The 57,552-nt window shown below is 32.8% G+C and carries 51 protein-coding genes and 1 pseudogene; 43 read left to right on the forward strand and 9 right to left on the reverse strand.

Features of this window, described 5'->3' with window-relative positions; genetic code table 11:
• A pseudogene (locus E4T68_RS01475) lies at positions 1–255 on the forward strand (ISNCY family transposase); the annotation flags it as partial.
• A gap of 236 nt (positions 256–491) precedes the next feature.
• On the opposite strand, the gene E4T68_RS01480 reads toward E4T68_RS01475, so the two are convergent.
• Together E4T68_RS01480 and E4T68_RS01485 are read right to left on the reverse strand one after the other, a co-directional pair.
• On the reverse strand, positions 492–2,069 hold the full coding sequence (locus E4T68_RS01480; protein ID WP_167753769.1) for a putative ABC exporter domain-containing protein: 1,578 nt from the start codon (positions 2,067–2,069) through the stop codon (positions 492–494).
• Positions 2,056–2,787 (reverse strand): ABC transporter ATP-binding protein, encoded by a 732-nt coding sequence (locus E4T68_RS01485; protein WP_135123422.1) that lies wholly within the window; start codon positions 2,785–2,787, stop codon positions 2,056–2,058. Before E4T68_RS01485 ends, E4T68_RS01480 begins: the two co-directional genes overlap by 14 nt.
• A gap of 331 nt (positions 2,788–3,118) precedes the next feature.
• On the opposite strand from E4T68_RS01485, the gene clpB reads away from it, so the two are divergent.
• From clpB to sdaAA, 13 genes are all read left to right on the forward strand, one after another.
• Positions 3,119–5,704, forward strand: a complete 2,586-nt coding sequence (clpB, locus tag E4T68_RS01490) for an ATP-dependent chaperone ClpB (protein WP_135123424.1) — start codon at positions 3,119–3,121, stop codon at positions 5,702–5,704.
• Between the two features lie 494 nt (positions 5,705–6,198).
• Positions 6,199–6,492, forward strand: coding sequence for a hypothetical protein (locus tag E4T68_RS01495; RefSeq protein ID WP_167753770.1), 294 nt, complete (start codon positions 6,199–6,201; stop codon positions 6,490–6,492).
• 85 nt (positions 6,493–6,577) lie between these two features.
• Positions 6,578–6,952 (forward strand): DUF1433 domain-containing protein, encoded by a 375-nt coding sequence (locus E4T68_RS01500; protein WP_135123428.1) that lies wholly within the window; start codon positions 6,578–6,580, stop codon positions 6,950–6,952.
• Positions 6,949–7,299 carry a hypothetical protein gene (locus E4T68_RS01505; RefSeq protein ID WP_135123430.1) on the forward strand — a complete coding sequence of 117 codons (351 nt, stop codon included), beginning with the start codon at positions 6,949–6,951 and terminating at the stop codon, positions 7,297–7,299. Before E4T68_RS01500 ends, E4T68_RS01505 begins: the two co-directional genes overlap by 4 nt.
• Before the next feature lie 84 nt (positions 7,300–7,383).
• Complete coding sequence (locus tag E4T68_RS01510) at positions 7,384–7,770, forward strand: hypothetical protein (protein ID WP_228099210.1); 387 nt, start codon at positions 7,384–7,386, stop codon at positions 7,768–7,770.
• Between the two features lie 2 nt (positions 7,771–7,772).
• Positions 7,773–8,147, forward strand: a complete 375-nt coding sequence (locus E4T68_RS01515; RefSeq protein WP_135123434.1) for a hypothetical protein — start codon at positions 7,773–7,775, stop codon at positions 8,145–8,147.
• An 81-nt stretch (positions 8,148–8,228) separates the two neighbouring features.
• Positions 8,229–8,606 carry a hypothetical protein gene (locus E4T68_RS01520; protein WP_228099211.1) on the forward strand — a complete coding sequence of 126 codons (378 nt, stop codon included), beginning with the start codon at positions 8,229–8,231 and terminating at the stop codon, positions 8,604–8,606.
• 10 nt (positions 8,607–8,616) lie between these two features.
• Positions 8,617–8,742, forward strand: a complete 126-nt coding sequence (locus E4T68_RS09895) for a hypothetical protein (RefSeq protein WP_255518856.1) — start codon at positions 8,617–8,619, stop codon at positions 8,740–8,742.
• A 53-nt stretch (positions 8,743–8,795) separates the two neighbouring features.
• Positions 8,796–9,026: a hypothetical protein gene (locus E4T68_RS01525; protein WP_135123438.1), complete on the forward strand. Its 231-nt coding sequence runs from the start codon at positions 8,796–8,798 to the stop codon at positions 9,024–9,026.
• A 48-nt stretch (positions 9,027–9,074) separates the two neighbouring features.
• The gene (locus E4T68_RS01530) at positions 9,075–9,452 is read left to right on the forward strand and encodes a hypothetical protein (protein WP_228099212.1); all 378 of its coding nucleotides are present in this window, start codon (positions 9,075–9,077) and stop codon (positions 9,450–9,452) included.
• 6 nt (positions 9,453–9,458) lie between these two features.
• Positions 9,459–11,858 (forward strand): SA1320 family protein, encoded by a 2,400-nt coding sequence (locus E4T68_RS09505; RefSeq protein WP_194185069.1) that lies wholly within the window; start codon positions 9,459–9,461, stop codon positions 11,856–11,858.
• A gap of 504 nt (positions 11,859–12,362) precedes the next feature.
• Entirely contained in the window at positions 12,363–13,028 is a 666-nt protein-coding gene (locus tag E4T68_RS01540) for a serine dehydratase beta chain (protein WP_135123442.1), read from the forward strand.
• A gap of 286 nt (positions 13,029–13,314) precedes the next feature.
• Positions 13,315–14,220 carry an L-serine ammonia-lyase, iron-sulfur-dependent, subunit alpha gene (gene sdaAA, locus E4T68_RS01545; protein WP_135123444.1) on the forward strand — a complete coding sequence of 302 codons (906 nt, stop codon included), beginning with the start codon at positions 13,315–13,317 and terminating at the stop codon, positions 14,218–14,220.
• Positions 14,221–14,357: 137 nt separating this feature from the next.
• Here the strand turns inward: sdaAA and E4T68_RS01550 are convergent, their stop codons facing one another.
• The 4 genes from E4T68_RS01550 to E4T68_RS01565 all read right to left on the reverse strand — a co-directional run bounded on the left by E4T68_RS01550 (position 14,358) and on the right by E4T68_RS01565 (position 18,638).
• On the reverse strand, positions 14,358–16,481 hold the full coding sequence (locus E4T68_RS01550; RefSeq protein ID WP_135123446.1) for a GH92 family glycosyl hydrolase: 2,124 nt from the start codon (positions 16,479–16,481) through the stop codon (positions 14,358–14,360).
• A 394-nt stretch (positions 16,482–16,875) separates the two neighbouring features.
• On the reverse strand, positions 16,876–17,121 hold the full coding sequence (locus E4T68_RS01555; protein ID WP_135123448.1) for a tyrosine-type recombinase/integrase: 246 nt from the start codon (positions 17,119–17,121) through the stop codon (positions 16,876–16,878).
• Between the two features lie 414 nt (positions 17,122–17,535).
• A complete protein-coding gene (locus E4T68_RS01560; protein WP_135123450.1) occupies positions 17,536–17,976 on the reverse strand; it encodes an Ltp family lipoprotein in 441 nt (146 codons plus the stop codon).
• A 101-nt stretch (positions 17,977–18,077) separates the two neighbouring features.
• On the reverse strand, positions 18,078–18,638 hold the full coding sequence (locus tag E4T68_RS01565) for an excalibur calcium-binding domain-containing protein (RefSeq protein ID WP_135123452.1): 561 nt from the start codon (positions 18,636–18,638) through the stop codon (positions 18,078–18,080).
• Positions 18,639–19,178: 540 nt separating this feature from the next.
• On the opposite strand from E4T68_RS01565, the gene E4T68_RS01570 reads away from it, so the two are divergent.
• Positions 19,179–22,361: a DUF6359 domain-containing protein gene (locus E4T68_RS01570; protein ID WP_135123454.1), complete on the forward strand. Its 3,183-nt coding sequence runs from the start codon at positions 19,179–19,181 to the stop codon at positions 22,359–22,361.
• 541 nt (positions 22,362–22,902) lie between these two features.
• Here the strand turns inward: E4T68_RS01570 and E4T68_RS01575 are convergent.
• A complete protein-coding gene (locus E4T68_RS01575; RefSeq protein ID WP_135123456.1) occupies positions 22,903–23,148 on the reverse strand; it encodes a type B 50S ribosomal protein L31 in 246 nt (81 codons plus the stop codon).
• Positions 23,149–23,432: 284 nt separating this feature from the next.
• On the opposite strand from E4T68_RS01575, the gene E4T68_RS01580 reads away from it, so the two are divergent.
• The 13 genes from E4T68_RS01580 (at position 23,433) to E4T68_RS01640 (ending at position 42,870) form a co-directional block, all read left to right on the forward strand.
• Positions 23,433–24,392: a hypothetical protein gene (locus E4T68_RS01580; RefSeq protein ID WP_135123458.1), complete on the forward strand. Its 960-nt coding sequence runs from the start codon at positions 23,433–23,435 to the stop codon at positions 24,390–24,392.
• A gap of 15 nt (positions 24,393–24,407) precedes the next feature.
• The gene (gene ppk1, locus E4T68_RS01585; RefSeq protein WP_135123460.1) at positions 24,408–26,522 is read left to right on the forward strand and encodes a polyphosphate kinase 1; all 2,115 of its coding nucleotides are present in this window, start codon (positions 24,408–24,410) and stop codon (positions 26,520–26,522) included.
• Positions 26,523–26,577: 55 nt separating this feature from the next.
• Positions 26,578–27,066, forward strand: a complete 489-nt coding sequence (gene purE / locus E4T68_RS01590) for a 5-(carboxyamino)imidazole ribonucleotide mutase (protein ID WP_135123462.1) — start codon at positions 26,578–26,580, stop codon at positions 27,064–27,066.
• On the forward strand, positions 27,059–28,177 hold the full coding sequence (gene purK / locus E4T68_RS01595) for a 5-(carboxyamino)imidazole ribonucleotide synthase (protein WP_135123464.1): 1,119 nt from the start codon (positions 27,059–27,061) through the stop codon (positions 28,175–28,177). Before purE ends, purK begins: the two co-directional genes overlap by 8 nt.
• 35 nt (positions 28,178–28,212) lie before the next feature.
• On the forward strand, positions 28,213–29,280 hold the full coding sequence (locus tag E4T68_RS01600) for a hypothetical protein (RefSeq protein ID WP_135123466.1): 1,068 nt from the start codon (positions 28,213–28,215) through the stop codon (positions 29,278–29,280).
• Between the two features lie 558 nt (positions 29,281–29,838).
• On the forward strand, positions 29,839–33,510 hold the full coding sequence (locus E4T68_RS01605) for a phosphoribosylformylglycinamidine synthase (protein WP_135123468.1): 3,672 nt from the start codon (positions 29,839–29,841) through the stop codon (positions 33,508–33,510).
• Positions 33,511–33,512: 2 nt separating this feature from the next.
• Positions 33,513–34,220: a phosphoribosylaminoimidazolesuccinocarboxamide synthase gene (gene purC / locus E4T68_RS01610; protein WP_135123470.1), complete on the forward strand. Its 708-nt coding sequence runs from the start codon at positions 33,513–33,515 to the stop codon at positions 34,218–34,220.
• Complete coding sequence (gene purF / locus E4T68_RS01615) at positions 34,207–35,685, forward strand: amidophosphoribosyltransferase (RefSeq protein WP_135123472.1); 1,479 nt, start codon at positions 34,207–34,209, stop codon at positions 35,683–35,685. The genes purC and purF overlap by 14 nt, the downstream gene beginning before the upstream one ends.
• Positions 35,678–36,724 (forward strand): phosphoribosylformylglycinamidine cyclo-ligase, encoded by a 1,047-nt coding sequence (gene purM / locus E4T68_RS01620; RefSeq protein ID WP_135123474.1) that lies wholly within the window; start codon positions 35,678–35,680, stop codon positions 36,722–36,724. Before purF ends, purM begins: the two co-directional genes overlap by 8 nt.
• The gene (gene purN / locus E4T68_RS01625) at positions 36,721–37,326 is read left to right on the forward strand and encodes a phosphoribosylglycinamide formyltransferase (protein WP_135123476.1); all 606 of its coding nucleotides are present in this window, start codon (positions 36,721–36,723) and stop codon (positions 37,324–37,326) included. Before purM ends, purN begins: the two co-directional genes overlap by 4 nt.
• 15 nt (positions 37,327–37,341) lie before the next feature.
• Positions 37,342–38,634 (forward strand): phosphoribosylamine--glycine ligase, encoded by a 1,293-nt coding sequence (purD, locus tag E4T68_RS01630; protein ID WP_135123478.1) that lies wholly within the window; start codon positions 37,342–37,344, stop codon positions 38,632–38,634.
• A gap of 766 nt (positions 38,635–39,400) precedes the next feature.
• The gene (locus E4T68_RS01635; protein ID WP_135123480.1) at positions 39,401–41,125 is read left to right on the forward strand and encodes an ABC transporter ATP-binding protein; all 1,725 of its coding nucleotides are present in this window, start codon (positions 39,401–39,403) and stop codon (positions 41,123–41,125) included.
• Positions 41,125–42,870 (forward strand): ABC transporter ATP-binding protein, encoded by a 1,746-nt coding sequence (locus E4T68_RS01640; protein WP_135123482.1) that lies wholly within the window; start codon positions 41,125–41,127, stop codon positions 42,868–42,870. The genes E4T68_RS01635 and E4T68_RS01640 overlap by 1 nt, the downstream gene beginning before the upstream one ends.
• A gap of 504 nt (positions 42,871–43,374) precedes the next feature.
• On the opposite strand, the gene E4T68_RS01645 is transcribed toward E4T68_RS01640, so the two are convergent.
• Positions 43,375–44,025, reverse strand: a complete 651-nt coding sequence (locus E4T68_RS01645; protein ID WP_135123484.1) for an ImmA/IrrE family metallo-endopeptidase — start codon at positions 44,023–44,025, stop codon at positions 43,375–43,377.
• A gap of 26 nt (positions 44,026–44,051) precedes the next feature.
• The gene (locus E4T68_RS01650; RefSeq protein ID WP_135123486.1) at positions 44,052–44,384 is read right to left on the reverse strand and encodes a helix-turn-helix transcriptional regulator; all 333 of its coding nucleotides are present in this window, start codon (positions 44,382–44,384) and stop codon (positions 44,052–44,054) included.
• Positions 44,385–44,749: 365 nt separating this feature from the next.
• On the opposite strand from E4T68_RS01650, the gene E4T68_RS01655 reads away from it, so the two are divergent.
• The 15 genes from E4T68_RS01655 (at position 44,750) to E4T68_RS01725 (ending at position 57,351) form a co-directional block, all read left to right on the forward strand.
• A complete protein-coding gene (locus E4T68_RS01655) occupies positions 44,750–45,169 on the forward strand; it encodes a hypothetical protein (protein ID WP_135123488.1) in 420 nt (139 codons plus the stop codon).
• Positions 45,166–45,366, forward strand: a complete 201-nt coding sequence (locus E4T68_RS01660) for a hypothetical protein (RefSeq protein WP_135123490.1) — start codon at positions 45,166–45,168, stop codon at positions 45,364–45,366. Before E4T68_RS01655 ends, E4T68_RS01660 begins: the two co-directional genes overlap by 4 nt.
• Positions 45,367–45,657 carry a hypothetical protein gene (locus E4T68_RS01665; protein ID WP_135123492.1) on the forward strand — a complete coding sequence of 97 codons (291 nt, stop codon included), beginning with the start codon at positions 45,367–45,369 and terminating at the stop codon, positions 45,655–45,657.
• The gene (locus tag E4T68_RS01670; protein WP_135123494.1) at positions 45,645–46,091 is read left to right on the forward strand and encodes a hypothetical protein; all 447 of its coding nucleotides are present in this window, start codon (positions 45,645–45,647) and stop codon (positions 46,089–46,091) included. Before E4T68_RS01665 ends, E4T68_RS01670 begins: the two co-directional genes overlap by 13 nt.
• A 1,120-nt stretch (positions 46,092–47,211) precedes the next feature.
• Entirely contained in the window at positions 47,212–47,610 is a 399-nt protein-coding gene (locus tag E4T68_RS01675; protein WP_135123496.1) for a hypothetical protein, read from the forward strand.
• Between the two features lie 241 nt (positions 47,611–47,851).
• Complete coding sequence (locus E4T68_RS01680) at positions 47,852–48,220, forward strand: hypothetical protein (protein WP_135123497.1); 369 nt, start codon at positions 47,852–47,854, stop codon at positions 48,218–48,220.
• Positions 48,221–48,230: 10 nt separating this feature from the next.
• Complete coding sequence (locus E4T68_RS01685) at positions 48,231–48,647, forward strand: phage tail tube protein (RefSeq protein WP_135123499.1); 417 nt, start codon at positions 48,231–48,233, stop codon at positions 48,645–48,647.
• 26 nt (positions 48,648–48,673) lie between these two features.
• Positions 48,674–49,042 carry a DUF6096 family protein gene (locus tag E4T68_RS01690; RefSeq protein ID WP_135123501.1) on the forward strand — a complete coding sequence of 123 codons (369 nt, stop codon included), beginning with the start codon at positions 48,674–48,676 and terminating at the stop codon, positions 49,040–49,042.
• 101 nt (positions 49,043–49,143) lie between these two features.
• Positions 49,144–49,398 (forward strand): hypothetical protein, encoded by a 255-nt coding sequence (locus E4T68_RS01695; protein WP_135123503.1) that lies wholly within the window; start codon positions 49,144–49,146, stop codon positions 49,396–49,398.
• A complete protein-coding gene (locus tag E4T68_RS01700) occupies positions 49,398–51,719 on the forward strand; it encodes a hypothetical protein (protein ID WP_135123505.1) in 2,322 nt (773 codons plus the stop codon). The genes E4T68_RS01695 and E4T68_RS01700 overlap by 1 nt, the downstream gene beginning before the upstream one ends.
• An 11-nt stretch (positions 51,720–51,730) precedes the next feature.
• Positions 51,731–52,081 carry a DUF6711 family protein gene (locus E4T68_RS01705; RefSeq protein ID WP_135123507.1) on the forward strand — a complete coding sequence of 117 codons (351 nt, stop codon included), beginning with the start codon at positions 51,731–51,733 and terminating at the stop codon, positions 52,079–52,081.
• 6 nt (positions 52,082–52,087) lie between these two features.
• Positions 52,088–54,001 carry a hypothetical protein gene (locus E4T68_RS01710; RefSeq protein ID WP_135123509.1) on the forward strand — a complete coding sequence of 638 codons (1,914 nt, stop codon included), beginning with the start codon at positions 52,088–52,090 and terminating at the stop codon, positions 53,999–54,001.
• A 1-nt stretch (position 54,002) separates the two neighbouring features.
• Positions 54,003–55,946, forward strand: coding sequence for a DUF859 family phage minor structural protein (locus tag E4T68_RS01715; RefSeq protein WP_135123511.1), 1,944 nt, complete (start codon positions 54,003–54,005; stop codon positions 55,944–55,946).
• Between the two features lie 235 nt (positions 55,947–56,181).
• Complete coding sequence (locus E4T68_RS01720; protein ID WP_135123513.1) at positions 56,182–56,919, forward strand: hypothetical protein; 738 nt, start codon at positions 56,182–56,184, stop codon at positions 56,917–56,919.
• Between the two features lie 33 nt (positions 56,920–56,952).
• A complete protein-coding gene (locus tag E4T68_RS01725) occupies positions 56,953–57,351 on the forward strand; it encodes a phage holin family protein (RefSeq protein ID WP_135123515.1) in 399 nt (132 codons plus the stop codon).
• Positions 57,352–57,552 lie beyond the last annotated feature (201 nt).

Here is a 57,552-nt window from a genome sequence, read left to right on the forward strand (position 1 = left end):
CACACAAAAGCGTTGGTTATTGAAGCATTTAATGGGGATATTTTCTTGAATATAGCTGACAACATTTATGCCACACGTTGTTTGTTAACACATGAAGAGCATTCAGCGGTGTTTGATTTGGGTGAGAATATAAAAAAAGAAAGACGCCAATACGTTCCACCACAATCACATCCTTGGAAACTGGCATCTTTCAAACGCTATCTCAAGAGTATTGGAAAAACTCTTGAAGAGTATCAAGACAACAAGCTTGCTTGATACTTTAATAGCATACATTATTTTGCCCTATAAGTGCAATGATTTTTTGAAAATCATTGCACTTATAGTGGCCCACATTTTGGGACATTTTCATTTTCGATTGACATAAATCTGTTTTTTAACCGATATGATACAAATAAGTAGTTAACGATAAAAAAGGCTTTAAATTGGATAATTAGAACTCTCAATTAAAAGCCTTTAAAGTCAATTGTTTAAAATATTTGCGATACAATAGTTTAGAATAACATGGTATCTTGTTTACATTTTTCCGTATAGTCGTAAGATTTGATACCTAAATAGAGTACTATTCCAATTAAAAGAATAAAGAAGATTATGCTTATCACCAAAGCAATTGGAATAGAAAATAGATGAATACACATAAACATAAAACTATGAGAAAGCAATACAATGACAAAGTTGATTAAAGTTTGAATGAATTTTCCAGTAAAACGTTCAAGGGTTAGTGGTTGTAAAATGCGTGTACGGATTAAATCAAATAAATCCATACAAAAAATTAAGCTTGTCCATAAAATAAAATCTGCCAATAAAAGATGATGATTAAATAATAAACTTAGTGAAAACATAAAGAAACACCCTATAGTATAAAATATAACGTGATAAACATGAATGGCTAAAGGATAAATCAATTTATAAATTGTTTTAATTGGCAATAATGCTAAATACGTGTCAGTAGTTAAAGGAGACTCGTTATTATTTATAGAAAATAGTCGAATGTACCCTGTAGCAATTAACATAGCAAATGCAAAAAATTGAGCATAAGAAGAATTGGACTGAATTGATTTGTTTACGGGAATCAATAATACAACCAAAATAATAACCCATTTCAGTAATGTTCCAAAACGGAGATACCAGTATTTTCCTGCACGTATCCATGCTATATCCAAAAGTACCTTTTCATTAGCATGTGTAATGTGTTTAGTTGTTCGCTGGAATTTTGGTTTGAGTTCAATCCCTTTATTTGAATACGCACGTTGATAAAGTGCCTCTATCTTTTGAACGGCTGCTAATTCTTCTTCATAGTAATTATAAGATGATGATTTTGCCCAGTAATGAGAGGCAATTAAGCTGATAGTTAATAAACTAGCAAATAAAATGGCGTGTGCTAAATGACCACTTGCGAGTGTACTCATTAATCCAACTACCCAGCCAATTAAGGGATAATAAAGTACAATAGAATTTGTCAACGTATTGATGATACCGATTTGTTGAATGGTTATAATAAGTAAAGCTATAAATCCTATAAATAATAATGGAATAGCATATTTAATAAGGCGAATCCATAATTGATGACTAGTCTTAATCACATAGTCTATATAACCCAAAATATAAACAAGATATAAAGAGCTAAAATAAATCGGTAAAATAAGAAGAGGGTGAACTAGATAACTTAGCGATACTTGTGAATAAAACGGAATATAAATTAATGGTAATCCGACTAGTGAAACTAGTGAAAGAACACTTTTTAAGCTCATAAACACATAGAATTGAAAGGGTGTGATTGGAGCAGGCATTAAAAATGAGGCATCAGATGCCCTAGCACCTGTCATATTCGATTTATATATACTAATCAGAGATAATCCAACGACAAAACTCAACATAAACAAAGGCATCTTTATGATGTCAAGCAATAGTCCAGAATGGAATTGATGACGTTCGATTGTAAAACTAAAGTATACTGTGATAATGAGTCCAATGAGCGAAAATAGCAATCCAGGTAATATTTTAAAGGCGTATTTTGGAAAGCGCAGAGCATTCTTAAATGTGAATAAAAGATAGCGACTATATAGTTTCATCTTCATCAACTCCTTTGCTATCGGAACAGCTATTATGATGTGAGAAATAAATATCTTCAAGAGACTGATGAGATTGTTCAAATTCATCTTTAGTACTTGTATAGACAAGTTTACCTTGATTTAAGATTAACACTTGATCCCAAATATTTGTGATACTGTCAATTAAATGTGTACTGACTAAAATAGCACATGTTTCCTTTAATGTAAGGAAGATATTTTTTAATTCTCGAATAGCATCTGGATCTAATCCAATCATAGGTTCGTCAACAATTAATACGCGTGGATTTAAAATTAATGCACAAATAATACTTACTTTTTGACGCATACCTTTTGATAGAGAGCCACATAAATCGTCTTTTTTTGTATGCAACTGGAAAAGTGTTAAGTAATGTTCAGCATCTTGTTCAAAGTTAGTAATCCCATAAGCGTAAGCAATAAACTGAAAATGTTGCCATACTGTTAATTCGTTATATAGTTCAGGAACTTCAGGAACATAGGCAATTTGGCGTTTCACATCTAGATCATGAATGGGCTTTCCATCTAGTGTAATATCTCCCTCATAACGAAGAAAGCCTACGATACATTTAATGATAGTTGATTTTCCAGAACCGTTTGGTCCTAATAATACGCTCAATTGTTTGTCAGCTAATGTGAATGATAAATCATTATTGACTAGATTTTTACCGTAACGTTTAGATACCTGAGAAACATTTAACATAAAATTCACTCCTTTTATGTGATAAGTACACACATATATAAAATATTATATTAAGTATAAACTAAGCAAAATGTGAAAGCAAGGAAAAAGTGATACAGTCAATTGTTCTAAGTGAGGTAATTAGTTGTCATGAAAAAAGTTTTTTTACAGACTATTCGTTTTAATGTTTAATCGTTTTGCTTTCGTATTGTGTGTCAGGCTACTAGGGGTATGAAACATAACTTAAAAACTAGAGTTGACAAAAAAGAAAATATCACGTATAATTAGCACTGTAGTAGTTAAAGTGCTAGCAGCTGTTGGTATAAAGTGCTAAAAAAGGTTAGGTGATTGAATGAGTATTGAAAAAATGACAACAATGATGCAAGACTCTTTAGCACAGGCACAGCAAATTGCCATTGTGCGTAAACATCAAGAAATTGACATTGTCCATTTGTGGAAAGCATTTTTGACACAAGGACATTTTGTTAGACAATTATATGAAGAATTAGGATTAAATAGTCAGGCGTGTCAACAGTTCTTAGATACAGAACTAGATAAAGTTTCTGTTGTAGAGGGAAATACAGTACAGTATGGAAAAAATATTGGACAAGCACTATTTCAATTATTTGCACACGCTGAACATATACGAGAAAAATTTGAAGATGACTATATAGCAACAGAAGTGGTTGTATTGGCGTTATATGAGATGACACATCATGTTGTTAAAACATATATAGAAAAATATGTGACAAAAAAAGCAATGGAAGAAAGAATCAAACAGATGAGAGGAGGAAGTCGTGTGGTATCACAAAATCAAGAAATGCAATATGAGGCATTAAAAAAATATGGAGTAGATTTAATTGAAGCAGTTCGGAGTGGAAAACAAGATCCAGTCATTGGTAGAGATGAAGAAATTCGTGATGTTATTCGGATTTTATCACGCAAAACGAAAAATAATCCGGTACTAATTGGAGAACCAGGAGTTGGGAAAACGGCAATTGTAGAAGGGTTAGCTCAACGTATTGTGAAACGTGATGTTCCTGAGAATTTACGAGATAAAGTGATTATTTCTTTGGATATGGGATCACTCATTGCTGGAGCCAAATATCGTGGAGAATTTGAGGAACGTTTAAAAGCTGTTTTAAAAGAAGTTAAAGAGAGTAATGGGCGTATTATTTTATTTATTGATGAAATACATACAATTGTAGGTGCAGGTAAAACAGAGGGAAGCATGGATGCTGGAAACTTGCTGAAACCTATGTTAGCAAGAGGAGAACTCCATTGTATTGGTGCAACAACACTAGACGAATACAGAGAAAATGTTGAAAAAGATAAAGCGTTAGAAAGACGTTTTCAAAAAGTTCTTGTTCAAGAGCCAACACTTGAAGATGCCATTAGCATCTTAAGAGGATTAAAAGAACGTTTTGAAATTCATCACGGTGTAAACATTCATGATAATGCACTGGTAGCAGCAGCTGTACTATCTAATCGTTATATTACGGATCGCTTTTTACCGGATAAAGCGATTGACTTGGTAGATGAAGCCTGTGCCACAATTCGAGTTGAATTGAATTCTATGCCAACAGAATTAGACCAAGCTATTCGCCGTTTAATGCAGTTAGAAATTGAAGAGGCAGCATTGAAACAAGAAAAAGATGAGGCAAGTAAAAAACGTTTAGCAGACTTAAAAGAAGAATTGGCATCATTACGTGAAACAACACATGCTTTAAAATTACGCTGGGAAACAGAAAAAGAAGATGTGAATCAACTTAGTGTAAAACGTCAAGAATTAGAACAAGCTCGTCACGAATTGGAACGTGCTGAGGCAGAATATAATTTAGAAAAAGCGGCCATGTTAAGACATGGTAAAATTCCAAGTCTAGAGCAAGAGTTAAAAGAACTTGAAACAAAACAAGCTGAACAAACACATGGACGCTTGACACAAGAGGCAGTCACACAAGAACAAATTGCTGAAGTTGTCGCACGTTTAACAGGCATTCCAGTAACACGATTAGTGTCTGGTGAACGTGAAAAACTATTGCATTTAGATGAAACATTGCATCAACGTGTGATTGGTCAAGATGAAGCTGTTCAGCGTGTTGCTGATGCAGTGTTAAGAAGTCGAGCAGGCTTGCAAGACCCTAATCGTCCTATTGGTAGTTTTCTATTTTTAGGGCCAACAGGCGTAGGAAAAACGGAATTAGCTAAGGCTTTGGCAGAACAATTATTTGATAGCCAAACTCACATGGTCAGAATTGATATGAGTGAATATATGGAAAAACATACCGTGTCACGTCTAGTTGGTGCCCCTCCGGGATATGTTGGTTATGAACAAGGTGGGCAGTTAACAGAGGCGGTACGTCGCAGCCCGTATACGATTGTCTTATTAGATGAGATTGAAAAAGCTCATCCTGATGTTTTTAATATTTTGTTGCAAGTATTAGATGATGGGCGACTAACAGATTCTAAAGGACGAACAGTTGACTTTAAAAATACTGTCCTCATTATGACAAGTAATATTGGTTCGCATCTTCTACTAGAAGGTGTAGACAGTCAAGGAAATATTTCTGAGGACACGCAAAATGAGGTCATGAACTTGTTAAAAGTTCATTTTAAACCTGAATTTTTAAATCGTATAGATGATACTGTTCTCTTTACTCCATTGCATCAAGGGGTTGTTAAAGAAATTGTCACCAAATTAATCAATGAGTTAAAAGAGAGATTAATGCAACAAGATATTGATTTAGATGTAGATAGTTCTGTTGTTACTTGGATTGCAGAGCATGCGTATAATCCTATGTATGGTGCTAGACCATTGAAACGCTTTATTACAAAGGAAATTGAAACACCTTTAGCTAGAGAAGTGATTCGTGGTAGCATAAGTAGCGGACAAGCTATTCAAGCCATTTTAAAAGACGGGCAAGTGATTTTTGGATAATTACAAGAAAAATGATGTTGAGAAAAATCGGTAAATATAAAAGCTAAAATAGTGGTTCTATAATAAATAGGGCTGATGGCGAAAGTCCATTAACCCTATTTTTAGGTATTAAAATCAGGTTCTATGTCAAATAGTATACTTGACTAGTTGTCAACTGGTTATAAAAACAGCGTGAAATGACATATCGTTTCACGCTGTTTTTGTGTACGACGAGCATTGTCGTACGAAAAATCAATCCTCGCAAAACGAGGACTGGTTTCTTGCTTAGATTATTATTTTGATGACATGCGTGAAAGGTTGATTGAATTGCCGTGTGCTAAACGGCATGCACGCTGATGTGAGAGGTGCTAGACATTATCCCTACTCGATTAACTTAGTAAGCATGTTAAACAAAAGTGTACAATAAATCGTGGTAGTAAATAAAAAGAGTTCACTAAAACGATTGCTTTTATATTATTAAATGAAACACAGTTGTTTTTTACCAATATAAGTTGATGAACATCTGGAAAATAAATCAGCCGTTAAAAGTGGAAAAACAGAATCAATGCATTGTACTACTTATAGACGTAGAAGATAATTTATCTAATGGCATGCAAGCCATGGCAGTTGCACCTGTGATTGATGGGCAAGTAGATATATCACAAATAGTTATTGCCTATGCCGGAACGAATATATGGGACGGTGGCAATGATTTTGACACAGATCTACAAAGTATTGGATTAGGAAACAACTTAGTAATGCTAAAAAGTTCCATTGATTACAAGTCTATTTTAGCAGTATTATGTTGATGGAATAGGCTTTTTTTTAATTGGAGTATGATATAATAAAGTTGTGATGATTATTTTTATTAAAAGATAACTTAGGAGAATGCGTATGAAAAAGATACTGGCATTATTAGCTATTGTAGTTTTATTTATAGGAGGATGTCACATGATGAATAAGAAAGAAACGTTAACAAAAGAACAACAGGATAGTATAGCTCAATATGTAACAAATAATTATGAGAATATAAAAAAAATAGAATTCATAGAAGCGACAAAAAATAATAAGACGGGTTTTAATCGGATGGTTGCAGTGGTAAACGATAATATTTGGATTTCTATTCAAATAAATAGTAAAACCGAGGAAATATCATTAAATCACTTAGCATCCAAAAATAGTGGTTTATTTTTGAAAAATAAAGAGAGTCAATCAAAAAATGAATCTATACAAGATATTTTAATAATATATTTAGGAGAGTCTAAATGATGGTTACAGAAAAAGAATATGTAGGAATTGCCGAAGATGTTTACTCTGTAGATTCGAAAAAAACAAGTTCGCCATATCAAAAAGGTGACAGAGTTGCGGGTGATAAATTTGAAATTATTGAAAAAGTCGAAGATAACTTAGAAAACGGTATGCAAGCCATGGCAGTTGCACCTGTGATTGATGGACAAGTAGATACATCACAAATAGTTATTGCCTATGCTGGAACGAATATATGGGACGGTGGTAGAGATGCTGACACAGATATACAAAGCATTGGATTAGGAAACACTACAGTAATGCTAAAAAGTTCCATTGATTACAAGTCTATTTTAGCAGGATTATGTTGATGGAATAGGCTTTTTTTAATTGGAGTATGGTATAATAAAGTTGTGATGATTGTTTTTATTAAAAGATAACTTAGGAGAATGCGTATGAAAAAGATAGTGGCATTATTAGCTATTGTAGCTTTATTTATAGGAGGTTGTAATATGATGAATAAGAAAGAAACGTTAACAAAAGAACAACAGGATAATGTAGTTAAATGGATATCTAGAGGGTATGATGTAAATGTTGTTGAATTTCTACAGTTATCAAAAAATAACAGTACAGGTATTTATTTACTTTCCATTCGTCTTAATGAAGACACGACGTTAGAAACAACAATTCCAACAGATAGTCTTTCTGAATTTAACAATATGTATGGAACAGTGGGACTAAATCCCCGAGGAAAATTTCAATATTTGGAGCGTTCGGAATGGTTCTTAAAAGATAGTGATGTCAATATATCAAAAATAGTAGTGCATTATTTGGAGAATTGACGATGATTAGTGATAAACATAATAAGTGGTTAGCAGAGCAAGTATATTGGGTAGAACAGAATAGAAATGATGTAAAGTATCATCCTAAAAAGGGAGAAATTTATGATTTTGATCCCAAAACCCCTACTCTTGGACAATTTCATGTTATAGACGTAGAAGATAATTTATCTAACGGTATGCAAGCCATGGCAGTTGCACCTGTGATTGATGGACAAGTAGATACATCACAAATAGTTATTGCTTATGCTGGAACGAATATATGGGACGGTGGCAATGATTTTGACACAGATATACAAAGCATTGGATTAGGAAACACCTCAGTAATGCTAAAAAGTTCCATTGATTACAAGCCTATTTTAGCAACATTATGTTGTTAGAATAGGCTTTTTTTTATTTGAGTATGGTATAATAAAGTTGTGATTATTGTTTTTATTAAAAGATGACTTAGGAGAATGTGGATGAAAAAGATACTGGCATTATTAGCTATTGTAGTTTTATTTATAGGAGGTTGTAATATGATGAATAAGAAAGAAACGTTAACGAAGGAACAACAGGATAATGTAGTAAAAAATATAGCTAAAAACTATGATATAAAAAGTGTAGATTTTATATCTTTTTCAAAGGATAAAAATACGGGTACGTACCATTTGTTGTTTCGAATAAATGATAACTCTGTGCAAACGGGATTATCTGCAAATAAAATTGAAGAATATGGTACCAGTATGGATATTGGATTAAGCCCTGTGGAAGATTTTGAATATTTAAAGAGGAGAAATCCTGTTGACTATGGAAATATAGATGTATCAAAAATTGGAATTAAATATTTAAAAAATTGAGGAAATAAAGATGGAAGATATAAAATTAAGGTGGTTATCTGAGAAATCGTATTGGGCAGAGAAAAAAAGAACGGATGTAGACTATCATCCAGAAAAAGATAAAAATATTTTTATGACGACAAGAATCAACATTTAGGACAATTTCAGGTTATAAAAGTAGAAGACAATTTAGAAAACGGTATGCAAGCCATGGCAGTTGCACCTGTGATTGACGGACAAGTAGATACATCGCAAATAGTGATTGCTTATGCTGGAACGAATATATGGAACGGTGGTAGAGATGCTGACACAGATATACAAAGCATTGGACTAGGAAACACCTTAGTAATGTTACAAGGTTCTATTTATTGCATTGATTATAAGCCTATTTTGGCAACATTATGTTGTTGGAATAGGCTTTTTTATTGGAGTACGGTATAATAAAGTTGTGATGATTATTTTATTAAAAGATGACTTAGGAGAATGCGTATGAAAAAGATACTGGCATTATTAGCTATTGTAGTTTTGATTATAGGAGGGTGTAGTATGAAAAAAGAAACATTGACAAAAGAGCAGCAGGATAATGTGGTGAAAAGGATTGTTAGAGGATATAATATTAAATCAATTGAATTTATTAGTTTTAGTAGGGATAATAAAACAGGTATGTATCATTTAGTTTATGTTATAAATAATAATGAACAGTATAAAACAGGGCTATCGCTCAAAGAAATATCCAGATTTAATAATTCAGAAGATGGAATTGGAATGAGTCCAACTAATATTTTTGATTCTTTTAAGAGAAAAGAACCACTAGAAGAACTTGATGAGGAATTAAAGAAAATAAATATAATATATCTTAAGGAGTAATATATTATGATAACAGATGAAATGTACAGTAAAATTTCAGAAAAAGTTTATTGGACTGAGAAAAAAAGATTAGATGTTCCGTATCATCCACAAAAAAATATGATTTATAAGTATGACGATGATAAAGATACTTTAGGACAATTTCATGTTATAGACGTAGAAGATAATTTATCTAACGGTATGCAAGCCATGGCAGTTGCACCTGTGATTGATGGACAAGTAGATACATCACAAATAGTTATTGCCTATGCTGGAACGAATATATGGGACGGTGGCAATGATTTTGACACAGATCTACAAAGTATTGGATTAGGAAACAACTTAGTAATGCTACAGGGTTCTATTAATAAACCCGACACATTAAAAATAGTTGACACACAACCTAAAACGGCATTAGCTTTTGCTGAAGAGATTCGTAAAAAATACCGCAATTCAAAAATTACAACAACCGGTCATTCATTAGGAGAGTCTTTAGCAATGTATGTGGCATTGAAAAACGGTTGGAATAATGTAGGATTTAACGGTCCAGATATTTCTAATATGATATCTAAAGAAGAAATTGAGTATATGAAAGCTAATCCTAAGCAATTTAGAAATTTTAGAAATTGGTATGATTGGTTAGGGGGAATTGTCGGAGATACAACCAACTCAGCTTTACATCTTCATTATGGATGGGGATTGTATACGCATAGTCTATCGGATTGGAAAACAAATGATGCAGGACAAATTGTTTATGCTAATGGAGAAGTGGTTGATCCTACATTATCAGATAGGATAGATATCAATGCAGATGGAAAAATGGATATTCTATTGAATGATATAGACGTAAAACCAAGAAATTTATTATCACAAAATGATTATATAACATCTAGTAAAGATATTATTGTTAATCCAGATTTATTAAATACACTAGCAGACAATTTGAGTGCACGGATTCAGGAAGACTTGATGAAAATGGCTAAAATTTGTCAATTATGTATTGAAAAAAATCAGAAGATTAGTAAAGATTTTGAATCGAGAAAGCAACAAATTAGTGAAACTATTAAAGAATTATTTAAATCAGCAGGATTAGGAACAGTACTTCATCATCTAAATGAATCTGTAGCACCTAGTATGAATAAAAAATATTTATTTGATGAAGGGAGACAAACGCACTCACTACTGAACCCGTTTTTAAATAGTCAAACCCCTTTAATTAATGGAACAGCACCATATTATAGCTATTATAAAATTTTATTAGATCAGTATATAATGTTGTTTCAACAAAATTGCAGTAAATTATGGGAACAAGTTAATAAAGAAAAAGTGATTACTAGTATGTATAGTTTTGCCGGAGAACAAAGTTTGTTAAATTCATGGCATATTATTGAAAATGCAGTGCAACAATTATTAAAAAGTAGCGATGAATTGTTTGAAGGAGAAGGATTAAGACTTGGTAAAAAAGATGGGATAAGTGATGCCTTAACTAGTGTATTAGACATTATTTATCAAAATACACTGGAATTATGCCAAGGGTTGTTAAGTGTTGTTGAATTAACTAAAGGGATAGCACACCATTTTGAACAAGCAGACCACTGGTTAGGTGCTCAACTGAAAGAAGGAAAATTTGTAGGTGAAATGCCTACACTTAGGGTGCCATCTAATTATACAGCTTATTTAGAAGAAGATGGTGTATTTGATGATGTAAAAGATGTGTTACAAGCATTTGATAGACAAGTAGAACAAAGAAGTCGTGACTATTCACGAAAAGTTGCACATATTTTTCAAGAAGCTATTGGAAAATTTGAGGCTGGTTTGCAGTTATGGGTAGATAATGGGCGATCTTTAAAAGAAAGTGTTTCACGTATTAAGAAAACTTACGAATTATCTGTTTATATACAAGAAAAAGAGATCACAATAGATAGTGATGGAAAGCATCAATCTAGTCTTACTACGCGTTATTGGGGGAGAGTAGAAAGTCTATATCCCTCATATACTAGAGAAATCATTCAACAACTGGACACTACTATAATCTCTACTTTTGATCGCATTCAAAATTGTATTTGGCAATGTGATAAAGCTAAAGGACAATTACAACATCTTGATAGCATATTAAAACCAATAGTAGAAGAAGGTGTATATAAAGCATTTGATTTAGATGAGATTGTACAAGGACAGAAAACAGTATTACAATTGGCAAGACGCTTGAGTCAAGAAATTGACCATGTGGCACACGTGATTACTGGAGAAGGTCTGAGCTCACAATCTATTGACGTGTTAAAACATAAATTACAGGACACTAAACGGTTGATTGACTATTATGCACGATTTGTGGGGGATTGTTTTGGAGATAATGAATATACGACACCAGGTGAAGTGTCATCATCTAGCAGTCGTTTTAGTTTAAATACACCATTACCTTATTAATTTGAATGATTCTCTTGGCTTTATTTAAGCAGTGTTGCTTATCTAAAGTCTTTTTTTATTTCAAAAGAAAAAGACTCACTTAAATCATCTTAATTTGTCCTTTGTAAAAGTAAATAGTAAATTGTAGAAAAATGGTAAAATAATTAAGAAAAGTTGTGATAAAAACAATACGATATGAAGGGTTCAAAAGAGAAAATAATGAAGTGTTCTTAATATAGCCTTAATTAAAAAATTAATGAAAAAGATATGGAGGAAAATTGAAATGATATAGTGATGGAAGATAAGGTTAAAATATAAAAAGTGAAATATTTTATTTATGATAAGTGAGATTGATTAGAATACATGTACTAAATGTAAGCGCATCATTTGTTAGGCATGAAAAAGAACATATATTGTGTTAAATAAGTTTTGTAAGATTTAGCGTACAAAATCATTTACATTTTTAAAATTATTGATATGATGTATATATAAAATAAACTATTTTACGATATGTAAAGAGGATATATGAACATGGAAGAAAAAGTCATTAATTTTAGAAGTTGTTTTGATGTTATTGGTCCAATTATGGTAGGTCCGTCTAGTTCACATACGGCAGGTGCTTTGCAAATTGGATTGATGGCAAGGGCTCTGTTAGGTGAGGAGCCTAAAAAAATGATTTGTGTTTATTATGAATCTTTTGCACAAACGCATAAGGGACATGGGACAGATTTTGCGATTGTTTCAGGTATTTTAGGATTTAGTGCAGATGATACACGCGTACCTGACGCCTTAGAAATTGCTGAAAATAAAGGACTGAAGATTGAATTTATTGAAAAACAAGAAAATAGTCCAGTAAATCATGCTAATACGGCTGATATTTATTTATATGGAGAAAATAAGTCTATTCGTCTAATGGGAGTGTCTGTTGGAGGTGGAGCGATTGAAGTGCGGTATTTTGAATTAGAGGGCCTTTGTGTTCATGTTCAAGGTACGCTTCCGATTTTGATTGAACGACTAGGTATTCAGCGTGACTTAAAAACATTATTAGAAAGTCATGGTATGATTATCAATAATAGCCAAATTGTTCAAAATGATATGGTTTCTTTTCAAATTTTCGAATTGCGGACACTTCTTTCTCCGACCTTAAAGGCAATATTAGCTGATTTTCCACAGCTTTATATGTTGGCTTAGGAGAATGTACATTTATGTAGAGTTTTTCTTATGTTGAGAGTGAGTACTTAAAGAAATACAAGGATAGTATCAGAGTAGTATCTGTGTGTGTTAGGGTTAAGTTATTTGTCATGAAAAGATTAATTGAAGTGTGTGCTTACTAAATGAAGATAGTATACAATGGTTGGTACATACGTAAAGAATACATTTTTATGTATATAAATGATAACCTCTGTTATTTATGGGCAAAAAATAGGGTAAGCCTATTTAAAAAATAAATACAAGGAGTTTAAAGGAGATATATAGTATGTATATGAGTATCAAAGATATTGTTGATACGGCTGAACGAACAAATAAAAGTATTTCTGAATTGATGATAGAGCAAGAAATGAGTGTTACCCAAAGAAGTAGAGTGGAGATTTGGGAGCAGATGGAAAAGAATTTATTAGTGATGAGGGAAGCTGTTCAAAGAAGTTTAACCGGAAAAGGTGTATTTTCTCCAACAGGATTGACTGGTGGAGATGCTGTGAAAATGGCAAATTATCGTAAAAAAGGTAAGACATTATCAGGGGATAGTATTCTAGCAGGCGTTCAGTATGCTTTAGGAACAAATGAAGTAAATGCTGCAATGGGGGTTGTTTGTGCCACTCCAACAGCAGGGGCAAGTGGAACTATTCCAGGGGTCATTTTTTCGATTTCAGAAACATTAGATTTGACGCATGAACAACAAATTCGTTTCTTGTTTACATCAGCTTTGTTTGGAATGGTTGTGGCTAATAATGCTATGATTTCTGGAGCAATGGGTGGTTGTCAAGCAGAGGTTGGCAGTGCGAGTGCAATTGCTTCAGCGGCTGCAGTTGAGGCTAGTGGTGGAACGCCTGAACAATCCGCAACAGCGTTTGCTATAGCAATGGGTAACTTGCTTGGATTAGTATGTGATCCAGTAGCGGGATTAGTGGAAATTCCATGTGTTAAACGAAATGCTATTGGTGCAGGGAATGCACTTATTGCAGCAGATATGGCATTGGCAGGCATTACAAATGTTATCCCTGCTGATGAAGTGATTGATGCCATGCGTGAGATAGGGCAGAAAATGCCTAGAGAATTTAGAGAAACTGGGATAGGTGGTAGTGCAGGAACACGTACAGGGATTGATATTAAGATGAGGATTTTTGGTAATCCTTGTCATGTAGAGAGTGATTTTGTAGAGTAAAAAGATGTTTAAATATTATTTTCCATAAAAATTGTGGAGAATATGTTTGTGATAGGTAAACAAAAATTCATAAATAAACTAAAATGGCTTTAAATCAGAGGTGTCTATCTCTTTGATTTAAAGCCATTTTTTATGTATTAGTTATGATTAGGCAATAAAGATAATGTGAATGTTAATTCTTTTGCATGTAGTAACTCTTCATGAGATAATTCATGTACAACAGTATTGTCTAATAACGTTTGTTGAACAAACTGGTAGTGTTCATAGTTGTTTTCTGATTTAATAACAAGAGGTTTCTTAACATGTGGGAAATAAAGTGTTACTTTATCAAATTGAGGAATACCTAATTGATAAGTAGCTTTACCTGGACAAACTGGATAAAATCCTAGACTGGAGAAAATATACCAAGCTGATAGACTACCATTATCTTCATCTCCTGGATACCCTTTAAAATCAGGTGAAAATGTGTGCGTTAGCAATTGCTTAATCAACAAAGTTGTATAGTCTTTACGTGTACTCCAATTAAATAAATATGGAATATGGAAACTTGGCTGATTAGAGATTGCTAATTGTCCAAATGGAGTTTGAGAAAATTCACTCATTTCGTGAATTTCATATCCATAGTTTTGTACTTCAAATAAACGTTTTTCTTGGCATAAATTAACTAAATAGCGTGTTAATTCATTAGCTCCACCTAATAACTCACGCAATCCGTCAATGTCATGGAAAACAGATAATGTTGCTTGGATTGCAGAGCATTCTGCATAGTCCTTGCCCCAGGCGTATTTGGAAAATGTTTCTCTGAACTGACCATTTCTATTCTTAGCACGAATAAATCCTGTTTCTTTATCGAATAGTTGGCGATAACTTAAACTAGATGTGGCATAGCGTTGGTAAATATCTGTTTGATGTAAAGATTTAGCGACTTGGGCGATACACCAATCGCTGTAGGCATAATCTAAACTATGACTGACACTTTCATTATAATCTAATGGCAAATAGCCCAATTCTTGATATGTTTTGCTACCGTGTCGGCCATATAGTCCGTTTGGATATTCTGTTGTACTTGTATGTACCATTGCTTGTAATAATTCCGGCATTAAATCAGGTCTAATGTGTTTTGCACAGGCATCTGCTAAAACTCCATCAACCAAAGTTCCTGGCATGATTCCACGTTCATCTGGAGATAACCATTTAGGTAGAAAGCCTGTGTCATGGTAATGTGTTAAAATACCTTCTAAAAATTGTTCATAGTAATCTGGGTAGATCAGTGAAAATAGTGGATATGTCGTACGGAATGTATCCCAATATCCATTATTCGTAAAGAATTTTCCAGGTTTAACTGTTCCACTTTTCGTATCTAAATGAATTTCTTTTTTATCTTCAGTAATTTCATAAAACGTCTGTGGGAATAATAAGCAACGATATAAACAATGATAGAACATTTTTTTTGCATCTGTTTCTTTATCGTGTACATGAATACGTTGTAATAGACTATTCCATGTTTGTGTAGCTAATGTCTGTTGTGTTTGGAAATCATTAATGTGGTTTAAATTGACTATAGCTTGTGCGTGACTGATAAAAGAAGTAGCTAGTTTAACCTCAACATCTTGTGTATCAAAATCTACACGAATATGGATATTATTGCCTTCAAAATGGGCTTTGCTAAGATGCGTATCTTCAACTAATTGGGAAAATTTGGTTATTGGATGATTAAATTGTAAGACAATATACATTGCAAAATTTTCCATTTGCGTTTGGCTGGCGTTATACAGTGTCACGGCAATATGATAGTCGTCTAACTGACGATAAGAAGATTTATCTGGAGCAAAAAAGACAAAGCCACTATTCAGGTGTTGGGAAGTCATATGAATGTTTGCACCATACATGCTTGGAACAAGCGTTGTTTGTGTACGGAAGCGATTAGAAAAAATACTTAACTGATCAGGGCGAAATACTGCTTGGTCGACTTGATAGCTACTTTGACGATGAAATAGGCTATCACGCTGAAGTGTTCCTGTAACTGGTGTGATTAAAAATTGTGAAAAATCACTTAGCCAAGGGCTAGGTTGATGTGTCAAACGAATCCCTTGATACGTTGATTCATGCGGATTAAAAAACCAGCTTCCATTTGTATCGGTTGTTTGTAGTGTAAAATAATTCATTCCAAAAGGTACACCTGTAAGAGGTAATGTGTTACCGTTTGAAAAACTATGGGAATTATATGTGCCATAGCGTGTGTCAATTGTTGAAACAGTCATTGTAACATCCTCCTTAAAATTTATGTTTATATGCAGTTGGGTATAAACTGCATAATAATGGTTACATGCTCTTGGGACACTATTTAGTAGTCTTTTCTAATTAGGGACATATTTTTGTTAATTTTTTTAGCATTATAAAAAGTAAACCATTGTATTTGATAGTTCTATGAAGGATGAATATCCTTAATTTTCCTTTCTAAAATACCACGATAACTAGCGATATATATGCTCATTATAGTATAAGAATAGTGGGATAAAAACTATTTGCATAGGATTGACCATATTAGTGTAGAAAGTGACTTAATTTGTGTATCATTTTAATTTATCGCTATAAAAGCCGATAATATAAGGGGGTTATAATTTGAAAATTTGGTTTTAATAAATTTGTACACCACTATAAATTATTGACGGCTTGTTCGAAATAATAAAAGGCTTGTTTCTCTCTATCTTTACTAATATGACCGTATATGTCCATAGTCATACTTAAAGTAGTATGTCCTAATCTATGTTGCAATTCTTTATACCCAATACCTGTATTAAGCAATAAACTGGCATGTGTATGTCTAAATGCGTGAGATGCAAAGGAGGGGATATTGAGTTTTTTGATGTTCCTTTGTAGTTGTTTGTGATTTGCTACCATTTGAGTAAATTGTTTTGTTTCAGTAGAAAAAACATTAATAGGATTCCCTTTTCCTAAAGATAAAAAAGTAATGCTTGTTTACGAAGGATAATTCTTGCTTGTTACTATTATGTTCTCATGTTATAATAGCACAAAGAAACCTATCATATAGCGTTTTTATAAATAAACCACACTCAAACTTTTGTCGGGGAGAGTGTGGTTTTTGCTTGTTTTTTCAATAAAAAATAGCGGTTCTATAATAAATAGGGTTGATGAAAAAAGTTCATCAACCCTATTTGACATAGAACCAAAATAGCTATGTACTGCTGTGGTCAGTCAGCTAACGTGGTTGACTTTTTTATTTTAGAAAATTAAGATTAATAAGATAAATCCTTTTCATCAATCTCTACTTTGTTTCTAAACTAAAAAAAACCGTTACTTAAGATTACTTATTGCATATCGCGCTTCTGATTCTGTAAATTTTTCATAGATAAGTTGATCATACAATCCTTCGTCAGAAAACGATGAATAATCTAGATATTCCTTTGCCTTTTTTAATGCTTGTGCATTCCAATCTACCTCTATATTTTCAACAGCAAAGCGTGCATCTTCATCAGAATATTTTTCGAATTTTAGCTGTTCTATTAGACCTGCTTTTGAAAATGAAGTATATTGTAAGTAAGATTCAGCAGTTTTTATTGCATTTTGTTGCTGACGTGTTAGGTTTGTTTTTGTTGTAGCTACTGTAGTTTCTTTTGATGTTGTACTAACGCCAGAAGATGTTGTTGCACCACTTGATGATTTTGGAGAATCAGGTGCTTTATTACATGCTACTAATAAAAACATAGCAACAATTACTCCCATACATTTTTTCATTAATATCACCTCCTTTCAGTATTTTTATCTCCTCTAATATTCTTTAAATTCTAATTCCTCCATGCTTTTTGTTATTCCCTCATAAAAATTTATCTTTTTTGTTATTCGCACGCTACACCGTCGCCATCTCTATCAAGATGTGGAGCGTAACCAGGTTCTCCTCTGTGGATAGGGGTAACTCCAGCTGCTTTAGCTTCTTTACAGTTTTTGTAATAGACTTGTCTAGGTGCTGCTGTTATTGGTTGTGTTTGTTGTACAGTCTGCTGTACGGTTTGCTGTGTTGCTGGAGCTTGAGTTCGAGCTGGCTCAGTAGCCTGTACTTGAGTAGTAGGAGTTTGTGAGACTACTTTTTCGTCTTTAGGTTGTTCAGTACCTTGTTTATATGACTCAATTTCTTTTTTTAATTCTTTTATCTCGCTATCTCTTCTGTCTATTTGTTTTTTCCATGTTTCTTTGATATCTTCATATTCTTTTATATAGTATTTAGCTTTACTTTCAGCTACTTCTAAATCTTTTTCAAGAGATGACATTTTACTATAAGCCAATTCATTTGTTTTATTTTGTGCTAATCCTGAAACACAAGACACAAGAAAAAGCCCACTTAAAACAACAATAATAACATTCTTTTTATCTTTAAAAAGTTCTAATATTTTATCTTTCATAATATTTCTTCTTTGTTTTTGTGTTTTCTGATTAAATCATATTGTAATTATCTAACTTTTTATGAATCTTGTAAAGTTTTTTTGCTATTTTTATTAAAATATTTTCTATATTTAAATGAATTTATGACAGCCAGAATCTCTTTTAGTCCATTTTCGTTTAATGTTAGGTTACCATTTATATTAAAATGCGATTTGCCTAACATGCATCTCCTTTGTTGCTGATTTATAAAATGTTTATTGAAATATACTTCTCTTCGAATTCATGGGGATTGCATTTTTTCATATTCAAGAATATTTCAAGATTTTGTTCAATAAGATTTTAAAATAATTTTATTTCCTAGCGTTTAAATTTTATGTAGTTTAGTCTATGACTTTATGAACGGTAAATGCATTGAAACAGTGTAAATTCAAAGAAATAGACACTAAATTGTCAAGTATACGTAAATCTTTCGTTTAATACATGTAAAATATATCAGTTTTATCTTTTTAATTCTTGTTTTTTTTGATAAAATGAATGTATTAATTTGAGGAGGACATGATATGAAATTCAAAAAAACGTTGTTAAAATATGTGACATTATCATCATTATTTTTAACACCAGTTTTAGATAGTACACTTGCTATTCAAACCATTTATGCTCAAGAAGCACAAGTTTTATCTGTAGATAATTATTTAGCACAAGGTGCTGATGCTACAAAGGGGCAAATTATTACTGTAGAAGGGTACATTACAGGGAGTTTGCAAAGCCAAACAGCGTATGGGAAAGTTAAGACAAACATTGCTCTAGGCAACAGTCAATCGGCTAATGCAGTAGATACTGTTCCTATTCAATTGCCAAGTGGCGTATTACGTTCTCAATACAATAGTGTAGATAATCCATCATTAATTGGGAAAAAAGTCCGCATTACAGGTAAAAGTGATACATATTTTTCAAGAGCAGGTATTAAACCCATTACAAAATTAGAATTTGTTGATGAGGAAAGTGCTGCTCCTGAAACAGAAAAACCAGAAACTAATTCCTCAACAAGTGTTACATCATCTGCAATCCCTATTTCGACATTAAGAACTAGTGAACAGCAACAAAGTTATACTGTAAAAGGAAAAATTATTAGTGTTGTGAATGGTTGGGGAGGACAAGGTTTCTATCTTGTTGATGACTCTTCACAAGGGATATACATATATCCTAAACAGGCATTAGGGTATACATTAGGTGACGTTATTCAGTTGACAGGAACATTGAGTAGTTATAAAGGTGAATTGCAACTGACAACAATAACAGAGCATGCATTACTAAAGAACACCTCAATAGAAACGGTTACTAAAACGGTTCTCATTCCTGAATTAAGTGCAGATAAGCAGTCTACTATGGTTAGATTAGAGCATGTAAGTGTTGGAGAGATTTCAAGTGATAGTTATGGAACAGCTACATTTATGCTTATAGATGAACAAGGTAGAGAAGTTCAGGTTCGTGTAGATAATAGAACAGGCGTAAATGCTACTCAATTATTGAGTAAAATAGATAAAGGCGATATTATCAATTTGACCGGAATTTTATCTACATACGATAATCAAAATCAAATTAAACCTTTTGATTTATCACATATTGAAATTGTAAAAAAGGCAGATAAAGAAACAGTAACTAGTAGCTTGAAAATAGGAAATATTCAAGGTGAAGGGCATGTGTCCCCTTATAATCAGCGTGAAGTAACAGTTAAAGAAGTTGTCGTCATTTCTGTGGAAAGTAGTTCACGTTTTTATGTACAAGATGTTCAACCAGATGATAATGACAAAACATCTGATGGTATTAGCGTATTTAAAGCAAATCATAATGTATCTGTTGGTGATGTTTTAAGTATTCAAGGAATTGTAAATGAATATTTGGGCAATGGGTATACAGAGAAAAAACAAACTGATTTGACAATTACTGAAATTAGAGCAAATCAATTAACGAAAACAGGACAAACAACAGTCCCAAATCCAATTATTTTAGGTGTAGATAAACAGGTTCCAACAGGCAGTATTGATAATGACGGCATGAGTTCATTTGACCCACAAGAAGACGCCTTAGATTTTTGGGAATCTATAGAGGGAATGCTTGTTGCTGTAGACAATGCAAAAATATTAGGCCCTATGTCACACAAAGAAGTTTATGTTTTACCAGAAAATGCAACAAGTCCATTAAATAATGTGGGTGGCGTAAGTTTAGCTTTAAATGATTTTAATCCAGAACGTATTCCATTGTTGTTTAAAAAAGGAGCGTTTGTTGTGAAATCTGGTGATCGTTTTTCTGGACGTTTGATAGGTCCGGTGTCATATAGTTTCACAAATTATAAAGTATTAGTGGACGATACAAAGCAGGTACCAACTGTTGTTTCTGGGAAAACTCAGCCAGAAAAAACAACCATTCAAAAAGAAGAGGATAAATTGACGATTGCCTCTTATAATATTGAAAATTTCTCGGCAAATGTTAAAACAACTTCTCAAGAAAAAGTAGAGCGTATTGCACGATCATTTGTTGATGACTTGAAACAACCTGATATTATTACATTGATAGAAGTCCAAGATAATAATGGGCCAGATAATGACGGAACAACAGATGCAAGTCAAAGCGCACAACGTTTGATTGATGCAATAGTATCTCAAGGTGGACCTAAATACATTTATGTTGATATTGCCCCAGAAAACAATCAAGATGGTGGTGCGCCTGGTGGAAATATTCGTACAGGATATTTGTATAATCCAGAACGTGTGTCATTATCGAATAAGCCAGTCGGAAAAATTGCCACTTGGAACAATGGAGAATTAGCATATAGCCTAGCTCGCCTGAATCCAGAAGATAAAGCATGGACAAATGTGAGAAAATCATTAGTTGCTGAATTTGAATTTAAAGGAGAAAAAATTGTGCTTATTTCAGCACATTTAAACTCAAAACGTGGCGATAATGGACTATTTGGTAAAGTTCAGCCTGTAACGTTTAAGTCAGAAGAAAAACGTCATGAACTAGCCGAACAGCTTAAACGCTTTGTTGCGCAAGGGCTTGCTCATCAAGCTAATATAGTGATGTTAGGTGATTTCAATGATTTTGAATTTACAGAAACATTGCACATCATTGAACGCGCTGGGATGACAAATTTGGTAAGCAAACATGATGAAGCAGATAGATTTTCTTATTTCTATCAAGGGAACAATCAAAGTTTAGATCATCTCTTAATTAGTAATCATCTATTGAATAGATATACATTTGATATGGTGCACGTCAATTCTCCGTTTATGGAACAGCATGGCAGAGCTTCGGATCATGATCCACTTATCGTGCAACTACATCTAAAAAAAGACACGACTGTGCCAAATGATGAGGATGCTAAATTGCTGCCAATAACGCCTGTAAGTGATGAGCAAACATCAACTGATAAAGACAATAATCAAATAGAAAGCGCACGAATACAGTCTGATAAAACAGAAAGTATGCAAACAACGATTAGCCGAAGTAGTCAATCAACAACTACTGAAACAACGATTAGTCGAAGCAGTCAATCAACAACTACCGAAACAACGATTAGTCACAGTGGTCAATCAACAATGACTGAAACAAAAGTGATTAAAGGTAACGTATTGCCATACACAGGAGAGGTTTCAGATACTACGTTAATCGGGGTAATTTGCCTAAGTTTAGCTTTAGCGTGTATTGTAATTATGGTATATGAGCGTAAAGTGGATTGTTAACACTTGAAAAAAGATAAAGTAAACTGAGAAAAAATCAGTTTTGTAATTGAAAAAAAGTAGTCATTGACTTGATATAATAAAAATAAAAATCGTGTTGGTAAACAGAAAAGTTTGCTAACACGATTATTTTTATATGGTGAAATGGAGTAAGTTTGTTGTTTGATGAATATAAAGTGATGACCTTTCACAAAAAGATGCGTAAAAGCAATGCAGGAAAAAACTCAGATGTTTGCCTTTTCTAAGAATTTTAAACATGATAGCACATTGAGAAGTGTCATGTACTATGAATATTAAATACTTAATATCGCAATCTACAGACATGATTAGTTTTTATATAAAAAAATTTCTACTCTGTTTATTGATTAATAGTATTTGGCGAAAATTTAGTTATGCCATTTCATCAAAATGGTTATTTTGGTATAAACAAAAAAGTCCATAGCTAGAAATAGGGTTTAGTATTCAGTCTTATCATCAGTCTAATACGCATATCCACAATAGTATGAAGCAAAATAAAAAGCACCACGTATGTGGTGCGTAAATATTATTGTAAACCGTATTTTTTGTTGAATTTGTCCACACGTCCGTCTGCTTGAGTGAATTTTTGACGTCCTGTATAGAACGGATGAGAATCTGAAGAAATCTCAACACGGATTAATGGATAAGTATTGCCATCTTCCCATTCAACAGTTTCGTTTGATGATTTTGTTGAACCAGATAAAAATTTAAATCCTGTTGTAGTATCCATGAAAACAACAGATTGATATTTTGGATGGATATCTTTTTTCATGTTTATTCGCTCCTTTTGCCCTGAATTATTTGCTAAAACAGAGTTATTTCTTGTTTCAATATAAAATTTAAACAACATTTAGATAATACCACGTAATATAAGGAATTGCAACTAAAAATAAATAAATCTCGGAAAATATCTTTTATCAATGCAAAACGGGACTGGACATTGTAAAGATTTTGTAAAGTATTGCACTATTTTTTGCGTAAACTCTATTTTGAATGTATAATTAAAGTAAACTAAAAGTAAGGGAAACTAAGTATGTGTGCTTAGTCAGGGGAATTATGTCAGAAAAATTAGCAATAAATCATAAAAAATGTAAGGAAAATAAATTAGGTAAACAAGGAAAAATTATTGGTATTGTTGATATTGGGTCAAATACAATTCGATTTAATATTTATCAGGTAACTACTCAAAAACGAGCACTCTTGTTTACAAAAAAAACATTTGCAGGATTGTCATCTTATATTGAAAATCACGTATTACACAAATCAGGGGTTAAAAAAGTTGTTAAAACGTTAAATAACTTTGGGCAAGTATTTCATGCCTTTAATGTTGATGAAGTATTTGTATTTGCTACGGCTGCATTGAGAAATGTGAATAATTCAATAGAAGTAGTCAAAAGCATCTATGAACAGACTGGTATTGAAGTACACGTGTTAACAGGAAAAGAAGAATCTAAAATGGATTATTTTGGCGCATGTTTAGAAGTTGATGTTAAAGATTCGTATATTATAGATATTGGTGGAGGATCAACAGAAGTGATTACTTGTCAAAATTCAAACTATAGTGACGGATTTTCTATTCCTTACGGATCACTAAATCTCTATAAGCAACATGTTAATGCAATTTTTCCAACAAGGACGGAAGCTATCCAGATAAGACATTTGATAAGAAAAGAGCTAGAGAATTCTCCACTTAAACGATTAAATATGACAACTTTATACGGTATTGGTGGCACAATACGTGCTAGTGGAAATTTAATTTCTGAATTGTACTATACGGATAATCATAAATATTTTTCTAAAGAACATTTAAATCATTTAATTGATGGATACATCAATCAAGAGGGTAAAGTATTAAAAACGGCACTTCAAGTTGCTCCAGATAGATTACATACGCAAACAGTCGGCATGCTAATCTTAGATGAGGTCATGGCATATTTGAATATTCATGATGTCCATGTGCTGAAAAAAGGTATTCGAGATGGGTATCTTGATACTGTATTAAAGCAATATTATTAATAAGGGAGTGGGAGTATGGGGAATGACTATACATATACACAAAATAGAGAAATATCGTGGCTGAAATTCAATGAACGTGTTTTAGAAGAAGCACTAGATAAAGATGTGCCATTATTTGAGAAATTGCGATTCATTCAAATTTTCTATTCAAATTTAGATGAATTTTGTATGATTAGAATAGGGTCTTTGTCTAATTTAGAAAAGGAGCACAGTAAAGATAGAGATAATAAATCAAATTTGATAGCAAGCGAACAAATGGATTTGATTTTTGATAAAATCCATTATTTGTATAGAAAAAGGGATAAGATTTTTAAAGCTATTGAAAAAGAATTTAGAACCAAAGGAGTCTATCATTTAGAAGTTGATGAATTGACTAAAAGTCAAATTAAAGCCTTGTCTACTTATTTTGAAACGGTACTTGTCCCTGCTTTAAATCCACAAGTTATAGGAGTAGATCACCCATTACCGTTTTTGGAAAACAAAAAAGAGTATATTTTATATGAATTACTCTCAAAAGAAACAAAGACGAAATATGCTATTTTGCCTATTCCTGATAGTTTACCTAAAATTATTCCGTTAAAATCAGATATTGGTCATTTCTTTATGATGACATCTAAAGTTATTGATTATTTTTCTGAAGAGTTTTTTAAAAAGTATAAAATAGTGTCTAAAACATTATTTAGAGTAACACGTAATGCGGATTTATCTGCTGATGATGAATTGGATTATGATGAAGATGATTATATTGCACACATGAAGAAAATTTTGAGTAAACGAAAGCGATTGCAAGCTGTTCGTATAGAAGTTAGCGAGTATCTTTCCGATAAAGTGAGGCATTTTTTAACAAAACATTTAGACCTTCATGCTAAGCAAATTTTATATAGTCGTAGTCCTCTAGCTATGGATTATGTGTCTGAATTAAGAAAAAGCCTTTCTAATGAATTTTTTCAGCAAACAACTTTCCCAACGCATTTTCCACGAACAGCCAAAGACTTAGGGTTAGGATCACATGTGATGAAAAAAGTTAGAGAAAAAGATGTGCTATTAAGTTATCCTTATGATAGTTTTGAGCCTTATTTGAAATTGCTAGAGGAAGCATCAGAAGATGCACGTGTTTTTTCTATTCAAATTACGATTTATCGTTTAGCAAAAAATTCTAGAATTATTACACATTTGCAAAAAGCAAGGCAGAATGGCAAAGAAGTCACGGTCATTATTGAACTAAGAGCAAGATTTGATGAACGGCATAATTTAGACAATGCTAAAATCTTATACGATTCAGGGTGTCATATCATTTATGGAATGGCAGGATATAAAGCACATTCAAAAATCACATTGATTACTTTAAAAGAAAAAGATAAATGGAGTTACATTACGCAAATAGGGACAGGAAATTATAATGAAACAACTGCAAATTTCTATTCTGATTTTTCATTGATTACAGCAAATCAAAGAATTGGAGAAGATGCTAGTGCGTTTTTTAAAAATTTTTTAATGGGAAATTTACACGTCCATTATCAAGAGTTGTTGCAATCACCACGAAATTTAAAAGACAAATTATTAGAAGAAATTCGTATTGAAACAACAAAAAAAGAAGATGGATATTTATTTTTTAAAATGAATTCATTAACGGATAGAGATTTTATTGATGCCATTAAGCAAGCAAGTCAGCAGGGTGTAAAAGTTAAACTTATTATTAGGGGGATTTGCTGCTTATTACCGGGTATTCCGGGAAAAACAGATAATGTGGAAGTCATTAGCATTGTAGGTAGATTTCTTGAACATGCAAGAGTATATATTTTTGGAAAAGATGCATCTTCACGCATGTACATAGGATCGGCAGATTTAATGACACGTAATACTGAAAGACGAGTAGAAATTTTAACGCCTATTTTAGACAATGAGATTAAGGCACATATTTTAACCTTTATGAATTTACAATTTTCAGATAATGTAAAAGCTAGACGCTTAAAAAGTAATGGTGATTATGAGCGTATTCTTTCGGAAGAGCAGCCTCCATTTACTGCACAAAAATATTTAATGGAACATGCTTTGAGTACGTATCGCTCAAAACCATCAAGTTTTTTTGAAAAATGCTATCAGTTTTTACAAAACATGTTGAAAAAATAGTCGTTCTGTCCATTTTTGTGGTATAGTATACGTATTAACGATATGGAGGACTATTATGAGTGAAGTTGCTGTTATTATGGGAAGTTATTCAGATTGGGAAACAATGAAATATGCATGCGAAATTTTAGATGAGTTACATATTTCGTACGATAAGCAAGTTGTTTCTGCACATCGCACCCCTGATTTGATGTTTGAATTTGCACAACAAGCTAGACAAAAAGGTTATAAAGTGATTATTGCTGGAGCAGGGGGGGCTGCACATTTACCTGGAATGGTAGCAGCTAAAACAACATTACCTGTTATTGGTGTTCCTATTAAATCTCATACTTTGAATGGTGTGGATTCCTTACTGTCCATTGTACAAATGCCAGGAGGTGTTCCTGTAGCAACGATGTCTATTGGAAAAGCGGGTGCTATTAATGCTGGATTATATGCAGCACAAATACTTAGTGCATTTTCTTCGGATATTGAGCAACGTTTAGAAACTAGACGTTTAGATATGAAACAACAAGCGATAGAAAGTAGTGAACGTTTATATGATTAATCCATTCCAACAAACAATCATTGGCATTATTGGAGGAGGACAGCTTGGAAAAATGATGGCGCAATCTGCCAAGAAACAAGGGTATCGTGTTATTGTATTAGATCCACAAATTGATTGTCCAGCCTCTCAAGTGTGTGACCAACATATTGTTGCACAGTACAATGACAAAATAGCTTTAAAGCAATTGTCTGATTTGTGTACGGTTGTGACGTACGAATTTGAGAACGTTGATTGCCAAACTATTAAAGAAGCGATTGATGAACAAAAGTTTCCACAAGGGACAAAAGTATTAGAAATTTCTCAAAATCGCTTGTTTGAAAAAGAATTTTTAACACGGTGTCACATTAATATTGCGCCTTATCAAGCGGTTTTATCTCCACAAGACTTAGACAAAGCCATTGAAAAAGTAGGATACCCATGTGTGTTAAAAACAACTCGTTTCGGATATGACGGAAAAGGGCAAATTGTGTTAAAAGGTATAGAGCAATTGCATTCAGCAAGAGAGCTAGCACAACAATCAGAATGTGTCTTAGAAGGCTGGGTTAATTTTGAAAAAGAAATTTCACTTATGATTAGTCGGAATATAAATGGCGAATGTTCTGTTTTTCCTGTGAGTGAAAATCATCATCGTCATAATATTTTGCATACATCATGTGTTCCTGCACGCTTAAATGAGGGAGTAGCTGCTAGAGCAAAACAGTATGCTGAAGTCATTGCAAATGAATTACAATTGGTTGGTACGTTAGGGATTGAATTTTTTGTTGGTATAGATGATAAGCTATATGTGAATGAGTTAGCCCCTCGTCCGCATAATTCAGGACATTATTCCATTGAAGCATGTAATTTTTCTCAGTTTGATGTATCTATTCAAGCGATTTTAAATTTACCTATGCCTAATATTACATTGCATTCTCCAGTTGTGATGATTAATGTATTAGGTCAACATATTGAGAATGTATATCGTTTGAAAGCACAAAAAGCAAATTGGCATTTTCATGATTATGGTAAGTTAGAAAGTAAAGAAAATAGAAAAATGGGGCATATTACGATATTAACAAAACATATTGACGATACGCTGCTGGCTATTAACAACACGCATATTTGGGATTAATAAGGGATTTGGGGTATAGTAGAGGAGAGAGGAAAATGAAAGGAAGTAAACCAAGTCATAAAAGAATGATCTATACAGTAATTGCTTCTTTATTGTGTGTTACCATTGGGATAAGCGTATTACTCATGCGTTCGTTTGAAACCTATCCGCATTTGAAAGAGGCTAATCGTGTATATAATGGAACAAATACGCATGTGAATGATAATAAAAATATAATTGTATCCGTTGCGATGGTAAATATTCTTGATGATACGCATCAACAAGTGGATTATTATCTTGCCTTAACAGAGGATAAGTATTTTGTTATTGTTGAATTACCTAAGGGAGATCAAACGTTCAATACATTAAAAAAAGATAATTTTAATGTGTTAGATAAACCGTATCAACTCGTAGCACGTCAGAAAACATTAGATGCATCAATGCAGAATAGTTTAAAAGCACGTTTCTCAAATACATCTCTTAAAAAGAGAATGAATATCCATTCTTTAGTGTCTGTTCCGGCGTTTCATGATTCTCAATTGAGCTTGTTAATCATTGGCATTAGTACACTTACGCTTGGAGTATTAGGATGTGTAGCTTGTGTGATAGGGTGGATAAAAAGTAGACAATCCTATCGTTTATTATGTGGCATTTATCCTGAATTGCAGAAAGATTTTTCGTCGATAAAAACGAATTCAGCATATTATGATGCAACATTGGAGATTAGTGTGTATAAACAACATCTTATATTTATGAAAAGAGGTGTGCAGTGTTTTAATTTGAGTCAAATTGAGGAACTGGAATATCAGATAACATCTGTATTTGGTGGTGGAACAAAGGTGCAAGTATATTCTTTTCTGCTGTTAGTCAATACATCAACCATAGAAGTGTCAGATAAAAAACTGGAAAAAGTATCTATTTATCAACAAAAATATAAAGATGCTTTTCATGCTAATCTTCAGGAATTTTTGGGATTTATCGCTGGACATTACACGCACATTAAATTAGGGAATTTAGAAGATTATAACTTGGATTGTGATACACAGGTCGTCCCAAACGATAGTGAATGTGTTAATGTAGAAGATAATCCTAGTATGCAAGGAAATAGAGAAGATACGCAGTAGATTAAAAAAGTATTTAAGCATCATCTGAATGATATGTTTAAAACTGTGAGAAAACAACGTTCATAACTGTTGATTTCTCACAGTTTTTGTTATTTGGAAAGTTTTTCCTGTCTTTTTTCTTGTAGAGACAGGATATGATGAGGGGGGAAGATCTTATCATAGTAAATATTAAAAGGCATACAATTTTCTTCAAAAATACTTTAAATTAAAGAATGTCCAAATAATATAAAATGTTGCTAGGCTGGAAAAATATGTGTATTGATATGTTTGGGTAAAGATTGCGAATATAGGGCAAATGTAGAATACATTTAGGAATAGGCTATTTTTGTGATATAAAAACTATGTTTATAGATGAATTATTTAATGTGGAATGCCGTATAAATAGAAAGCTATTTTTATCTGTGAGTTGGATTAAAAAATGGGAAATGTTTGTCCTTTTTTATGAAAAGTCTTTAAATTATTTGCCTTTTGCATTATAATTAGTGTGTTAAATAATAAAAAAACGAATAATAAAAAATAATATGGTTTAAATAGTTCGTAAAAGGATAAGGTGATAAAGTGGATAAACGTATTTTTGTCAAGAAAAAAGAAGCGTATAATCAAGAGTCGTATAAGTTAGCTGAACAGTTGAATGAAACGTATAAATTAGGGTTAAAAAAGGTTGATGTTTATATTGTGTACGATATTTATCGTATTTCAGAAGAAACATATCAAAAGGCAAAGACATCTGTTTTTGCAGAGGTTATGGTAGATGATGTGTTTGAGGAGCTTGACTTACAAGAAGGGTATTATTTTGCTTATGAAACATTGCCTGCACAATACGATCAACGTGCTGATAGTGCTAATCAATGTTTGTCTTTATTAGATACGCAAACAGAAGCATACGTACGTAGTGGGAAAGTCATTGTGTTTGATAGACAATTATCGCATGAAGAATTGCAGTACGTTTATCAAGAATTGGTTAACCCAATTGAGTCACAACAAAAGGATATGTCACGATTATCTTTTTCTATTGATTCAACACCTAAACCTTTAAAAGATTTGACAGGATTTAATCAATTTGATCAAGATGAGTTACAATCTTTAAAAGCCGAATTATCTTTGGCAATGACGATTGAAGATTTGGTGTTTATTCAAAACTATTTTATGACAGAACATAGAGATCCTAGTGAAACAGAGTTAATGGTTTTAGACTGTTATTGGAGTGATCATTGTCGCCATACAACGTTTGAAACAGTTTTAGATGATATTACTATTCAATCTGAATTGTTCCAACAGGAGATGCAACAGGCTTTTGATACGTATGTATCTATGCGTGAGGAGTTAAATAGCCAAAAACCGATTACTTTAATGGATATGGCAAGTGTTGTTGGAAAATATCATCGTGCTGTCTTAAAAGACTCAACAATTGAGGTGAGTGAGGAGATTAACGCTTGTTCTTTCTTTACAACTATAAAAAATAACGGTGTAGATGAAAAATGGTTAATTCAATTTAAAAACGAAACGCACAATCATCCAAGTGAGATTGAGCCGTTTGGTGGAGCAAGTACCTGTATTGGTGGTGCTATTCGTGATCCGTTGTCTGGGCGTAGTTATGTGTATCAAGCGATGCGTATTTCAGGAAGTGGAAATATTTTACAAAAAAGAGAGGAAACTTTAGCGTATAAGTTGCCACAAGTGAACATTTCAACAGGTACAGCTCATGGGAATTCTTCGTATGGTAATCAAATTGGTTTAGCAACAACGTATGTGCGTGAATTATATGATGATAGTTATGTAGCTAAACATATGGAAGTCGGGGCGGTTGTAGGTGCAGTTAAAGAGGGTGCATTTAAACGTGAAAGTCCACAAGCAGATGATATTGTTATTTTAATTGGTGGACGTACTGGACGTGATGGTATTCAAGGAGCAAGTGGATCGAGTATTAGTCATACGAACCAATCGTTAGAAACAGCTTCAAGTCAAGTCCAAAAAGGAAATGCTCCAGAGGAAAGAAAAATTCAACGTTTATTCCGTAAGCCAGAAGTGACAACATTAATTAAAAAATGTAATGATTTTGGTGCTGGAGGTGTTTGTGTAGCTATTGGAGAGCTTGCTGAAGGAATTGAAATTCATTTAGATAAAGTATTGGTAAAATATAATGGATTGAATGCAACAGAATTAGCAACTAGTGAATCGCAAGAGAGAATGGCAGTTGTCATTGACCCTAAAGACTACGACACATTTATTCAAGAGTGTGAAAAAGAAAATATTGAGCATGCACATGTTGCAACGATTACGAATAGACGACGTTTAGAAATGTATTATCATGGACAAAAAGTTGTTGATATGGGAGCAGATTTCTTAGCTACAAGTGGGGTTAGACAACATGCTAAAGCTTGCCTAGTAGATAATCATGCTGGTAATCCGTTTGAAGATAAAACTATCAGTAAAGAGGCTATTTTGTCTGAGTTAGCATCTTTAAACGTGACATGTCAAAAAGGTTTAGCACAACGATTTGATTCGTCTGTTGGTGCAACTACTGTATTAATGCCATTTGCTGGGAAACATCAGTTAACGCCGGTTCAGGCTAGTGTTCAAGCATTACCAACATTACATTCAACTAGTGATACGGCAACTATTTTGACGTATGGATTTATTCCTAAGTTATCACATTACTCTCCGTTTTTATCTGCTATTTATGCAGTTTTAGAATCAGTAGCTAAAGTGTATGCAGTGGGTGGAACAAAAGAAAGTCTTTATTTCTCATTCCAAGAGTATTTTGAGAAACTTGGAAAAGATGCGAAAAAATGGGGTAAAGTGACACAAGCCTTACTAGGTAGTATTTATGCCCAAGCAGAAATTGGTCGACCAAGTATTGGTGGAAAAGATAGTATGTCAGGTTCATTTAATGAGTTAAATGTTGTTGAAACTTTAATTTCTTTTGCGTGTGTACCTGTTAAAATTGCTGATGTGATTACACCAGAGCTTAAACAAGTAGGAAATGAATTGTACTATATTCCAGTTATTAAAGATGAACGTGGGTATCCAAATATTAGTGCAACATTAGAACAATACGAGCAAGTACATCAGTACATTAAAGACGGAACAGTTGTGTCGGCTTATGTTCAAGATGAGGGAAGTATTGTGGCTAGTTTAGTGAAGATGGCACTTGGAAATGGTCTAGGATTTACAGTTAAAAAAGATAGTATTTTAAATTTTGAGCCAGCATCTTTAGTGGTAGAGGCAGTAAAACCATTGCCGTTTGAAAAATTGGGTGAAGTGAGCCAAGATATTTCTGTTAATGGAATCACGTTCACTGAAGATGAGGTTTATACAGCGTATACGCAAACGTTACAGTCTATTTATCCGCTTTATCAAAATGAAGATAAAGGAGCATGCGAAAATTTAGTGCAGCCTCAATCTATTAAACGTTACTATCCAGAATATGTGGAGCATGTTAAAGTGGTTATTCCTGTGTTTCCTGGAACAAACTGTGAGTATGATACAGAAAAAGCATTTATTCAGGCTGGTGCCTATCCACAAACTGTTGTTATTCGGAACAAAAAAGAGCATGATATTGAGCGCTCTATTGATGCATTTGTTCAAGCCATTCAAGAGGCACATATCATTTGTTTCCCTGGAGGGTTTTCAAGTGGAGATGAGCCGGACGGTAGTGCTAAATTTATCGTGAATGTGTTGAGAAATGAACGTGTGAAAGAAGCTATTCATAACCATCTAGCCCAACAAAAATTAATTTTAGGAATTTGTAATGGATTCCAAGCCTTAATTAAGTCAGGATTATTGCCTTATGGAGAAATTAAACCGTTACAAGATAGGGATTTGACATTACATCATAATGTAAGTCATCATCATATTTCGACAACTGCTCTAACACGAGTAGCAAATACAAATTCTCCATGGTTACAAGACTTTACATTAAACCAAATTCATGAAGTGGTATTCAGTCATGGAGAAGGGCGTCTTGTTGGTCAAAATATCGAACAATTTAAACATTTAGCGGCTTTCCAATATTGTGACTTTGACGGGCAAGCAAGTATGCATGGCAAATTTAATCCGAATGGTTCTGTGTATGCTATTGAGGGACTAATTAGCGAAAATGGTTTGATTTTAGGAAAAATGGGACATAGTGAACGTTACGGAGAGCAATTGTATAAAACAAATACGATTAAAGGAACACAGTCTATTTTTGCCAATGGTGTGAATTATTTTAAAGGAGAGGGGCAATAAAGATGAAACTACTATATGAAGGTAAAGCAAAACAATTATTTGAAGTGGAAAATGAGCAAGAGATTTATGTGCATTATAAAAATAGTGCCACAGCTTTCAACGGTGTAAAAAAAGAAGAATTTGAGAAAAAAGGTGTGTTAAATAACACAATTAGTGCATTGATTTTTGAGCATTTAGAAAAGAATGGTGTTCGCACCCATTTTATTAGAAAAGTAAATGATACTGATCAAATTTGTCAAAAGGTAACTATTATTCCACTAGAAGTTATCACACGTAATCTTGTTGCCGGATCCATGGCGAAAAAATATGGGTTAGAAGAAGGCAAAAAATTAAGTCAACCTGTTTTTGAGTTGAGTTATAAAAATGATGAGTTGGGTGATCCTCTTATTAATGATGATCACGCTATTGCACTAGATATTGTGACACAAGAAGAACTGGCCGAAATTAAACAACAAACCCATCGTATTAATACAGTATTAAAAGATCTCTTTTTACAAGCTGGGTTGGTGCTGGTCGACTTTAAAATTGAATTTGGCAAAACACATACAGGCGATATTATTTTGGCAGATGAAATTTCTCCAGATACATGTCGATTATGGGAAGTGAATACTGGTGAAAAATTAGATAAAGATCGCTTCCGTAGAGATTTAGGTTCTGTTATGGAGGCATACGAAGAAGTATTAGGGAGATTAGAACATGCGAAATCTTAATGAAGAATGTGGTGTATTTGGTGTTTGGAATCATTCTAATGCCAATCAAATAACCTATTTTGGCTTACATAGTTTGCAACATCGTGGGCAAGAAGGTGCAGGAATTGTCGTAAGTAATGGTGAACGTTTAACAGGGCATCGTGATGAGGGCTTAATTGCAGAAGTTTTTAAAGATAATGCTAAATTAGACAAATTAACTGGAAATGCTGCTATTGGTCATGTTCGTTATGCGACGTGTGGAAGTGGTGGTGTGCATAATGTTCAACCGTTTTTATTCCATTTCCATGACATGAGTGTAGGGATTTGTCATAATGGAAATTTAGTTAATGCAACATCTCTAAGAAAATCTTTGGAAGAAGATGGTGCAATTTTCCATTCGTCTTCTGATACTGAAGTAATGATGCATTTAATTAGACGTAGTAAAGCTAGTACTTTTGAAGAAAAATTTAAAGAAAGTTTAAATGTTGTAAAAGGTGGATTTACTTATTTAATGCTAACTAAAGATGCGTTATACGGAGCAGTAGATCCGAATTCATTGCGACCTTTAGTAATAGGACAGATGAAAAATGGAGCATACGTGGTTTCAAGTGAAACATGTGCGTTTCATGTTGTTGGTGCTAAATATATTCAAAGTGTGCAAGCTGGTGAGTATGTCGTTATTACCAATGATGGTATACGTACGGAAAAATATACTACAGACACTACTGTAGCTATCTCGGCTATGGAATATGTATATTTTGCACGTCCGGATTCTAAAATTGCAGGTGTTAACGTCCATACATCACGTAAAAAGGCAGGACGCTTGTTAGCTAAAGAAAGTCCTGCTGTGCAAGCTGATATGGTTATTGGTGTGCCAAATTCATCATTATCTGCTGCTACTGGATATGCTGAAGAAAGTGGATTACCTTATGAAATGGGATTGATTAAAAATCAATATGTTGCTCGTACATTTATTCAACCAACGCAAGAATTACGTGATCAAGGTGTACGTATGAAACTTTCTGCTGTTGAAGATGTTGTTAGTGGAAAAAGTGTTGTTATGGTTGATGATTCTATTGTACGTGGTACGACAAGTAAGCGTATCGTACAAATTTTAAAAGAAGCAGGTGCTAGGGAAGTACATGTGAGGATTGCGTCTCCAGAATTTTTATTCCCTATCTTTTATGGGATAGATGTATCAAATAGTGCAGAATTAATTTCAGCTCATAAAACTGTTCAAGAAGTATGCGAATATATTGGTGCAGACTCTTTAGAGTTTTTAAGTGTTGAGGGATTAATTGATGCTATTGGCTTAACGTTTGATGCACCATATAAAGGTTTATGTATGGAATGTTTTACAGGAGATTATCCAGCCGGATTGTATGACTATGAAACGCGTTATTTAAGTGGATTAACACCAATTCAAAAAAATTATTTGGCGAATCATAAACAATATTTTAACAGAGAGGGGAAACAATATGTCTAATGCGTATAAGAGTGCAGGTGTAGACGTTCATGCCGGATATGAGGCTGTGGAGCGTATGAAAAAACATGTGCAAAAAACAAATCGTCCGGGAATTATGGGAGCTCTTGGAGGCTTTGGAGGAGTATTTGATTTATCTAGTCTACAATATAAACAACCGCTCCTTGTATCAGGAACAGACGGTGTAGGGACTAAATTATTGTTAGCCATTCAGCAAAAAACATACAACACAGTAGGGATTGATTGTGTTGCCATGTGTGTGAATGATATTGTAGCCCAAGGTGCTGAACCGTTATATTTCCTTGATTATATTGCCGTTGGAAAAAACCAACCACAAATGATTGAAGATATTGTAGAAGGTGTTTCACAAGGATGTATTCAAGCTGGTGCGGCATTGATTGGTGGAGAAACTGCTGAAATGCCAGATATGTATGCACATGATGATTTTGACTTAGCTGGTTTTGCAGTCGGTGTTGTTGAAAAAGACAAACTTATTGACAAAGGGCAAGTTAAAGCTGGAGATGTTTTAATTGGGTTACAATCTAGTGGTATTCACTCAAATGGTTATTCTCTAGTTAGAAAAATCTTTTTCAAAGACAATGATTATACATTAGATAGCCAATTCCCAGAGTTGAGTCATTCTTTAGGGCAAGAGTTACTCGTGCCAACACGTATTTACGTAAAAGAAATTTTAGCTTTACATCAACAAGAGTGTGTACATGGTGTAGCACATATTACAGGAGGGGGATTTATTGAAAACATTCCTCGTATGTTGAGTGATGAATTAACTGCTAAAATTGATATGGATAGTTTCGAGATTTTGCCGATTTTTAAAGTGATGCAACGTGTCGGAAAGTTAACACAAACAGATATGTTAGGGACTTTCAATTTAGGTATTGGTATGGTTGTAGCTGTTCCAAGAGAAAAATTAGAACAGGCTAAAGACATCTTGAAAAATAGTGAGATAAAACATTTTGTTATTGGAGAAGTGATTGACAAAAATCAACCTAGTCAGTATGAGGGTAAAGAGGTTATTTTATGAGAATAGCAATTTTTGCCAGTGGGAATGGCTCGAATTTTGAGGCTATTGCAAAAGCTGTTGAAGAAAAAAGATTGTCTGTACAGATTGCTAGTGTCGTATATGATAAAAAAGATGCTTATGTGCAAACAAGGGCAAAAAAATATAATATTCCAGCTTACTATTTTAATTTTTCCACTTATCAGAGTAAAGAAAGTTATGAACAAGCAATTTTAGAACAATTAAAACGTGATAAAGTAGATTTTATTGTATTGGCAGGATATATGAAATTTATTGGTCGTGTGCTTTTGCAGGCATACCCAAATAAAATTTTAAATATTCATCCGTCACTCTTACCACAGTTTCCTGGTAAGAGTGGGATTGCTGATGCTTTCAAGGCTAAAGTGAGCCAGACAGGAGTGAGTGTCCATTTAGTAGATGAAGGTATTGATACTGGACCTATTTTGAAACAAATGTGTGTATCAATTGATAAAGAGGATACGTTAGAGAGTTTAACAGAAAAAATTCATCGCATAGAGCATCACTTATATCCTTTAGTTATTCAAGAATATAGTGAGAAATTATTCAAACAGTTAACAAATAAAGCAGATGACAATCTACAATAGAAAGGAAGATAATGTATGAACATTCTAGTTGTTGGAAGTGGTGGACGAGAGCATGCAATCGCAAAAACATTGGCAAATTCTCCTGTGACTAAGCATGTATTTTGTGCTAAAGGAAATCCTCGTATGGTACAAGACGGTATTGAATTAGTTGATATTAGTGAGATTGACGGAGAAAGTCTTGTTCAATTTGCAAAAGAACAGCAAATAGACTGGACATTTATTGGTCCAGAATTGCCATTATTTCACGGAGTAAGTGATGCTTTTGAACAGGCGGGATTACGTGTGTTTTCTCCGTCTAAAGCGGCGGCTAAAATTGAATATTCAAAAGATTTTGCTAAACAGCTGATGGTAAAATATCATGTGCCAACTGCAAAATCAGCTACATTTTCATCTTTTGATTTAGCTAAAGATTATGTGTTAGAGCACGGAGCACCGATTGTTATTAAAGCAGATGGATTAGCTGCTGGAAAAGGTGTCGTTGTTGCCATGAATACGGATGAAGCATTAGAGGCATTATCATTTATGTTGTTAGACGGAGCATACGCTAATCAAGACGATGTTGCAAAGGTAGTGATTGAGGAGTATTTAGAGGGTGAAGAATTTTCATTGTTTAGTTTTGTTAATGGTGAAAAAGCCTATTTTGCAGGGATTTCTCAAGATCATAAACGAGCATACGACCATGATTTAGGACCTAATACTGGTGGTATGGGAGCATATTCTCCAGTTCCTCAATTTTCACAAGAGGTTATTGATGAATGTATGGCACAAGTTGTTTATCCTATTATCAAAGGGATGAAACAAGAAGGGTGCGCATATAAAGGTGTTCTATACGCTGGGCTAATGATGACTAAAGGCGGCGTTAAAGTCATTGAATTTAATGCACGATTTGGAGATCCTGAAACGCAGGTTGTTCTTCAAAGATTGAATAGTGATTTAGCTACTATTATTGATGATATTTTGCAAGATAAAGAGCCTGTTATTGAATGGAAGCAAAATAGTATAACTTTAGGTGTCGTTGTTGCAGCTAAAGGGTATCCTAGTCAATATGAAAAAGGTTTCTCATTAGGAAAATTAACGCCAAGAGATTCAGAGCAAGTGCAACTATTTGCTGCAGGTGTGAATGGAAATCAAGGTGAGTATATTGCAAACGGAGGACGTCTGTTTTTAGTATCTGCTACTGAAGAAACAGCCCATAAAGCACAAAAGGTTGTATATGATTATTTGCAAGAGCATACAATAGAGGGAACTTTCTATCGTCATGATATTGGGTATCATGTTGTTAATTGGGAAAAAAAGTATAGTGAATAATATCAGTTATATTCATTCAGTGATGATTGGGAAAAATCAAAACATTGATATGTTTAAAATTGTGAGAAATCAACATTTATAAGCGTTGATTTCTCGCAATTTTTATTTTTTCTCGTCCATATTGTATAAAGTCAAATAGAGTAAATAGTAACATGAGATATAGTATTCAAGTCCATCATGTGTAAGATAAGAAGGTATCATGTATTTAGGTTTGTAAAAAGGAATAAAAAGAGAAAATAAATGTCATTAACCCAATATTTAAATAAAAAATTGAAAAATGTATAGATATGTATTGTAAATTTATGTAAATGGTAGTAGAATAATGATTAGTTAAGTAAGCAACGAGAATGAAAGAAAGGAGAATGTATTATGCAATGTATAGTAGAGAGTATTAGACAGAACATCTCCTTTGTTAATCGTTTGCAATGGCGATAAATGAATAAAGAATAGATTTTTATAGCGTAGATAATCTATATTTGAAGCAGGAGATGTGACTTATCATAAGTATAGTTAAGTGTATTTGATGAGTCTTGCTCAAGTATATGGATTATCTATTTTTTTGCGTATAATTTGTTATATGATAAGGAGGTTGTTATATTAAAAAATGTAAGATTATAATCAAAAATAGCATTGGAGATTTGAAAGGAAAATGGGAAAGGGAAATTTTCTAGTTGCAACTTGACGCAATATATTAGGGCAACACAAAATGTTGTGCAAAAAATAAAGATATATTTATGTAAGGTATCTTAATTAGATAGGAGGACTTATGTTTAGGAGTTTATGGAAATATATTAAAAATAAAAAATATATTTATGTAATGATTATTATTGCTTTATTTGTGGATTTTGGCTTATCCATTTTACCCACTCGAATTATTCAACATATTGTTGATGAAATTTCTATGAAAACATTGACACACTCTGAATTATTATTGTATATCGTTGTATTAATTGTATCAGCTATTACAGTTTATGGATCTAGTTTTTTCTGGAACAATACGTTGTTTAAAGAGGCAGATACATTTGGGCATCAGTTAAGAGTGAAACTTTTTGCTAAATTAGTTGGTATGCGTACACCTTTCTATCATAAATTTCGTTCAGGTGATATGTTGACTCGTTTTACAAGTGATATTAGAAGTTTAACAGATTTGATTGGTTATGGGTTAATGAGTATACTGATGTCTATAGCAACTTTAGTATTTGTCATTCCAACAATGCTATGGATGAACTGGTTAATAACCACTTTATCTCTAATTCCTCTAATTACTTTTGGTATATTATTCCATTTTTTAGGGAAACGACAAGAGATGTTAGTGAGTGAGTCACGAGATGCTGTAGCGAGTTTATCAGATGAAGTTCTTGAAGTAGTTGAAGGAGTACGTGTAATGAGAGCGTATTCTCAAAAAGAAGCTGCTAAATCTCAATTTCAACAAAAAACAGCAAAATTGAGAGAAAAGTCAAATCGTATTATTCGTTTGCAAGGTGCTTATGGGCGAATTGCTAATGTTATGTTAGCATTAAGTACCATTATTGTGCTTGGGCTAGGGGGATATTATTTAAATCATGGTTTGATTAGTTTAGGGCAAATTGTCGCCTTACAATTATTTTTATTCATGTTACTAGATCCAATATGGATATTGTCTGATATTATGTTGGTGTATCAAATGGCAAAAGTATCATTCAATAAAATAGAGGAATTATTACAAACAGATGATGATATGACTGAGGATGGAACGGAAGTGCTGCAATCGGCTGAGGAAATTACATTTGATGATTATAATTTTACATACGATAAATCGGATAAATTAGTATTAGAAAATATTAATCTAACACTTCGTAAAGGGCAAACTTTAGGAGTAGTTGGTAAAACTGGAAGCGGGAAAACAACTTTTGTTAGACAATTATTGATGCAATATCCTATTGGAAGTGGGAAATTGCTCATCAATCAAAAACCACTTCAGGACTATCAGCGGAATTCTATTGAGAAATTGGTCGCTTATGTCCCACAAGAACATACTCTATTTTCTCGTAGCGTTTATGAAAATTTACTTATTGGAAAATCAGATGCTGATATGATTGAAATAGCAGCGGCAATTGAATCAGCTGCCTTTACAGAGGATTTAGAGCGTATGGAACAAGGTATTGATACATTAATTGGAGAAAAAGGTGTATCTATTTCAGGAGGGCAAAAGCAACGCATTTCGATGTCACGTGCATTTATTAAAGATGCAGAAATTTTAATTTTAGATGATTCACTGTCTGCAGTTGATGCGAAAACGGAGCGTCGTATTATTGATAATATTCAAGCAATACGTCAACAAAAAACAACAATCATTGTAACACATCGTTTATCTTCTGTAAGTCATGCCGATTGGATTATTGTTTTAGAAAATGGAAAAATCAGTGAAGAGGGAACTCCGGATATGTTAATTGCACAAAGAGGGTGGTATTTTGAACAATATGAAAGACAACAGTTGGAAGGAGGAGAATAATGAAAATTACAAAACGCTTAATAAGCTATATTCGCGTCGTGAAAAAAGAATTTTGTTTAGGTACCATCTTACTTTTTGTATCAGTTTTGGGGATACAACTAGCACCTTTAATTATTCGGTATATTGTTGATGAGTTATTGACACCGATTTTGCAACAAAATTCAGTTGTTTTAGGCACTTTATTAATGTTTAGTGCTTTGTATATAGGTGTCGTGTTAGTATCTAATGTCATTGGCTATGTGTCTAGCATATTATTAATGGATTGTGCTAATCGTATAGCGGAACATTTGAGAAATGAAACTTATGATAAAATGCAAACATTGCCTATTTCTTATTTTGATGATAAGCCTGCTGGAAAAATTTCATCTCGCATAGTGAATAATACAGAAACATTACGTTCTAATTTCTACGTGACGTTATCGTCGCAAATGCTATTAAATGCTACTATTGTTGTTATTATTTATACGATTATATTTATATTAAATATTTGGGTGGGCTTAATTCTTTTGTTATTAATACCTATATTATATGTATGGCAAAAAGTATTTAGCAAAAAAACAATAAAAGCATTGAATGATTATTATGAATTTGAAAGTGAAATTAATACTCAAGTTAATGAAGTCATGCAGGGAAGTGCCGTTTTACAGCTGTTTCATCAAGAAAAAGCGACGTTCAATAGATTTGAAAACTCTTCAGAAAAAATGTTGAGTTCACAAAAAGCATTTATTAAAATCCATTCGATTTTATCGTGGAGCTTGGTTGAGTTAATAAAACGTTTCGTACTGACTGGATTAATTGCCTATATTGGATACCAGTATTTAGGTGGCATGTTAGATGCATCTATTGGATTACTATTTGCCTATGTTAATTATGTAGAACGTTTATTTAGCACCATAGGGAATATGGTTAGACTACTGCCTATTATGCAACAGTCACTAGCAACTGGAAGACGTGTGTTTGAATTGTTAGATGCCCCTAGTCAAACCGACAGCACAATTCCTTTACAATCACGAGATGGCGTAGTGATTTTCGATAGAGTGTCCTTTGGATATAATCCAGAGCATCTGGTGTTAAAAGATATTACATTTAAAGCAAATAAAGGAGAAACAATCGCTTTAGTTGGACACACTGGTTCAGGAAAAAGTTCGATCATTAATTTGTTATTCCGTTTCTATGATGCTCAACAAGGTCATATATATATTGACGGGCAAGACATTCAACAGTACAATCGAGAAAGTGTACGAGCAGATATGGGTATCGTGTTGCAAGATCCGTATTTATTTACTGGTACAGTAAAAAGTAATATAACTATGAATAACAAAGAAATTACAGAAGATCAAGCTATGGAGGCATTAATTAAAGTTGGTGGATCTGAAATGTTGAGTCGTTTCAGTAAAGGAATAGAAGAGCCTGTTGTTGAGAAAGGGAATACCTTTTCAAGTGGAGAGCGGCAACTTATTTCTTTTGCAAGAACATTAGCAAGTAATCCAAAAATATTAATTTTAGATGAAGCAACCTCACATATTGATACGGAAACAGAGAATATTATTCAACATGCCATGGATGTTGTAAAACAAGGGAGAACAACATTCATTATTGCACACCGTTTGTCAACTATTCAAAATGCTGATTGCATTTTAGTCTTACATGAAGGGTGTATTGTTGAACGAGGAACACATCAAGAATTATTAACATTAAATGGAAAATATGCTGAAATGTATCGTATGCAGCAAAAAATAGCATAAAATATGTGAACATAAAGATATTTTAGACGATACAGTTGAGTCAATAGGGACTGGGAAAAATGTCTTAACAATAAAAAACGCTTATAATGACGTTATCAGAAACATTGATTTTAAGCAGTTCTCAAATTTTAATCGAAAGAATAAAATTTTAGTTTTTTCCCAGTCCCTATTTTTTGTATAAAAAAGAAAATTTTTTCGTTATGAGTGTTAAATTAAGCAATATATGATTATTTTGCTTGAGATAAATAGAATGGTTAGTATATAGTAAGTTTCGTAGGAATACATATTTATTAAGAAAAGAGATTTTTAGTTTTGTTCTCTATTTTTTTAAGATGTGTGCACTAATAGATAGAGGCGTTAAATTTTAAATACTATTGGTAAAAAATCGTGTTGGGAAAATGCCAACACGATTTTTTGTACACTTGATTAAAGGTATTTATAAAGGATAGATATTGTTTGGAATAAAGTGAAATCTTAGATTATAGATAGTATTATCGTTAAATACTAGGCGTACATGTTGAGGTGACAATTGCTCAAAATTTTCTTCAGGTCAATGTTATCTACTTCAAAATTTTTTACTGTATGCCATGCTTGTAAACTAGAAAAACCATAATTAAATGTTAAAAAGTTGACTAAACGCATACGTAATGCAGCATAACTCATTTGAAATTCGTGACATAGACTTTTAAAATTCATGCTTAAATTAATATGATATTCTAAAGCATCATCATTTGCCATCAATAGACTAGCCCCTATATTTGCTTCTAATTCTTTTGGAATGTCTTGTTGAGTGTAACTAGATTTATCGACTAATTCCGCAAAAAATTGTGTGCCGTCTAAATAATGTCCTAAGATAAAATGATTAATTTCATGTGCAATAGAATAATTGATACGCCCAATATTTGTTGAATTTCCGTTGTAACAAATAATTGCGGAATTATCAACTATTGTGATATTAGCCCAAAATTTCTTTTGGCTAATTCTCCCCATTGAAAGTTTGTGAATTTCAAAATCATAAACTTCAATGCAGTATTGTTGATAGTGAAAGTGCCTTAAACTTTCGAGTGGGAGATTAAAGTATTCAGCAACAGTATACATAAACTCATGTACCTTGATAGATATTTTTTCATAAATATGTTCAATCTTATTATTCAAGTTGTTTCCCCATTTACATTGCCTATTTATTTTTTTGATTTTTTTGCTCTAATACGTTCAGCAATAAATCTACTCATTGCTGCCATTTCTTCTTCAAATTCTCTTTTTTCACTATCAGTTAAATCAGAAGTGTCTACGCGGAAAAATTGTGCATAGGTTTGGTGTGTACTTGAGTGTTCTCTGCCGAGTAAGTAGTCTGTAGACACATTGAAAAAGTCTGCAACTGCTTGAATTTTGTCTATAGATGGTTTTACTTTTTTCCAGCCATAAATTGACTTTTCGGCAAAACCAAGAGAAGTCGCCAAGTCACTTAGGGAAATGCCACGTTTATCTGCTAATTCTTTTAAACGTTCAAACATGAATGAATCAACCTTTCTTTTTAAAAGTATTATATTTTGAACTTTTCTATTGACAAAAGGTATAAAATATTGTACTATACATAGTGTCATACGAAATAGCTAAAAAAGTTAAATATATATTGAAATAGAGTAAAGATAGTTATTAAAATATGGTTTAACTTTATCTTGATAGTACAATATTTTGTAAATTTTGTCAATCGTTTTAGCTATTCATATATATTTGTAGTATAAATAAAAATAGGTGGTGAGTGTGGGGAAAACTATTATATGGACAATAAACTATAGAAATTAGATGTTTTATATAAAATAGAGAAAAAGTGGAAATATAAATATAAAGTGTTATATAAGAGAAGGAGAGGGTAAATATGTCATTTCAAGTAAAAAGTCTGCACAATTATCATGTGCAAACACAAGAAGATTACTATGCTTTAATGCAAGAATTAGAGGAATTAGGGTATATGTGGACAAGTGAAGACGTTCCTACGACATTTAATTATTGGGAAATTCATAGAGAAAATACGCTTATTGTTGTGAGAAAACAACATATAAAATGTGTTAATAAACTATGGTTTTCAAAAGTCTATCCAGATAAACCAATCAAAAGGTATTATGCAACATATTATGGAGAACATTTACATAGGACGGAAACACACTTAGGAAGATCATGTGTAGATGACTTATTGCATATTTCTAAAGTTGAAGATATTCATACTTTGCAAGAAATGAAGAAAATCATTGATCAATTGATTTTAGAGTACGAGCATTGTTTGGGAGGTACAAGATGAAAAACAGAAAAATCATTTTTTTAATTGGAGTTGTGTGTATTCTCATTAGTGCGTGGATATTTAGTGAGAAACCTAAACTATCGGTGCATTATAAGGCGTATTATTTAATACGTGATGAGAATGGGATTGTTTGGATAGGGGATAAACCGGGACAAAAACAAGCCATTTATGGTCGATGCTTGTGTGGGGAGGATTAAATGGATAAAGAAGAATTGCAAGCCGTAAGGAATTTATGCTGTGCCGTTGTTGAACAGGCGATTATAGATTATAAGCAAGCGTTAAAATTTTTGTTGTTGGAGCAAGCTGTTGATTCTCATTTCCAATTGAAAGATACTGAGAAAGAACAAGGCAATGAGCATTGGAGAATGAAACAAACATGTGAATATTTTTTTAGACATAATGAGTTGTGTCGATTAGTTGTGAGGTACAATCCTCAAAAAGTGATACATCATATTAGAAAGCAGGTACTAGAGTTATGCGAAATGTAAAGAAAGATTGGCGATACCACAATACAGAATTGTTATTAAGCAAATATCGTTTATTAAAAAAACATTGTCAGACAATTGTTGAGGACTTGGAAATTTATGAAGATTCTGTCTATAATCTTGAAGAATTAACATTACATGCTTTGATGAAACATAAAGTAAAAACGGCAAAAATGCTTGACTATTTTGAAAATGCTCTTGAAAGTTATCGAATATTATGCGTTAAAACAGAAACTGGAAAGAGAAGATTCAATATTGTTTATCATTTGTATATTAGTGGTATTCAGATGAGTCAAAAAGAGATTGCTGAATATTACAATATAGATAGAACAACAATTTTTCGTAACCGACGGAAATTTATTCACGACCTTTCATTTGTATTGTGGGGACTTGATGAGTGCAGTACTAATAATTCGCTTAATGTTTTTATAGGATAAAGATTTGTATGTTTTCGTAATATAAGAGAGGAAATACCTTAGAGCATGCTCTAATTTTCTTAGACGTAAACACTATAAATTCCACATAGAAAGGCTAAATGATTTAAATTAAAATAAAAGAGTTCAGCCATCAAAAAATTAGGATATAGAATAGTTGAGGAAAAATTTTGTGCATTTTTCTATTATAAAAGAACGGTGTATGGTGCTGTATTATTAGTGACTGCAACAAAAGTGCAACATGCAATAAGGTATACTGATAATGTAGGTAGGAAGTGCTAAATTTACTGTATGTATAATGTGCAGTGATGTCGGTACTTAGCTCCAATACTACACTTGTAGTACAATATATAGTACTTGTGCTATTAAGGGAATAGTAGTATAGGTAAGGTGCATAACTGAGAGGAAAGGGTTTATGCAACAAAAGTGCAACATGCAATAAGGTATACTGATAATGTAGGTAAGAAGTGCTAAATTTACTGTATGTATAATGTGCAGTGATGTCGGTGCTTAGCGCCAATACTACACTTGTAGTACAAGATATAGTACTTGTACTATTAAGGGAATAGCCGTATAGGTAAGGTGCATAACTGAGAGGAAAAGGTTTATGCAACAAAAGTGCAACATGCAATAAGGTATACTGATAATATAGGTAGGAAGTGCTAAATTTACTGTATGTATAATGTGCAGTGATGTTGGTGCTTAGCGCCAATACTACACTTGTAGTACAAGATATAGTACTTGTGCTATTAAGGGAATAGTAGTATAGGTAAGGTGCATAACTGAGAGGAAAGGGTTTATGCAACAAAAGTGCAACATGCAATAAGGTATACTGATAATGTAGGTAAGGAGTGCTAAATTTACTGTATGTATAATGTGCAGTGATGTTGGTTCGTAGACCAATATTACACTTAAAGTATGAAATATAATACTTTTTTTGTTGGTAACAGTATTGAAAGATAAAAAAGAGTGTTGTGTAACAAAGGTAAATACTGTAAAGAGAAACAATGAGGTTTCTTTAATGTGTTTATATATACATTATAGATAGCGGTGAACTGTCCAAGCATTGAAGACATAAAAAGCTATGGAATTAGTAGTCGGACGACTTTAAACATGGGGGAATATGAAAAAGCAACAATTACATAATGGTGTTCAAATGATTGATGTAACGGAAACTGCAGTTCCTAAGCAATCACATACTATAAAAAAATACACTGATGCAGAAGTTGATGCCATTATTAAGAAAAAATATGCAAAGTGGCAATCAAGTCAAACAGCACAATTAGTGAGTGTACATAAATCTAATGTTAACAATGATCCGTCGATCGTATGTGAGAAGATGTTATCTAAATATGGTGTGAAACGTGTTCAAAGGGAGCTGTTTATTCAAGTTCAGCAACTAGTGTATAAATGTATTGATATGACTTGTGGGTGTTCAGTAATAGATAAAGCTAGTATGGAGAATTCAATTCAAGATATTCAAAAATTGTGGATAGTATTAAAAGAAAAAATGGATAGTTAGATGTTAAGCATAGACTTAAAAGAAGTAATAGAAACTATATAGAAACAGATTTGAAATGTATTTTTATGATTGAAAATAGTGATGTCTTAAACTGAATAATACTTAAAAAGTTAATAGGAACAAAATAATAGGTGAAATACATGATTAGTGATACGGAGTGATATATATCTATTGTATGAATGTTTTAAGTTTATTTGTTTGTCCACTTTAAATTAAAAAAGACTAGGAGTGTGAAGCAAGTTTGATAAGTATAAAATCTGAAATATTTACAGAATTATCTCGTGTATTGCAGTCACTTCATATTAAAGTATATGATTATTACCCTGATGAAATTGAACAGTTTCCTTTAGTTGTTTATTTAGAGGAAAACAATATTCCACATGAGATTATTGACAATCAGGAAGTCACTTGTGAATTGACGTACCGTGTAGATATTTGGTCAAATGCTTCTGATAGTGAAGTGATTACAGCAATTAATGCAGTGTTTACAAAATTTGGTTTTAGACGCTTATTATGTTCTGATGTTCCAAATGTATCAGGATTAAAGCAAAAAATAATAAAATTTACAGGAATTGTAGATAAAACTACGAAATTAGTACATAACAATTAGGAGGAAATTTATGTTAGCAAACGGAATTACATTACATTTTGGTGAAACAAAAGATGCCATTACAACACTTTTATCAGGTTTAAAAGAAGTACCAGAATTTGGCGTTGAACCTGAGAAAGTTGAAAATACAACTTTAGCGGACAAAGTGAAAAAATATGAAAATGGAATTGGAGATGCTGGGGACTTAGAGTATAAATTTAAGCATACAAATGATAGTGAGCATGCAACATTCCGCATTATTCGTAAAGCACAAGAAAGTCAAAAAACATTATGGTTTAAACAAACTTATCCAGATGGGACAACAGTTACGTTTAGTGGAGCACCATCTGTGAAAGTTGGTGGCGGTGGCGTGAATGCCGTTATTGAATCAACTGTTAAAATTGCATTAAATTCTGAATTTATTTGGGCAGATCCAGCAAGTTTATAAATTTAAGAAAATAGAGGAGAAATAAGATGACACAGACAAAACAACCGTATTATATTTGGACAGTAGGCGATAAAGCATTAAAGTTACGTTTGACAAATAAAAATATTATAGATTTAGAGAAAGAATATGAAGGAAATTTATTTAAATTATTAAATGATATTCCACCACTTCATGTGATGTTAAATATTATTACTAAGGCTTCTGAACGTTTCAATCATGGAGAAACAAAGGATAGTATTAGTGAATTTTATGAGGAATATGTTGACAATGGAGGCTCTCAATTAGAGTTATTTACAGTGGTTATTATGGGAGTTTTTGGTGTATCAGGTTTTTTCTCCGAGAAGATGAAAACAGAGATGTCAAGCAAATTACAAGAAGTCGCCGAAACAATCTAAAATCATTAGTAGATCTGATTAGCGATGTTTATCCTCAAGCCTTAGATGCGGGGATAAGCATCGCTCTTTTTTGGGAGAGTAGTTTAGATGAGGTAGTTGATATGATTGATTCGTATAATCGACAAAAATTGTCTAAACAGCGTGAACAAGCATTGTTAAATGAAGTATTGGCAATTCAAATTGGTAATTTTGTGGGTTCTATGTTTTCTAAGCAGATTAAGATTAGGAATGTTAGAGAATTATTGCCGGCACTTTTTGAAGAAGAAAATCAACAGGAGTGGCAATGGCAAGAACATATGCAAAAAATGAGAGAGTTTACCGCTCGTCATAATCAAAGGAGAAAGGAGATGGATTGATGGCTTCAGGTGTAAATGAATTATTCAAGATAGAAACAGCCGCATATATTAAGGCTATGGAACAAGTAAGACAGCAAGTTAATGCTGTAAAGGATGCTATGAATGAGTTAAAAGGAGTAGTAGAAAATTTAAACATTGTAAAGTATTTATCAGAAATTGGTGGATATAGTATACAAATGGCTCTTGAAGTGAGTGCAGCTATAAATCAAATTAAACTGACTATGGAAGAATCAACTCAGGCATTTTTAAAGTGGGGAGAAATAATTAGTTTAATATCTCAGGCAGTTATAAATGAGATACAACAATTTGCCGAAAAATTACAAGAAGTAGTAGAAATTTTTATTACGTGTATACAATCATGTATTAGAGGAGTACAAGAATTAGACTTACTGGTAGCATCACTAACGATTCTGAATAGTATTGTACAAGATAGTATAACCGTATTGAATATTTTACAATCTGCAGTAGATGAGATAAAAGAAAAAATATATCTGTTGGTTGAAGTACTAAAGAGTTTGGTTGTCGTTGATTTTTCCCCAATGGTAAAAGGGTTAATGTCATTTCTTTGTGGAGTACCAGCTTGTTTATCAGTTGTTATTGAAAAATTGGAATATTTTTTGAATAATATTTTAATTCCTCTATCAAAACTAGGGTGTCCTGAAAAAATAATATCATTTTTTAACTGTTTAAACTCTAAATTAAAAGAAACAACTAGTGGAGTAGATGTGTTTAAAGATCCTATAAAATGGTTGACAGATAAATTTTTTGACTATATTTCTAAATGGACTGGTGGAAATACGATTATATCAGATCTATCTAAGTTGATATCTATTTTAAGAAAAACTGGAGATTGGTGTAAGGAACTAAAGCCTATTTTAGACATTCTTATTCCTGTAATAGAAATATTTATGGGATTGTGGAAAGGGATTGAAATTTTATCTTTTATTGGACAAGCAGGCGGCTTGATGAATGCAATAAAACAAATAGGTGACGCAATAAAAGCTGCAACAATTACAAAAATAAAAGATAAACTAGAAACAATCCAATTGAATTTAATGTATGCAGCAGATGCTATTGCTAAAGGAGCAAGTACTGTGGCAACAGGTGCTCTAACAGCGGCTACGGTGTTATTAACTACTGCGATGACTGTTTTAACAAGTCCAATTACTTTAATTATAGCTGCAATAGCAGCATTAGTTGCTGTGGGATATTTACTTGTTACAAACTGGGATACAGTTTGTGCAGTAGCCACTCAAGTATGGCAAATGATTTGTGATTTTATTGGAGGTGTTTGTCAGGCTATTGCAGACTTTTTTGTTGGTCTGTGGAATGGTCTAGTTGAAACTTTCCAAGGAGTTGCACAATGGTTTGGTGAGATGTTCCAGCAAGCATGGGACGGCATTGTTGGTATTTTTAGTGGTTTAGGTGAATGGTTCAACGAACGCTGGAATGATATTGTCAATATATTTACAGGAGTAGGCCAATGGTTTGGTGAGATGTTCCAGCAAGCGTGGGACGGCATCGTTGGTATTTTTAGTGGTTTAGGTGAATGGTTCAATGAACGCTGGAATGATATTGTAAATATATTTACAGGAGTAGGCCAATGGTTTGGCAATATGTTCCAGCAAGCATGGGACGGTATTACTAATATCTTCAGTGTAGCTGGAAGTTGGTTTGGAAATATATGGAATAATATTCAAGGTGTATTCAGTGGTGTAGGCTCGTTTTTTGACAATTTATTTAGAGGAGCATGGAACACTATTACAGGAATTTTTAGTGCAATCCCAGAATGGTTTAGTAATATTTTTAGTAATGCATGGGCAGGCGTACGTGATATTTTTTCTACTGGTGGAAGAATATTTAGTGGTATTGTAGATGGTATTTCTGGAGTGTTTAAAAGAGTTGTTAATGCAATTATTGGAGGCATCAACAAGGTGATTGCTGTACCATTCAATGTAATTAATGGTGCTTTAGATGGATTGCGAGGCATTGAGATTTTAGGTGTTTCTCCATTTGGGTGGTTACCTAGAATTGGAGTTCCACAAATCCCACAATTAGCAAGAGGCGGTATTGTAGATAGTGCTACGTTAGCTATTGTTGGAGAAGCAGGTAGAGAGGCGGTTATGCCGTTAGAAAATAACACAGGCTGGATTAGTGAGTTGGCCGATAAAATAAGTGTGAAATTACCAGCTTATACGGGTAGTGACAAACCACAAAATATTATTTTACAATTGCCTAATGGCAGAGAATTTGCTCGTTGGACAGTTGGTGCTATTAATGAATTACAATCGAATAGCCCATATCCATTACTTAATTTTTAGGAGGTTGTTAAATGTTAAAATTAATAATTAATGGAGTGACAGTAGTCACTCCTAAAACGTTTCAAGTATCTATCAGTGATATTGATGGAGAGTCTAGTCGAAATGCTAGAGGTCAGATTATACGTGATAGAGTAGCTATTAAACGAAAAATAGAATGTGAGTGGGGAATGTTAACTCAATTTGAAATCCAACAAATACTTGCTGCAGTGATAAATGAATTTGTTACAGTTCAGTATCCAGATCCTCAATTAGGAATGGTTACCAAGACTTTTTATGTTGAAGAACGTTCATCTCCAGCGTATAGCTGGAATAATCATTTGAAACCTTGGAGCGGATTAAAGATGAGTCTTATAGAAAGGTAGGTAATCATGCTAAGTACAACAAGAGATTATATTAATACAACACTAGCATCCAATAGACAGTTTCAAGCAAGAGTTATGATGAATGATATTGAGTATACTTCGGATGTTATTTTTAAAATTTCTTATGATTCTTCTATAGCGGATGGAGATAAGTTTGTAGTGGGTGGAGGATTTACAAATACGGTATCTGTTGAATTGTTGCAAATTGTTGAGGGGTTAGTTGAACATACACCCATTAAGGTTTATATTTCGTTACTAGTAAACAATACATACGTAGAGTTACCATTGGGGCAGTTTTATGCTACTGAAATAGTTATTGATAGGAATGCTAACAAGACAACAGTAAAAGCTGGAGATGGAATGATTTTTACTGAAAAGAAATATATAAGTAACTTGAATTATCCGGTTAAGGCAAAAGAGGTATTAGAAGAAATTACGCAATATCTAGGTGTTGAATTAGCTCCACTTTCTAGTTTTAGTGATGACATTATTTCTGATAAACAAAGAGATATTACATGTCGAGAAGCCTTAATTTACCTGGCACAAATTAATGGTGCTTTTTTACGATTTGATAGATATGGAAGGTTAAGTATTGATAAGTTAAACAATACAACAAGAAAAATTAGTAAAGATAATTACTTTTTAAAAGGATTAACAAAGAATGAAATTGATTTTAGATTAAAAGGTATCACTAATACGATTACTGATGATAATAATAAGACCATTACTATGCAGTCTGGATCTGAAAAAGGAGTACAGATGGAGTTAAAAAATCCATGGATTAATCAAACGATTTTAGATAGATTGTATAATGAATATCGGCGATTGAACTATTATCCGTTTGATTTGAACTGGCAGGGTGATGTATCGCTTGAAAGTATAGATTGGGTAACTTTAGAACATTCTGAAGACGAATGGATAAGTGTGCCGTTATTGAGTTATTCTTTAATATTCAATGGTGGTCTGTCTTCTAAAGCAACTGCACGTGCTTCTACACAAAGTCAATCCCCTTATATTCAAAAGGGATTTGTTACAAAAAAAATTGAATTACTGGAAACAATGATGTCTGGTATAAATCAAATGTATTTAGACCAAGAAGATCCAATAGAGCCTAATAATGGAGATAAATGGTTTAAACCAAATGGTACAAATGTTGAATTGTATGAACGAATAGATGGATATTGGGTTAAAAAAGCAGATACGTCAGATTTAAATGAAATTGTAAATAGTTTTAGCAAAGATGAAGTAATTGCTAAGAAACTGTATGGTGCATTAGCTAGTTTTATTGAAATTAATGCTAACAAAATCGTAGCTGGAGATATCGATTTACAACGTTTACGTATTGTAGACGGATCAAAAGAAGTGTTGACAATTCGGGATGGAAGATTGGTAGCTAATTTAGGAGAGGATGTTCCAAAAAAAGTAGATTTGGATCATCTATCTAGTGTTCAAAATGCAACGTATACTAATTTTAGGACTGAAATATTAAAAGAATTAGAGGCTAAAGCAGCAATAATAGATTTGCGAGCGTGGCAACAGCAATATTTGAAATTACAAGAAACTAATAGACAAGATATTGCACAAGCACTTTCTGATTTAATTGCCAGTACAGAAAGGATTAATGGTATTGATGCTAAATTAGGTGCGTTAGCTGTTAGCATGGCATTCATTGATAGATTTGTCAAAATTTCAAATGAGGGTATTATAATTGGAAATATTGAAAATGATTCCTATATTCAAATTAATGACAGTAGAATCACTATGTTTTCTGGTGGTTCAGAAGTGATGTACTTATCGCAAGGTGTATTACATATTAAGCGTGGTGTATTTGTAAATTCTGTACAAATCGGAAAATATGTTTGGATGCAGTATGAAATAAATCCGGATATGATGGTTTTAAGATATGTAGGAGGTTTGTAACATGGCAGTATTTTATTCAACAATAGGAAGTTTAACACTAAAAGTCGAGTATAACTACTCATCACAACATATTAATGAAAATACGTCATTAGTATCATATAGTGTATCTCTAGAAACAGCGTACGGACATTGGAATAAACAAAATATTTCGCAATTAACAATTAATATTGATGGACGCCAAATATATACAGGAATTCATAATTTTGATTTAAGAGGAGTGAATTCATTTGTTCTCAAAAAAGGTACGTATACGGTAAATCATAATAATGATGGAACTAAACTATCTGATATTTATGTGACATTTAATACAGATACTACTCGAATAATGAATTTTTCTGTTAGAGGTAATCTATCGTTACCTAAAATTCCTAGAGCAAGTACATTAGGAGATGTTACAGGTGTATTAGGGAAACAGATGACACTTTCTATACAAAGTTCATCAAATTCATTCGTTCATAATTTAGAGTATAAATTTGGAGAAATAGAAGGCACTATAGCAAGAGGTATAGCAACTAATGTACAATGGACTCCATCAATAGAGTTAGCTAATCAAATTCCTAATGCTCTAAGTGGAAAAGGATTAATTTGGGTTAATACTTATCAAAATAGTAAGCTAGTTGGTACAAAGCAAGTTAATTTAGTTCTATCAGTTCCAGATAGTATGGTTCCAACATTTAATAATATTACGTTGATAGATAGTCATAGTAAAGCTAATACATTACTGCCGGAAAATATTTTTATTAAAGGGATTTCCAATATAAAAGCCACTGTCACAGATGCTATTGGAGTATATGGTTCAAAAATCAATAGCTATAGGATAGAAATTCTCAATAAAGTATCTAATATGACGACTACAAATGGTGGGACGTTAGGATTAATGGACTATACGGGAACGCATAAGTTAAAAGCAACTATTACAGATAGTCGTGGACGAACAGCTAGTAAAATAATAGATATCGTAGTTTTAGATTATTTTAGTCCAGTATTTAGCTTTAGGGCGGAAAGATCAAAGACTGATGTCAAACAGATAGATACTTATAGGCATATTCGTATTGCACCATTAATGGTAAATGGAGTGCAAAGAAATCATATTCAAGTGAGTTTTAAATATAAATTATCTACAGAATCAACATATAAAGATGATATAAATTCAACAGTAAACAATATTATTGAACAAGTTGGATTTCATCAAAGGTTAATTAATAGTTTAAGAGCAGATAAAGCCTATACACTTGTAATGACAGTTTCAGATGCATTTTCAACGGCTAGTTCTGAAATTTTATTGAACTCAGAGAAAGTAGTAATGTCTTATGCTAAGGAAGGAATTGGTATTGGGAAGGTTTGGGAACATGGAAGTATTGACAGTGCTGAAGCCATTTATGCGTTCGATAAACAGATCCAACATCATAAATTAACTGAAAATAATGGAAGTATAAAAGAGTCAAATAAATCTATAAATGATATTAGAGAGACAGGATTTTATTTTGTTAAGAAAGATAATCCAGCAAACTCTCCCTTCTATGGTTTACTGAGTGTTTTTCATACTGGAGGAAAAGAAGCTATGCAGAATTATCAAACGTATGATGGTGCTCGCCAATTTTCTAGATGTAGTAATTATTCGACAGGAGAATGGTCCAATTGGATTGAACTTTCTACATCAGTTAAAAAGCCGTGGATAAGCTCAGGCGTAAGTAATATTTTTTATAAATTAGATGGAAATACTATGCATGTGAGAGGGTATGTTAAATCTACTAGTAGTGGAGTGGTAAAGATAGGAGCAGTACCTAGTCAGTATGTTCCTCAAAATTTGATGTTTGTTGTGGCAGAATGGAATAGTTTTGGAGATAGAAACGTACACCTTCAAGTAGATGGAACAGGAACAATGTCTTTGTTAAATGTTTTATCTAATATGGAGTATTCGTTTAATATAAGCTGGGGAATATAAGAAATTTTATTTTATAATATTATAAAATTACTATAGGAAAACAGTGTATCAACATAAAGAGTTAAGGTGTATATTACATTATAAATATAAACAAGATTATTTAAAGTAGATTGACAATATGATGTTATGAGTAGAGATAAAGGTGGTATGAAAATCATAAAGACTAGTAAAGAAATAATGTTTTTTATAAGAGTCTTTATTGGTCATATTCTGGTTATAAGGAGGAGATAAGTTAGTGCTAAAAAATGATGATAGTAAAAACATAAAAGAATTAGATGGTAATAATGTGGTTGAATCGACGGAATTTTCTTCCAAGTCTACATATAGATTGTTAAATACTAATAATATGAAATTTAATGAATTAATTAGTCATGTTGTTCCTGTTATTGCGTATAAGAAAAATGTAAAAGCAGATAAAAGTTCAAGTATAAATAAAGATTATTCGCATAAATATAGTTTAGATATAGAAAACAACGAAAATATTATTTTGTCTGATAATAAGACAAAAATAAAAATAAAATCCATACACTTTTTAGGTGATATTATTCAAGATAGTAGTTTTATTCATATTGACATTGATACAATTGAAAAATTAAAAGAAAAACTCAGTACGGTTAATGTATACGAATATAGAGATAAGTTACCTGAAACGATATTAAAAAACTTCGCATCAGAGCAAAAACGACTTGGTGAGAAGTACAATGATTTAGCTAGTGTATTTGAAAATATAGCCTCTTCAATCGTATTTGATTTAAAAAATTCTCTGAAAATGATAGAGTTAGATTATACAGAATATACTAAAATTAAGAGAGAGTTAAACACAGATAACTATAATGATGAAGGAAAACAGAATCTTGTACTTGCACTAATTGGTTTAGGTGATTTGTTGTATTATACACAAGAAGAAGTGGATAATTACGTTGATCAACTAAAAAATATTGCAGAAAGATTTAAGAAATTTAGAAGAGAGTAGCACGAGCTACTCTTTTTTTAGGAGGTAAAACAAATGTTTGGAATTTTAAAATATTTAGATGAAGTGGCAAAAAATGAAAATAGCCAAGTGCTCTATTTACTATCACTTGTGGTTGTTGCCATGATTATAGATTTTCTTATGGGGTATTTAGCCGCATGGATAAATAAAGAAGTGGTTAGTCAAAAAGGGGTTAATGGGATTATTCGAAAAGTAGCCAGTATTATGTTGTTAGTATTGGCTGTACCAGTTGCTCCAGTTATTCCGAGTGGCGTAGGAACGGCGGCATTATATGTGTTGTATTTTGGGTATTTAATTATGGAACTATCTTCTATTGTGGAGAACTATAGAAAACTTGGCTTAACTCGTGAAGCGAGTTTATTGGTTAAGTTTTTCGGTATGTTGAATGAGAAAAAGGAAGATAAAAACGAATAGTAGTTTTGTCAAAAATCATCGGAGGAAGTTAACAAACTCTAATAAAAAGCAACGCATACAAATTATTGTAGGACGTGTTGCTCACTAAGATAAGAAAACAAGGGCAAGTGTATCATTTATCTAACTTAAAGAAAGAGGAATAGTACTATGTATCAACATTTTATATTAATTGCTAGTGTGTATACTAAAGGGGCTCGAGTA

The sequence above is a fragment of the Granulicatella sp. WM01 genome, assembly GCF_004570605.1.
In the GTDB taxonomy this organism is placed as follows: domain Bacteria; phylum Bacillota; class Bacilli; order Lactobacillales; family Aerococcaceae; genus WM01.

Excerpts from the sequence above, each read along its gene's own strand:
- E4T68_RS01480 (WP_167753769.1), bottom strand. The coding sequence starts at position 2,069 with ATGAAACTATATAGTCGCTATCTTTTATTCACATTTAAGAATGCTCTG.
- E4T68_RS01485 (WP_135123422.1), bottom strand. The coding sequence starts at position 2,787 with ATGTTAAATGTTTCTCAGGTATCTAAACGTTACGGTAAAAATCTAGTC.
- clpB (WP_135123424.1), top strand. The coding sequence starts at position 3,119 with ATGAGTATTGAAAAAATGACAACAATGATGCAAGACTCTTTAGCACAG.
- E4T68_RS01495 (WP_167753770.1), top strand. The coding sequence starts at position 6,199 with ATGAACATCTGGAAAATAAATCAGCCGTTAAAAGTGGAAAAACAGAAT.
- E4T68_RS01500 (WP_135123428.1), top strand. The coding sequence starts at position 6,578 with ATGAAAAAGATACTGGCATTATTAGCTATTGTAGTTTTATTTATAGGA.
- E4T68_RS01505 (WP_135123430.1), top strand. The coding sequence starts at position 6,949 with ATGATGGTTACAGAAAAAGAATATGTAGGAATTGCCGAAGATGTTTAC.
- E4T68_RS01510 (WP_228099210.1), top strand. The coding sequence starts at position 7,384 with ATGAAAAAGATAGTGGCATTATTAGCTATTGTAGCTTTATTTATAGGA.
- E4T68_RS01515 (WP_135123434.1), top strand. The coding sequence starts at position 7,773 with ATGATTAGTGATAAACATAATAAGTGGTTAGCAGAGCAAGTATATTGG.
- E4T68_RS01520 (WP_228099211.1), top strand. The coding sequence starts at position 8,229 with ATGAAAAAGATACTGGCATTATTAGCTATTGTAGTTTTATTTATAGGA.
- E4T68_RS09895 (WP_255518856.1), top strand. The coding sequence starts at position 8,617 with ATGGAAGATATAAAATTAAGGTGGTTATCTGAGAAATCGTATTGGGCA.
- E4T68_RS01525 (WP_135123438.1), top strand. The coding sequence starts at position 8,796 with ATGGCAGTTGCACCTGTGATTGACGGACAAGTAGATACATCGCAAATA.
- E4T68_RS01530 (WP_228099212.1), top strand. The coding sequence starts at position 9,075 with ATGAAAAAGATACTGGCATTATTAGCTATTGTAGTTTTGATTATAGGA.
- E4T68_RS09505 (WP_194185069.1), top strand. The coding sequence starts at position 9,459 with ATGATAACAGATGAAATGTACAGTAAAATTTCAGAAAAAGTTTATTGG.
- E4T68_RS01540 (WP_135123442.1), top strand. The coding sequence starts at position 12,363 with ATGAACATGGAAGAAAAAGTCATTAATTTTAGAAGTTGTTTTGATGTT.
- sdaAA (WP_135123444.1), top strand. The coding sequence starts at position 13,315 with ATGTATATGAGTATCAAAGATATTGTTGATACGGCTGAACGAACAAAT.
- E4T68_RS01550 (WP_135123446.1), bottom strand. The coding sequence starts at position 16,481 with ATGACTGTTTCAACAATTGACACACGCTATGGCACATATAATTCCCAT.
- E4T68_RS01555 (WP_135123448.1), bottom strand. The coding sequence starts at position 17,121 with ATGGTAGCAAATCACAAACAACTACAAAGGAACATCAAAAAACTCAAT.
- E4T68_RS01560 (WP_135123450.1), bottom strand. The coding sequence starts at position 17,976 with ATGAAAAAATGTATGGGAGTAATTGTTGCTATGTTTTTATTAGTAGCA.
- E4T68_RS01565 (WP_135123452.1), bottom strand. The coding sequence starts at position 18,638 with ATGAAAGATAAAATATTAGAACTTTTTAAAGATAAAAAGAATGTTATT.
- E4T68_RS01570 (WP_135123454.1), top strand. The coding sequence starts at position 19,179 with ATGAAATTCAAAAAAACGTTGTTAAAATATGTGACATTATCATCATTA.
- E4T68_RS01575 (WP_135123456.1), bottom strand. The coding sequence starts at position 23,148 with ATGAAAAAAGATATCCATCCAAAATATCAATCTGTTGTTTTCATGGAT.
- E4T68_RS01580 (WP_135123458.1), top strand. The coding sequence starts at position 23,433 with ATGTCAGAAAAATTAGCAATAAATCATAAAAAATGTAAGGAAAATAAA.
- ppk1 (WP_135123460.1), top strand. The coding sequence starts at position 24,408 with ATGGGGAATGACTATACATATACACAAAATAGAGAAATATCGTGGCTG.
- purE (WP_135123462.1), top strand. The coding sequence starts at position 26,578 with ATGAGTGAAGTTGCTGTTATTATGGGAAGTTATTCAGATTGGGAAACA.
- purK (WP_135123464.1), top strand. The coding sequence starts at position 27,059 with ATGATTAATCCATTCCAACAAACAATCATTGGCATTATTGGAGGAGGA.
- E4T68_RS01600 (WP_135123466.1), top strand. The coding sequence starts at position 28,213 with ATGAAAGGAAGTAAACCAAGTCATAAAAGAATGATCTATACAGTAATT.
- purC (WP_135123470.1), top strand. The coding sequence starts at position 33,513 with ATGAAACTACTATATGAAGGTAAAGCAAAACAATTATTTGAAGTGGAA.
- purF (WP_135123472.1), top strand. The coding sequence starts at position 34,207 with ATGCGAAATCTTAATGAAGAATGTGGTGTATTTGGTGTTTGGAATCAT.
- purM (WP_135123474.1), top strand. The coding sequence starts at position 35,678 with ATGTCTAATGCGTATAAGAGTGCAGGTGTAGACGTTCATGCCGGATAT.
- purN (WP_135123476.1), top strand. The coding sequence starts at position 36,721 with ATGAGAATAGCAATTTTTGCCAGTGGGAATGGCTCGAATTTTGAGGCT.
- purD (WP_135123478.1), top strand. The coding sequence starts at position 37,342 with ATGAACATTCTAGTTGTTGGAAGTGGTGGACGAGAGCATGCAATCGCA.
- E4T68_RS01635 (WP_135123480.1), top strand. The coding sequence starts at position 39,401 with ATGTTTAGGAGTTTATGGAAATATATTAAAAATAAAAAATATATTTAT.
- E4T68_RS01640 (WP_135123482.1), top strand. The coding sequence starts at position 41,125 with ATGAAAATTACAAAACGCTTAATAAGCTATATTCGCGTCGTGAAAAAA.
- E4T68_RS01650 (WP_135123486.1), bottom strand. The coding sequence starts at position 44,384 with ATGTTTGAACGTTTAAAAGAATTAGCAGATAAACGTGGCATTTCCCTA.
- E4T68_RS01655 (WP_135123488.1), top strand. The coding sequence starts at position 44,750 with ATGTCATTTCAAGTAAAAAGTCTGCACAATTATCATGTGCAAACACAA.
- E4T68_RS01660 (WP_135123490.1), top strand. The coding sequence starts at position 45,166 with ATGAAAAACAGAAAAATCATTTTTTTAATTGGAGTTGTGTGTATTCTC.
- E4T68_RS01665 (WP_135123492.1), top strand. The coding sequence starts at position 45,367 with ATGGATAAAGAAGAATTGCAAGCCGTAAGGAATTTATGCTGTGCCGTT.
- E4T68_RS01670 (WP_135123494.1), top strand. The coding sequence starts at position 45,645 with ATGCGAAATGTAAAGAAAGATTGGCGATACCACAATACAGAATTGTTA.
- E4T68_RS01675 (WP_135123496.1), top strand. The coding sequence starts at position 47,212 with ATGAAAAAGCAACAATTACATAATGGTGTTCAAATGATTGATGTAACG.
- E4T68_RS01685 (WP_135123499.1), top strand. The coding sequence starts at position 48,231 with ATGTTAGCAAACGGAATTACATTACATTTTGGTGAAACAAAAGATGCC.
- E4T68_RS01690 (WP_135123501.1), top strand. The coding sequence starts at position 48,674 with ATGACACAGACAAAACAACCGTATTATATTTGGACAGTAGGCGATAAA.
- E4T68_RS01695 (WP_135123503.1), top strand. The coding sequence starts at position 49,144 with ATGATTGATTCGTATAATCGACAAAAATTGTCTAAACAGCGTGAACAA.
- E4T68_RS01700 (WP_135123505.1), top strand. The coding sequence starts at position 49,398 with ATGGCTTCAGGTGTAAATGAATTATTCAAGATAGAAACAGCCGCATAT.
- E4T68_RS01705 (WP_135123507.1), top strand. The coding sequence starts at position 51,731 with ATGTTAAAATTAATAATTAATGGAGTGACAGTAGTCACTCCTAAAACG.
- E4T68_RS01710 (WP_135123509.1), top strand. The coding sequence starts at position 52,088 with ATGCTAAGTACAACAAGAGATTATATTAATACAACACTAGCATCCAAT.
- E4T68_RS01715 (WP_135123511.1), top strand. The coding sequence starts at position 54,003 with ATGGCAGTATTTTATTCAACAATAGGAAGTTTAACACTAAAAGTCGAG.
- E4T68_RS01725 (WP_135123515.1), top strand. The coding sequence starts at position 56,953 with ATGTTTGGAATTTTAAAATATTTAGATGAAGTGGCAAAAAATGAAAAT.